Annotated in this window: 48 protein-coding genes and 3 pseudogenes (2 of these 51 cut by a window edge); 18 read left to right on the forward strand and 33 right to left on the reverse strand. The window is 58.4% G+C overall.

Going from position 1 to position 57,671, the window contains the following annotated elements:
- A protein-coding gene (gene clpB, locus PXT33_RS02440; protein ID WP_332375877.1) for an ATP-dependent chaperone ClpB crosses the window boundary here: on the forward strand, nt 1-1,055 show its 3' end. It extends 1,558 nt beyond the left edge of the window; the window shows 1,055 of its 2,613 coding nt (coding positions 1,559-2,613); the start codon falls outside the window, past its left edge; the stop codon is at nt 1,053-1,055.
- A gap of 258 nt (nt 1,056-1,313) precedes the next feature.
- Nucleotides 1,314-2,618: an HlyC/CorC family transporter gene (locus tag PXT33_RS02445; RefSeq protein ID WP_005943918.1), complete on the forward strand. Its 1,305-nt coding sequence runs from the start codon at nt 1,314-1,316 to the stop codon at nt 2,616-2,618.
- Nucleotides 2,619-2,753: 135 nt separating this feature from the next.
- On the opposite strand, the gene PXT33_RS02450 is transcribed toward PXT33_RS02445, so the two are convergent.
- The 9 genes and pseudogenes from PXT33_RS02450 to PXT33_RS02490 all read right to left on the reverse strand — a co-directional run bounded on the left by PXT33_RS02450 (nt 2,754) and on the right by PXT33_RS02490 (nt 14,442).
- A complete protein-coding gene (locus PXT33_RS02450; protein WP_044953953.1) occupies nt 2,754-3,674 on the reverse strand; it encodes an ROK family protein in 921 nt (306 codons plus the stop codon).
- A 100-nt stretch (nt 3,675-3,774) separates the two neighbouring features.
- Complete coding sequence (gene cysS, locus PXT33_RS02455) at nt 3,775-5,172, reverse strand: cysteine--tRNA ligase (RefSeq protein ID WP_332375878.1); 1,398 nt, start codon at nt 5,170-5,172, stop codon at nt 3,775-3,777.
- A 119-nt stretch (nt 5,173-5,291) separates the two neighbouring features.
- Nucleotides 5,292-6,047, reverse strand: coding sequence for a pyruvate formate-lyase-activating protein (gene pflA, locus PXT33_RS02460; protein WP_005943928.1), 756 nt, complete (start codon nt 6,045-6,047; stop codon nt 5,292-5,294).
- Nucleotides 6,034-8,285 (reverse strand): annotated as a pseudogene (gene pflB, locus PXT33_RS02465) (formate C-acetyltransferase). The gene pflA and the pseudogene pflB overlap by 14 nt, the downstream one beginning before the upstream one ends.
- A 901-nt stretch (nt 8,286-9,186) precedes the next feature.
- Complete coding sequence (locus PXT33_RS02470) at nt 9,187-9,645, reverse strand: hypothetical protein (protein ID WP_332375880.1); 459 nt, start codon at nt 9,643-9,645, stop codon at nt 9,187-9,189.
- A gap of 6 nt (nt 9,646-9,651) precedes the next feature.
- Nucleotides 9,652-10,695, reverse strand: coding sequence for a lysylphosphatidylglycerol synthase transmembrane domain-containing protein (locus PXT33_RS02475; RefSeq protein WP_332375881.1), 1,044 nt, complete (start codon nt 10,693-10,695; stop codon nt 9,652-9,654).
- A gap of 160 nt (nt 10,696-10,855) precedes the next feature.
- Nucleotides 10,856-12,451 carry a glycosyltransferase family 4 protein gene (locus PXT33_RS02480; protein ID WP_154255531.1) on the reverse strand — a complete coding sequence of 532 codons (1,596 nt, stop codon included), beginning with the start codon at nt 12,449-12,451 and terminating at the stop codon, nt 10,856-10,858.
- 26 nt (nt 12,452-12,477) lie between these two features.
- Nucleotides 12,478-13,269: a hypothetical protein gene (locus PXT33_RS02485; RefSeq protein WP_097774308.1), complete on the reverse strand. Its 792-nt coding sequence runs from the start codon at nt 13,267-13,269 to the stop codon at nt 12,478-12,480.
- A 57-nt stretch (nt 13,270-13,326) separates the two neighbouring features.
- Nucleotides 13,327-14,442, reverse strand: coding sequence for an acyltransferase (locus tag PXT33_RS02490; protein WP_332375882.1), 1,116 nt, complete (start codon nt 14,440-14,442; stop codon nt 13,327-13,329).
- 399 nt (nt 14,443-14,841) lie between these two features.
- Between PXT33_RS02490 and PXT33_RS02495 the strand changes: the two genes are divergently transcribed.
- From PXT33_RS02495 to PXT33_RS02510, 4 genes are all read left to right on the forward strand, one after another.
- Complete coding sequence (locus tag PXT33_RS02495; protein WP_332375883.1) at nt 14,842-16,290, forward strand: class I adenylate-forming enzyme family protein; 1,449 nt, start codon at nt 14,842-14,844, stop codon at nt 16,288-16,290.
- Nucleotides 16,291-16,310: 20 nt separating this feature from the next.
- On the forward strand, nt 16,311-17,783 hold the full coding sequence (locus PXT33_RS02500; protein WP_332375884.1) for a class I adenylate-forming enzyme family protein: 1,473 nt from the start codon (nt 16,311-16,313) through the stop codon (nt 17,781-17,783).
- Between the two features lie 187 nt (nt 17,784-17,970).
- Nucleotides 17,971-18,213, forward strand: a complete 243-nt coding sequence (locus PXT33_RS02505; protein WP_044953961.1) for an acyl carrier protein — start codon at nt 17,971-17,973, stop codon at nt 18,211-18,213.
- Between the two features lie 6 nt (nt 18,214-18,219).
- Entirely contained in the window at nt 18,220-19,431 is a 1,212-nt protein-coding gene (locus PXT33_RS02510) for a hypothetical protein (protein ID WP_332375885.1), read from the forward strand.
- 54 nt (nt 19,432-19,485) lie between these two features.
- Here PXT33_RS02510 and PXT33_RS02515 read toward each other — a convergent pair whose 3' ends face one another.
- Nucleotides 19,486-20,448: a biotin--[acetyl-CoA-carboxylase] ligase gene (locus PXT33_RS02515; RefSeq protein ID WP_332375886.1), complete on the reverse strand. Its 963-nt coding sequence runs from the start codon at nt 20,446-20,448 to the stop codon at nt 19,486-19,488.
- 161 nt (nt 20,449-20,609) lie between these two features.
- On the opposite strand from PXT33_RS02515, the gene PXT33_RS02520 reads away from it, so the two are divergent.
- The 4 genes from PXT33_RS02520 to PXT33_RS02535 are packed head-to-tail and all read left to right on the forward strand — an operon-like array spanning nt 20,610 to nt 23,232.
- The gene (locus tag PXT33_RS02520; protein ID WP_223388239.1) at nt 20,610-21,149 is read left to right on the forward strand and encodes an RNA polymerase sigma factor; all 540 of its coding nucleotides are present in this window, start codon (nt 20,610-20,612) and stop codon (nt 21,147-21,149) included.
- Nucleotides 21,136-21,702 (forward strand): hypothetical protein, encoded by a 567-nt coding sequence (locus tag PXT33_RS02525; protein ID WP_332375887.1) that lies wholly within the window; start codon nt 21,136-21,138, stop codon nt 21,700-21,702. The genes PXT33_RS02520 and PXT33_RS02525 overlap by 14 nt, the downstream gene beginning before the upstream one ends.
- A gap of 11 nt (nt 21,703-21,713) precedes the next feature.
- Nucleotides 21,714-22,403, forward strand: a complete 690-nt coding sequence (locus tag PXT33_RS02530; RefSeq protein ID WP_332375888.1) for a hypothetical protein — start codon at nt 21,714-21,716, stop codon at nt 22,401-22,403.
- On the forward strand, nt 22,384-23,232 hold the full coding sequence (locus tag PXT33_RS02535; protein ID WP_332375889.1) for a hypothetical protein: 849 nt from the start codon (nt 22,384-22,386) through the stop codon (nt 23,230-23,232). Before PXT33_RS02530 ends, PXT33_RS02535 begins: the two co-directional genes overlap by 20 nt.
- Nucleotides 23,233-23,594: 362 nt before the next feature.
- Here PXT33_RS02535 and PXT33_RS02540 read toward each other — a convergent pair whose 3' ends face one another.
- A complete protein-coding gene (locus PXT33_RS02540; protein WP_044953963.1) occupies nt 23,595-24,464 on the reverse strand; it encodes a phosphoribosylaminoimidazolesuccinocarboxamide synthase in 870 nt (289 codons plus the stop codon).
- A 288-nt stretch (nt 24,465-24,752) separates the two neighbouring features.
- On the opposite strand from PXT33_RS02540, the gene PXT33_RS02545 reads away from it, so the two are divergent.
- Both PXT33_RS02545 and PXT33_RS02550 read left to right on the forward strand, forming a co-directional pair.
- A complete protein-coding gene (locus PXT33_RS02545; RefSeq protein ID WP_097774317.1) occupies nt 24,753-26,192 on the forward strand; it encodes a 6-phospho-beta-glucosidase in 1,440 nt (479 codons plus the stop codon).
- A gap of 41 nt (nt 26,193-26,233) precedes the next feature.
- The gene (locus PXT33_RS02550; RefSeq protein WP_097781339.1) at nt 26,234-27,208 is read left to right on the forward strand and encodes a glycerophosphodiester phosphodiesterase family protein; all 975 of its coding nucleotides are present in this window, start codon (nt 26,234-26,236) and stop codon (nt 27,206-27,208) included.
- Nucleotides 27,209-27,316: 108 nt separating this feature from the next.
- On the opposite strand, the gene PXT33_RS02555 is transcribed toward PXT33_RS02550, so the two are convergent.
- The 10 genes and pseudogenes from PXT33_RS02555 to PXT33_RS02605 form a co-directional block, all read right to left on the reverse strand.
- Complete coding sequence (locus PXT33_RS02555) at nt 27,317-28,279, reverse strand: AEC family transporter (RefSeq protein WP_097774318.1); 963 nt, start codon at nt 28,277-28,279, stop codon at nt 27,317-27,319.
- A 3-nt stretch (nt 28,280-28,282) separates the two neighbouring features.
- Nucleotides 28,283-29,821 carry an ATP-binding protein gene (locus PXT33_RS02560; protein ID WP_005943995.1) on the reverse strand — a complete coding sequence of 513 codons (1,539 nt, stop codon included), beginning with the start codon at nt 29,819-29,821 and terminating at the stop codon, nt 28,283-28,285.
- An 11-nt stretch (nt 29,822-29,832) separates the two neighbouring features.
- Nucleotides 29,833-31,284, reverse strand: coding sequence for a VWA-like domain-containing protein (locus PXT33_RS02565; protein WP_337679872.1), 1,452 nt, complete (start codon nt 31,282-31,284; stop codon nt 29,833-29,835).
- Nucleotides 31,285-31,454: 170 nt separating this feature from the next.
- On the reverse strand, nt 31,455-32,558 hold the full coding sequence (locus tag PXT33_RS02570) for a leucine-rich repeat protein (RefSeq protein WP_332375890.1): 1,104 nt from the start codon (nt 32,556-32,558) through the stop codon (nt 31,455-31,457).
- A gap of 143 nt (nt 32,559-32,701) precedes the next feature.
- Nucleotides 32,702-34,621 carry an ABC transporter ATP-binding protein gene (locus PXT33_RS02575; protein WP_332375891.1) on the reverse strand — a complete coding sequence of 640 codons (1,920 nt, stop codon included), beginning with the start codon at nt 34,619-34,621 and terminating at the stop codon, nt 32,702-32,704.
- A complete protein-coding gene (locus PXT33_RS02580) occupies nt 34,621-36,372 on the reverse strand; it encodes an ABC transporter ATP-binding protein (protein ID WP_332375892.1) in 1,752 nt (583 codons plus the stop codon). The genes PXT33_RS02575 and PXT33_RS02580 overlap by 1 nt, the downstream gene beginning before the upstream one ends.
- A 130-nt stretch (nt 36,373-36,502) precedes the next feature.
- Nucleotides 36,503-36,988, reverse strand: coding sequence for a MarR family winged helix-turn-helix transcriptional regulator (locus PXT33_RS02585; RefSeq protein WP_223388226.1), 486 nt, complete (start codon nt 36,986-36,988; stop codon nt 36,503-36,505).
- Between the two features lie 417 nt (nt 36,989-37,405).
- Nucleotides 37,406-37,996, reverse strand: a complete 591-nt coding sequence (locus PXT33_RS02590) for a TVP38/TMEM64 family protein (protein WP_242702958.1) — start codon at nt 37,994-37,996, stop codon at nt 37,406-37,408.
- A 156-nt stretch (nt 37,997-38,152) separates the two neighbouring features.
- Entirely contained in the window at nt 38,153-39,142 is a 990-nt protein-coding gene (locus tag PXT33_RS02595) for a 3'-5' exonuclease (RefSeq protein WP_207698937.1), read from the reverse strand.
- Nucleotides 39,143-39,345: 203 nt separating this feature from the next.
- Nucleotides 39,346-40,157: pseudogene (locus PXT33_RS02605) on the reverse strand (Cof-type HAD-IIB family hydrolase).
- Nucleotides 40,158-40,252: 95 nt separating this feature from the next.
- Here PXT33_RS02605 and PXT33_RS02610 point away from each other — a divergent pair.
- Both PXT33_RS02610 and PXT33_RS02615 read left to right on the forward strand, forming a co-directional pair.
- On the forward strand, nt 40,253-40,390 hold the full coding sequence (locus PXT33_RS02610; protein ID WP_154255525.1) for a hypothetical protein: 138 nt from the start codon (nt 40,253-40,255) through the stop codon (nt 40,388-40,390).
- Nucleotides 40,391-40,447: 57 nt separating this feature from the next.
- Nucleotides 40,448-42,015: pseudogene (locus PXT33_RS02615) on the forward strand (alkaline phosphatase).
- A 231-nt stretch (nt 42,016-42,246) separates the two neighbouring features.
- On the opposite strand, the gene mscL reads toward PXT33_RS02615, so the two are convergent.
- The 7 genes from mscL to PXT33_RS02655 form a co-directional block, all read right to left on the reverse strand.
- The gene (gene mscL / locus PXT33_RS02625; RefSeq protein ID WP_097774326.1) at nt 42,247-42,699 is read right to left on the reverse strand and encodes a large conductance mechanosensitive channel protein MscL; all 453 of its coding nucleotides are present in this window, start codon (nt 42,697-42,699) and stop codon (nt 42,247-42,249) included.
- 171 nt (nt 42,700-42,870) lie between these two features.
- Nucleotides 42,871-43,362, reverse strand: a complete 492-nt coding sequence (locus tag PXT33_RS02630; protein WP_332375894.1) for a cytochrome C — start codon at nt 43,360-43,362, stop codon at nt 42,871-42,873.
- Nucleotides 43,363-43,666: 304 nt separating this feature from the next.
- Nucleotides 43,667-44,467, reverse strand: a complete 801-nt coding sequence (locus PXT33_RS02635) for a gluconate 5-dehydrogenase (RefSeq protein ID WP_097774328.1) — start codon at nt 44,465-44,467, stop codon at nt 43,667-43,669.
- An 81-nt stretch (nt 44,468-44,548) separates the two neighbouring features.
- Nucleotides 44,549-45,397 carry a 5-dehydro-4-deoxy-D-glucuronate isomerase gene (gene kduI, locus PXT33_RS02640; RefSeq protein ID WP_005944042.1) on the reverse strand — a complete coding sequence of 283 codons (849 nt, stop codon included), beginning with the start codon at nt 45,395-45,397 and terminating at the stop codon, nt 44,549-44,551.
- A gap of 19 nt (nt 45,398-45,416) precedes the next feature.
- Nucleotides 45,417-46,442, reverse strand: a complete 1,026-nt coding sequence (locus PXT33_RS02645; RefSeq protein WP_005944043.1) for a sugar kinase — start codon at nt 46,440-46,442, stop codon at nt 45,417-45,419.
- Nucleotides 46,443-46,535: 93 nt separating this feature from the next.
- The gene (eda, locus tag PXT33_RS02650) at nt 46,536-47,498 is read right to left on the reverse strand and encodes a bifunctional 4-hydroxy-2-oxoglutarate aldolase/2-dehydro-3-deoxy-phosphogluconate aldolase (protein WP_097781351.1); all 963 of its coding nucleotides are present in this window, start codon (nt 47,496-47,498) and stop codon (nt 46,536-46,538) included.
- 212 nt (nt 47,499-47,710) lie between these two features.
- On the reverse strand, nt 47,711-48,622 hold the full coding sequence (locus PXT33_RS02655; RefSeq protein WP_097774331.1) for an HAD-IIB family hydrolase: 912 nt from the start codon (nt 48,620-48,622) through the stop codon (nt 47,711-47,713).
- Between the two features lie 147 nt (nt 48,623-48,769).
- On the opposite strand from PXT33_RS02655, the gene PXT33_RS02660 reads away from it, so the two are divergent.
- From PXT33_RS02660 to PXT33_RS02670, 3 genes are all read left to right on the forward strand, one after another.
- On the forward strand, nt 48,770-49,405 hold the full coding sequence (locus PXT33_RS02660) for a phosphatase PAP2 family protein (RefSeq protein ID WP_005944050.1): 636 nt from the start codon (nt 48,770-48,772) through the stop codon (nt 49,403-49,405).
- A gap of 199 nt (nt 49,406-49,604) precedes the next feature.
- Complete coding sequence (locus tag PXT33_RS02665; RefSeq protein WP_154255517.1) at nt 49,605-50,279, forward strand: GntR family transcriptional regulator; 675 nt, start codon at nt 49,605-49,607, stop codon at nt 50,277-50,279.
- 210 nt (nt 50,280-50,489) lie between these two features.
- The gene (locus PXT33_RS02670; RefSeq protein ID WP_120120856.1) at nt 50,490-51,419 is read left to right on the forward strand and encodes a hypothetical protein; all 930 of its coding nucleotides are present in this window, start codon (nt 50,490-50,492) and stop codon (nt 51,417-51,419) included.
- Between the two features lie 72 nt (nt 51,420-51,491).
- On the opposite strand, the gene PXT33_RS02675 is transcribed toward PXT33_RS02670, so the two are convergent.
- The 5 genes from PXT33_RS02675 to PXT33_RS02695 form a co-directional block, all read right to left on the reverse strand.
- On the reverse strand, nt 51,492-52,238 hold the full coding sequence (locus tag PXT33_RS02675; RefSeq protein ID WP_332375895.1) for a J domain-containing protein: 747 nt from the start codon (nt 52,236-52,238) through the stop codon (nt 51,492-51,494).
- A gap of 98 nt (nt 52,239-52,336) precedes the next feature.
- A complete protein-coding gene (locus PXT33_RS02680; RefSeq protein WP_332375896.1) occupies nt 52,337-53,176 on the reverse strand; it encodes a DUF5685 family protein in 840 nt (279 codons plus the stop codon).
- Between the two features lie 6 nt (nt 53,177-53,182).
- Nucleotides 53,183-53,578 carry a hypothetical protein gene (locus PXT33_RS02685; RefSeq protein WP_005944061.1) on the reverse strand — a complete coding sequence of 132 codons (396 nt, stop codon included), beginning with the start codon at nt 53,576-53,578 and terminating at the stop codon, nt 53,183-53,185.
- A gap of 126 nt (nt 53,579-53,704) precedes the next feature.
- On the reverse strand, nt 53,705-56,092 hold the full coding sequence (locus PXT33_RS02690) for a glycoside hydrolase family 2 TIM barrel-domain containing protein (RefSeq protein ID WP_332375897.1): 2,388 nt from the start codon (nt 56,090-56,092) through the stop codon (nt 53,705-53,707).
- A 197-nt stretch (nt 56,093-56,289) separates the two neighbouring features.
- A complete protein-coding gene (locus tag PXT33_RS02695) occupies nt 56,290-56,910 on the reverse strand; it encodes a flavodoxin family protein (protein WP_005944067.1) in 621 nt (206 codons plus the stop codon).
- A 188-nt stretch (nt 56,911-57,098) separates the two neighbouring features.
- On the opposite strand from PXT33_RS02695, the gene rsmD reads away from it, so the two are divergent.
- Nucleotides 57,099-57,671, forward strand: the 5' portion of a protein-coding gene (gene rsmD, locus PXT33_RS02700; protein WP_044953972.1) for a 16S rRNA (guanine(966)-N(2))-methyltransferase RsmD. Its footprint extends 15 nt past the window's final position; the window shows 573 of its 588 coding nt (coding positions 1-573); its start codon is at nt 57,099-57,101; its stop codon lies off the right edge, out of view.

Raw genomic sequence — 57,671 nt, forward strand, 5'->3', positions numbered from 1 at the left:
AAGAGAAGATCGCCGCCGCCAAGAAGGAGGACAGCCTGCTGCGTGACCGCGTGACCGATGAGGAGATCGCCCGCATCGTGGCCCGCTGGACCGGCATCCCGGTGGAGAAACTGGTGGAGGGTGAGCGCGAGAAGCTGCTGCATCTGGACGATGTGCTGCACCAGCGGGTCATCGGTCAGGACGAGGCTGTGACCAAGGTGAGCGAGGCCATCCTGCGCAGCCGCGCCGGTATCGCCAACCCCAACCGCCCCATCGGCAGCTTCCTGTTCCTCGGCCCCACCGGCGTTGGCAAGACTGAGCTGGCCAAGGCACTGGCACAGGCCCTGTTTGACGACGAGCGCAACATGGTGCGAATCGATATGACCGAGTATATGGAGAAGTTCAGCGTCAGCCGTCTGATTGGCGCGCCTCCGGGATACGTCGGTTACGAAGAGGGCGGCCAGCTGACTGAGGCTGTGCGCCGCAAGCCCTACAGCGTGGTGCTGTTCGATGAGGTGGAAAAAGCCCACCCCGATGTGTTCAACATCCTGCTGCAGGTGCTGGACGATGGCCGCATCACCGACAGTCAGGGCCGCACCGTGGACTTCAAGAACACGGTCATCATCCTCACCTCCAATCTGGGCAGCGACATCATCCTGAACGATCTGGAGCAGCGCCGTGCCAACGGCTCCAACGAGCTGAGCGAGGAAGCAAAGCACCAGATCGACCAGCTGCTGAAGAGCAAGTTCCGCCCCGAATTTCTGAACCGTCTGGATGAGATCGTCTACTACAAGAGCCTGACCAAGGACGAGATGCGCAGGATCGTGGATCTGCAGCTGCAGAATCTGCGCAAGCGCATGGACGAGGGCAAGCACCTCAAGCTGGAGGTCACCACCGCTGCCAAGGACTTCATCATCGATTCTGCTTACGACAGCGTCTATGGTGCACGTCCCATCAAGCGGTTCATCCAGAGCCGCGTGGAGACCCTGATCGCCAAGGCCATCATTCAGGGCAGCTATACCGAGGGCAACACCCTGACGGTAGACTGCGAGAATGGCGCTTTGACCCTGCGATAATGTAAATTTTACCTGTTCTGTACGGACTTTGCGGCAAGAAAGCTTGCACCACCGTACAGAATATGGTATGATTACAAATAACATTGATGTGCTTTTCATCGCGGAACAGCAACGATGGGGAGCACATTTTTGTATACGGAAAGAACTCCTTCCGTCATCGCGCGGCAAGGCTCCCTCTTTGAGGGAGCTGGCTGCGAAGCAGACTGAGGGAGTCTGTTCTTTAATAAAAACAGAAAGTTGAGTGTGATTTCCCTTTTTATGGACGATGGCAGTATTACGCTTTTGGCGGCGCTGATCATTCTGGTGGCATTTTCCGCCTTTTTCTCCGCCTCTGAGACCGCATTTTCTTCCCTGAACCAGATCCGCCTGAAAAGCCGCGCCGAGGACGGCGATTCGGCAGCAGCCCGCGTGCTGGCTATGTCGGAAAAGTACGACAAGCTGCTCTCCACCATCCTCATCGGCAACAATATCGTCAACATTGCCGCAGCATCCATTGGCACAGTGCTGTTCACCCGCCTGCTGGACCCGGAGCGGGGCGCGACGGTGTCCACCTTCGTGCTGACCATTGTGGTTCTGATCTTTGGCGAGGTGACCCCCAAGAGCCTTGCAAAGGAGATGCCGGAGACGGTTGCCACGGCGGTTTCGCCCTTTTTGAACCTGCTCATGATCCTGTTCACCCCGCTGACCTGGCTGTTCAGCCAGTGGAAGCGCCTGCTGGGGCATTTCATCCGCAGCACCGAGGAGGACACCATCACTGAGGGTGAGCTGATGACCATGGTCAGCGAGGCCGAGAACGACGGCGAGCTGACCGACCGGGAAAGCCAGCTCATCCGCAGCGCCATTGAGTTCGACGATGTGGAGGTGGAGGAGATCCTCACGCCCCGCGTGGATGTGATCGCGGTGGAGGACGATCTCTCGCTGGATGAGGTGGCCGATACCTTTGCGGAATCGGGATATTCCCGTCTGCCCGTCTACCACGGCACCATTGACAACATCATCGGTGTGGTACATGAAAAGGACTTTTACCTTGGCCGTCTGCGCAAGGATACCACGCTGGAAGACCTTGTGAAGCCCACCCTTTATACCACCGGCTCCACCCAGATCTCCCAGCTGCTGCGCACCCTGCGCGAGCAGCACCATCACATGGCGGTGGTGGTGGACGAGTACGGCGGTACCGAGGGCATCATCACGCTGGAAGACATTCTGGAAGAGCTGGTAGGCGAGATCTGGGATGAGCACGACGAAGCGACCGAGGACTTCCGCAGGCAGTCGGACGGCAGCTGGATCGTGCTGGGCAGTGCCGGTGTGGACGACCTGTATGAGAGGCTGGGCCTGCCGGAGGATGAAGATATCGATTCCAATACGGTGAACGGTCTGGTGCAGGAAAAAACCTGCCATCTGCCCAAGGTGGGCGACCGGTTCACGCTGGGCGAGTACGACGGTGTCGTTACCCGCACGGCCAAGCGCCGCGTGACCGAGGTGCGCCTGACCCCGGCGGAAAAGCCGGAACCGAAGAAGGAAGAAGACGAAAAGCCGCACTTCAACCGGCTGACCAATAAGTAAATCTAAGGGAGGATGCCGTTTTCCAATACGGCCCTATCCTGTGAAAAAGCAAACTCCGGCAGACCGCAGTCTGCCGGAGTTTGCTTTGTAAAAATAATTGTTCCGCTGAATATGGCTAGAGCAAAGCGGAAGCCATTAAATGGTTTTGCTTTCCGCCTGCAGATAGGTATACAATGCTCCCACCTGATTGGCTTCGCTGCTGAAATGGCAGGGCACGATCTCGCAGCGGGGCAGACCGATCATGTAGGGTGATTCCCCACGGGAAGCAAACAGCCCGGCATATACCCGGCGCAGATCGTCCAGCAGCAGCGGCTGCTTGCTGATGCCGCCGCCGATGGCTACCTTTTCCACATCCAGCAATACGGTCAGGTTGTAGATCTGCACGGCCACCATCTTGCAGAACCGTTCCAGCACTTCCAGCGCTTCCGGCTCGGCGGCATTGGCGGCATCAAAAAAGAGTTTACCGTTCATGGGGGCATCGGCGGGCAGGCCTTTGCGGGCACGGTACCACTTGAGCAGGTATTTGGTGCTGCACTGGCAGGCCATGGTTTTTTCGGTATTCTCCCACTCGTCGGCGTTGGTGTTCACAAAGCTGTACTCTCCGGCGGTAAAGTGAACGCCGCGCACCAGCTGGCCATTGGCAATGATGCCGCCGCCCACGCCGGTGCCGATAATAAATACTGCCGCATTGCAGCAGCCCTGCAAGGCACCGGCCCGCAGCTCTGCAATGGCTGCAGCCTTGCCGTCGTTTTCCAGCGTGACACGGCAGCCGCATCTTTCGCGCACCAGCTGCCCCACCTGCGTGCCGGTGTTGTACAGAAGTGCCCCGCCGTTGGAGACATAGCCGGTGTTGGCATCCACAAAGCCGGGCAGCGCCATGGCGATACCGTCCACTTCATCCTTATGCGGTGCATACAGAGCGTATATTGTGTCGAGAAAATGCTCCTGCGTATCCTGCGGCGTGGGCACGGAACCGGCATCGAAACGGTTCATCTGCTCGTCCATGACCGAATATTTGATCTCGGTGCCTCCTACGTCAAAAACCATGACCTTCATTGCTGTTCCCTCCGCAAAGCTGATCTTCTTCCTTATTATGGCAAATGCGTGCAAAAAAGTAAAGCCATCCGCAACATGCCGCGAATAGCTTTACTTTAATTTAGAGCTTGCTCAGCTGCGGGCCCTGTGCGGTGTCCTTGACCGCCCAGCCCAGTTCGGTCAGCTGTGCACGGATGGCATCGGCAGTGGCCCAGTCCTTGGCCTTCTTGGCGGCGGCACGCTTCTCTACCAGCTCGGTCACCTCGGCGGGCACCTCGTCCTTCTTGCGGTTGTACAGCAGGCCCAGTACGCCGGTGATCTCGTCGAACGCAGCGGCGGCGGTCTGCAGGGCATCCTTGGAGGAAACAGCCGACAGCGTGTTGATCTCCTTGACCAGATCGAACACGGCAGCCAGTGCATCCGGGGTGTTCAGGTCATCGTCCATGGCAGTGCAGAACTTGGTGCGGGCCTCGGCAGCCTTTTCCTTCAGAGTCTCGTCGGTGCCAAAGGTGTTCTTGGTCAGGGCAAAATCCAGATTCTCGCGGCAGGTGTACAGGCGCTCCAGGCTGTTCTTGCAGCTTTCAATGAGGTCCACGGTGTAGTTCAGCGGCATCCGGTAGCCTGCGGTCAGCATGAAGTAGCGGATGGGTTCGTAGCCGTAGACATCCGCCACGTCCCGCACGGTGAAGAAGTTGTGCAGGCTCTTGGACATCTTCTGATTGTCCACGTTGATGAAGCCGTTGTGCATCCAGTAGCGGGCAAAGGTGCAGCCGTTGGCGCACTCGCTCTGTGCGATCTCATTCTCGTGGTGGGGGAAGATCAGGTCCTGACCGCCGCAGTGCAGATCAATGGTCTTGCCCAGATGGGTGCGGCTCATGGCACTGCACTCGATATGCCAGCCCGGACGGCCCATGCCGTAGGGGCTCTCCCATGCAGGTTCACCGGGCTTTGCGGCCTTCCACACGGCAAAGTCTGCGGGGTCCTCCTTCAGGTCGTCGTCCATCTGGCTGCGCAGCTCACGGTTGCCGCTCTCCAGATCGTCCAGCTTCAAATGGCTCAGCTTGCCGTACTCGGGATCGCTCTTCACCCGGAAGTACACATCGCCGTTCTTGGCAACATAAGCGTGGCCGGAGTCGATCAGATCCTTCACGATATCCAGGATCTGCTGGATGTGCTCGGTAGCCCGGGGCTGGACGGTGGGCTTTTTGCAGTTGAGGCCGGCGGCATCCTTGAGGTACTCGGACTCAAAGCGCTGAGCGACCTCCTTCATGGAGGTGCCCTCTTCCTGTCCCTTCTTAATGAGCTTATCGTCGATATCGGTGATGTTGGAAACATAGAACACCTTGTTGCCGCGGTACTCAAGGTAGCGGCGCAGGGTATCGAACACGATCAGCGGGCGGGCGTTGCCGATGTGGATATAGTTATAAACGGTAGGGCCGCAGACATAGATGCGGTATTCACCGGGCACCTGCGGCACGAATTCTTCTTTCTGGCGGGTCAGCGTATTGAAAATCTGCATGGCTGTTTCTCCTTTTTTACTTTTTTCATTATAACGGTGTACAGAAGGGAAGTCAAGAAAAAACGACCGCTCCCGGCGCATTCTGCACACCGGAAACGGTCGTTTTTCAGATCAGGAGCTTAGCCGGGATACCGGCTCACTTCCAGCAGCTCTTCTGCACGCTTCACCTGCTCCGCGGTGGGCGGCACGGCATCCGGCAGTGGATAAGGGATGCCCAGCTTCTGCCACTTGAACAGGCCTAGCGTGTGGTAGGGCAGCACCTCCACCCGCTGCACCGTTTTCAGGCTGCGGATAAAGTCTGCGGTTCTGCGCAGGCCCTCCTCGTCGTCGGTCAGGCCGGGCACCAGCACATGCCGGATCCACAGCGGGATGCCGAGGTCAGAAATATGCCGCGCCATCGCAAGGATGTTGGCATTGTCTTTGCCGGTGAGCTGCCGGTGGCGTTCCGGGTCGATCTCCTTCAGGTCGAGAATGACCAGACTGGTGGACTTCATCAGCCGGTCGAAACCGGCCAGATAATCCGGGTCATCGGGCCGGAAGGGCTGCCCGGCGGTATCCAGAGCCGTGTGCACGCCTTTGGAGCGGGCCAGCTCGAAGAATGCCGTCAGGAACTCCATCTGGCGCAGCGGCTCGCCGCCGCTGACCGTGATGCCGCCCTTTTTGCCCCAGTAGTTGCGGTAGCGGTAGACCCGCTGGAACAGCTTTTCTGCCGTCCATTCCTCGCCGCCCTCCGCAGCCCACGTTTCCGGGTTGTGGCAGTATTTGCACCGCAGGGCACACCCCTGCAAAAACACCACAAAGCGCACACCGGGGCCGTCCACAGAGCCGAAGGATTCCAGCGAGTGGACATAGCCGATGGGGTTACAGGGCTGCATGGCAGGTGCGGGAGATAACGTCCATCTGCTGCTCGCGGGTCAGGTCGATGAACTTGACGGCGTAGCCGGAGACGCGGATGGTGAAGTTGGCGTACTCCTCCTTCTCGGGGTGCTCCATGGCATCCAGCAGCTTCTCCTTGCCAAAGACGTTCACGTTCAGGTGGTGTGCGCCCTGATCGAAGTAGCCGTCCATGACCTGTACCAGATTCTCCACCCGCTCGCCTTCGCTGTGGCCCAGAGCGTCCGGGTTGATGGTCTGGGTGTTGGAGATGCCGTCCAGTGCCCAGTGGTAGGGCAGCTTTGCCACCGAGTTCAGGGAAGCCAGCAGGCCGTTCTGCTCTGCGCCATAGCTGGGGTTTGCACCGGGAGCAAACGGGGTGAATGCGGCACGGCCGTCGGGCAGAGCGCCGGTGTACTTGCCGTACACCACGTTGGAGGTGATGGTCAGGATGGAGGTGGTAGCCTCAGAGTTGCGGTAGGTGTGGCGCTTCTTGATCATTTCAAGGAAGGTGCGCAGCAGCCACACGCCGATCTCGTCGGCGCGGTCGTCGTCGTTGCCGTACTTGGGGAAGTCGCCTTCGGTCTCAAAGCCGGTGGCAAGGCCGCACTCGTCACGCACTACCTTCACCTTGGCGTACTTGATGGCGCTCAGGGAGTCGATGACGTGGGAGAAGCCTGCAATGCCGGTGGCAAAGGTGCGGCGCACGTCGGTGTCGATGAGGGCCATCTCGGCTTCCTCATAGTAGTATTTGTCGTGCATATACTGGATCAGGTTCAGCACATTGACGTACAGGCCAGCCAGCCAGTCCAGCATCTGGACATACTTGGGCAGCACCTCGTCGTAGTTCAGGTACTCGCTGGTGATGGGGGCATAGTTGGGGCCGCACTGCTCGTGGCTCTTCTCGTCCACACCGCCGTTGATGGCGTACAGCAGGCACTTGGCAAGGTTGGCGCGGGCACCGAAGAACTGCATCTCCTTGCCGGTCTGGGTGGCAGACACGCAGCAGCAGATGGAGTAATCATCGCCCCACACGGGCTTCATCACGTCGTCGTTCTCGTACTGGACAGAGCTGGTATCGATGGACACCTTGGCGGCATATTTCTTGAAGCTCTCCGGCAGGGCGGAGGAGTACAGAACGGTCAGGTTCGGCTCCGGTGCGGGGCCCATGTTTTCCAGCGTGTGCAGGAAGCGGTAGCAGTTCTTGGTGACCATGCTGCGGCCATCCATGCCGATGCCGCCCACTTCCAGCGTTGCCCACACGGGGTCGCCGGAGAACAGCTGGTTGTAGCTGGGGATGCGGGCAAACTTGACCATGCGGAACTTCATGACCATGTGGTCGATCAGCTCCTGAGCCTGGGTCTCGGTCAGGGTGCCGTTGTCCAGATCGCGCTGGATGTAGATATCCAGGAAGGTGGAGATGCGGCCCACGCTCATGGCAGCGCCGTTCTGGGTCTTGATGGCGGCAAGATACCCGAAATACAGCCACTGGCAGGCCTCCTTGGCGTTCTTTGCAGGCTGAGAGATATCATAGCCGTAGGCCTCGGCCATCTTCTTCATGCCCTTCAGGGCACTGATCTGGCGGGCGATCTCCTCGCGCAGGCGGATCACGTCGTCGGTCATGGTGCCGTCGCCGCAGTTGGCAAAGTCCTCCTGCTTGAACTTGATCAGTGCATCGATGCCGTACAGGGCCACGCGGCGGTAGTCGCCCACGATGCGGCCGCGGCCGTAGGTGTCCGGCAGGCCGGTGATAATGTGGGTGTGGCGGGCCGCCTTCATTTCAGGGGTGTAGGCATCGAACACTGCCTGATTGTGGGTGCGGGTATAATCGGTAAAGATCTTGTGCAGCTCGGCGCTGGGCTGGTAGCCGTAGGTGGTGCAGGCCTGCTCTGCCATCTTGATGCCGCCGTAGGGCATGAAGGCGCGCTTGAGGGGCTTGTCGGTCTGCAGACCCACGATCTGCTCCAGATCCTTCAGGCTTTCGTCGATATAGCCGGGGCCGTAAGCGGTCAGGCTGCTGACCACTTCGGTCTCCATATCCAGCACGCCGCCCTTGGCGCGCTCGGCCTTCTGCAGCTTCTGCAGGGCCCCCACAGCTTGTCGGTCGCCTCGGTGGGGCCGGCCAGAAAGCTTTCGTCGCCGTCATACGGGGTGTAGTTCTTCTGGATGAAGTCGCGCACATTGACTTCTTCTTTCCAGATGCGGCCCTCAAAGCCTTCCCACTGTTCAAAATTGATCATTGGAACCTCCTTGCTCCATTACGCAGTTAGCGCTTTCTAACTAATGAGCCTTTGAAAAACCGCTCTGTATGGCGGCTTTCTGGGGGCAAAACGGTCTTGAACTGCCGACTGCGGCAGCCCCAACTACAAGGTGTAGACAAAAATGAAAACCTGCCCACAAAATCTTGCGTTATTATAATAGCAAGAACCACTTTAAAATGCAATAGAAAACAAGTGGGTTTTCTTCCAAAGCAAAGGGCTTTCTTTGGGCAGAATGTAGAAAAAGCGCCGAAATCCCGGCGGTGCACCTATTTTGCGAAAAAAATCGCAAAATAAGGGTTGACAAGACTAACCGGCTGTGGTATTCTGTTCTCGCAACGAGGTTAGACAAATCTAACCACGTTGCACCAGAAAAGCGGAAGCCTCTGCAAGGGCTTCTGCGAAAACCGGATCCGCCATGGCAGAGCTGCGGAGCTGTGTCAGGTGATCCCCAAGTTTGTCGTGGCGAGGCCACTCCATCTTGCTTACGCAAGACCGCTTTGTGGCTTAAAAGCCCCACTGGGGCTTTCATTGCTGCGCAAACGCCAATTCCTCCATTCCATTCTCTTTTTTCAAGTGAGCTGTGGTTTTAGTTTGCTCCCACGGCTCGATGCGCGGCATTCGGTGTGATTGGTACCGCACCAAGTGCAAAAGAAAAACAAAAACGGGACATGCAGCTTGACCACCTGCGTGCCCCGTTTTTTGTTTTTATAAGGGAAACGACCCTCTCAGCCGCCTGCGGCGGCAGCTCTCCCGAAGGGCGAGCTTCATGCGCAAGTACGGAAAGATACTACTTTTGGTTTGAAGAAAAACGTTTAAGCCAGATGCAAAGAAGCTCCCCCTTTCGGGGGAGCTGGCATCGCTCAGCGATGCCTGAGAGGGTTTACTTCACGATCTCCGCCAGCTTTTGATACACTTCCTCCGCGCCGCCTTTGGGCGCTTTGACCTTTACGAACTGGCTGTTCACGATGGCGGTGCCATCGGAGTAGACGGTGAACAGGAGTTTATTGTTCTCGGCATCATCGTAATAACTCACAGTGACGGAATCCACTGGGTATTCGTGGCTGTAGGAGGAATACTGCTGGTTGAACCGCTTGACACAGGTAAGGCCGGAAAGCACGTTTGCGATCTGCTGATAGGCAGGGTCGTCGGCAGAAAGCAGCTGAACATCCATCTCTGCGGAGCGGGCAAAGTTCTGAATGTGCTCCACCCGGACACTGGCCTGTGTGCTGGCCTCGATGCTGGATGCAAGATCGATCTTTGCGGAAGGAAAGATCAGCACCAGTGCAAGCAGCACTAAAATGACAATGCCGAACCGGGACAGGATGCTCTTATCTTTCATGGCGGGTCAATCCTCCTTTGGCGGCTCCGCTCCCATTTGGCCCAGATGCCGCTGGGCAAAGAAGAAGCCCACGGCGCTGGCGGCGAACACCACATAATAGCTGGCGATGCGGTAGAGCATCATCACGCTCATCACCTCGCCGCGCTCCAGAAAGCTGCCGAACACCAGCAGGAATGCCGTCTCGATGGAGCCCATGCCGGCCACATTGGGCAGGGCGTTGGACAAAAACAGCATCAAGCTGGTGAGCAGCTGCACCTGCAAAAAGCTCAGAGGGGAAAGCCCCATGAACCGGATGCACAGGTAGGGCAGGCAGAACAGCCCGAACAGCTTGACCGCCTGCAATGCCAGAATTTCAGCGCAGCGGGGCTTATCCGCCAGCAGACGGCGGCTCTCCTCGCCCAGAATATCCAGCTGCTGCTGCCAGTCGGCGCGGCGCTGCTGCCATTTTTCCGTTTTGGGCAGCAGACGCATCAGCCAGCGGGCAAGGTTCTGCACCAGCGGCGATACGCACACCAGCACCAGCACCACAATGATGGCCGCCACTACAGCGTATGCCATGGGCAGATAATTCATCACACCGGTGGTGTTGGCGGCAAGCCATCTGTGCTGAAACAGCAGCATCACCGTGGCATACAGCAGCACGGTGGTTTTGTGGAACACGTACTGCAGGGTCATCAGGCCCACGCCCGGGCCAACCGGCAGGCCGCAGCGGTGCAGATACCATGTCTGCACCGGCACTGCACCTGCGCCCAGCGTGACCACATTGCCAAAGGTGCCGCACCACGCGGTATCGATGCCCTGCCAGAGCCTGAAGCCCGGGATGCGGCTGCGCACGATGCCCCACGCCACGCACCCCTCCAGCAGCGGGTAGCTGAGGCCGATGGCCAGCACCACCAGCACCTGCCATGCGGACAGCTGCGAAAGCGCTGCGGTGATCTCGGCCCAGTTGTCCTTGAACAGCAGCACGATGATGCCGGTAAGTGCGGCGAGCACCAGCAGCGAGATCACTGTCTTTTTGCGGGAAGGTGCGGCAGAGGCGGGTTGGCTCATAGAGAGAACAGGCTCCTTTCAGGCGGAATGATTTGATAAAAGTATAACACACGCGGCCTGTGTCTTTGTGAACGGAACTGGAATTTTCTTGTGCAATTTTGATGGAATGATAAAAAGGCAAGGGCAGATGCACGCATCGACCCTTGCCTTTATTTTGTTTTTAGTCTGTTGATTCGTTCACCAGCCGTGTCAGGGTGGCAACATAGGCTTCGTTGGAATAATATTTCTCGTACATTTTCCGGCAGTCAGCTTTCATGGCGGCCAGCTGTTCCGGATGCAGGATAGCATGCTCCAGCACCTTTGCCAGCTGATCCGGGTCGTCGTCTTTGTACACAAAGCCGTCCACGCCCTCGGTGATCAGCCCGGCGGTGCCGGTGTGCTCCGACACGATGGAGGGCTTGCCGAAGATCAGGCCCTCGGTGACGAAGGTTGGCATGGGATCATCGCGGGAAGCGCATACCACGCAGGCGCACTGATCCATCAGGGATTTAATCTCGGGCCGTTCCAGACGCTTGCGGTAGAAAACGGTGTCCGGGTAGTCCTCCACCAGTGCATCCACGGCGTTCTTCAGGCTCTTGTCCGCCGCCTTGCCCACGAACAGGAAAGCAGCCTTCTGGCGCACCTCGGGCTTTAGCAGGCGGATGGCGTTGCAGAAAATATCCTGACCCTTGCGCGGCTCAAAGGAACCTACGGTCACGAACAGCGGCCTGCCGCCGGCATAGCTGATATCGTAGGGCGGGAAGCTTTCCTGCGCATAGTCCGGCAGACCGTAGATCAGCTGTTCAATGCTGAAGTCCGGCCGCACCGAGTGCATGGCGGCAGTGGCGTGGGAGCCTACGGCGCACACATGCACATTGGAGCCCAGTGTTTTGGGAATCTTGTGCGCAATGAATGGGTAGCCTGCAAAGGCATCGTGCAGCCACCACAGCACCGGCACGAAGGAGCCGTTCAGGGTGCTCACGGCGGCAGCCTCTACCACGGTGTTGGCCAGCACAAAATCGGCACTGGTGGCAAGGCCCCACAGCGACGAGTTCATCACGCAGTCGCTGCGGGTCACTACGGCGGCACCGGCATCCAGAAACAGCGGCAGCGAGCCGTCGTCCGCAGGGCCAAGCACCACCACTTCAAAGCCCATGCTGCGCAGCACCGGCACGGCACTTGTCAGCACGATGGGCGCACCGGTCATGGTCAGCTCGTGGCTCAGGATCAAAGCACGCTTTCCGTCTGCAGAGAACACATCGTCGGCACACAGCTCCCGCCGGAAGTGCAGCAAAGACTGCGGGATGCGGTGGCAGTTTTCCGCCATGGCGGTGGCAAGGCGCAGCAGCTCGGTCACGCTGTCCCTGCCGCGCGCAGCGGCGCGCACCCGGTCCAGAAGCTTCCGCGATACCATGGCGCAGCGGCTGCACGGGATGTGCTGGGTGCTCAGATAAAGGGCGGTGGAGCCATCGAAGCCAAAGGCGGCATCACACACCACAAAATCGGCACCGGTGCGCAGGGCGGCGGCAAAATAGGTCAGGGCGGTGGAGGTGCACTCCAGATCTTCGCTGACCAGCAGCACGCCCTCCACCGAGTCGGTCAGGGCGGGGGCCAGCTCCGTCACCAGCCGGAATTTGCGGTGCAGCTGGTTTTCCAGTGCGTGCTCCAGCGCCTGATGACGGCCCGGTGCATACACCAGCAGATAGGTACTCTGGGTATCGGTATAAACCTGCTTCGTCAGCTGCTTACGCTGCAGGGTGCTGTAACTGCTGTACATGTTGACAACTCCTTTAGCGATCCGATTCAGCCGCGCAGCAGGCGGCGCAAAGCACGCAGCGGTGCGGTAAGCCGCCAGCTGCTGCTCTCGTACAGGTTTTCCAGCGAATCTTCATAGGCAGCACGGCTGTTCTGCAGTTCCGTCAGCTGATTGTTCAGCCGGGTGTTCTCGGCAAGGGCGGCCTGCAGCTGTTCCAGAACATCGTTCTTTTCGGCTTCAGCATGCAGCTTGATGGTATTCAACGCGCTGAGCAGGGCCTTGCCGGGCTGCTCGTGCTGGAAGCGGCCCAGCGGATAGTAATGATAGGTCACGGCAAACTTCATCCCGGCCGCAAAGGGCACGGTGCTGCACACGGTCAGGTTGGGGTCCACATCCAAAAACAGCAGGCAGTCTTCCTGCAGCTGGATGCCGTTCATGGCGCGGCATTCCAGCCGCTCGTCCGAGATGCTCAGGTCAGTCACGCAGCAGGCCAGCTCACCGGGGTCCAGCCGCAGCGCACGGGCATCCGTGGGCAGGGTGAACACCGCAGAGACCTCGTGGGTCAGTTCGTCGTAGGCATCCTCGGCAACGGTCAGGCATTCCCGCGGGGAATAGCCGGAGCCGGAATCGTAGAACAGCTGCGGCAGGGTCAGGGCGGCAGGCTCGTTGTCGCTGCCGTGCCTTGCCAGTGCGGCCTGATAGTTCAGCACCTGTTGTTCCAGCTCCAGACACCGCTGTGCCAGCCGGGATACACCTTCGTCAGAGAGCTTGAGCTGCTGTTCCAAGTCAGCAGCGCGGCTGCGGGCCGCAGCAAGGGTCTCGGGGACATCGTTGTTCATAACCGGATTCTCCTCTTACTTTTATGATGGCTGCACCGCAGCAGCCGGAAAAACATGTCAGTGCCGGGAGGTATAGTGCACGGCGGGCGTTCTGCGCTGTGCAGGGAAAAATCGGATGATGAGTGCGCGGCGTACACGCAGCAGCTCACACACCAGCCAGATAGAGCCCAGAGAGATGGCATATTGCAGCCACATGCCCAGCACCGGCTGCGCAGAGAACTTTGCTACCATCAGATACCACGGAATAGCGATGATCTCCACGGTATGTACGCAGAAAATGTTCAGCGAACGGCGGCCCACCGCTTCCAGAAAGTGCACGATGGGGCCATGGCCGCGGCTGAGCCGCATGAACAGCCGGATGAAAAGCAGGCCTGCAGCACCGTCCAGAAAGATGCTCAGCGGCCCCAGCGACCACTTGGCCAGCGAGATGCAGTCGGTGGTGCGGGTAGCAAGAGCGCCTACGGCAATGAGTGCTGTGGCGGCCAGCAGCCCGGCAAAGACTTTGGGCGGCAGGGGCTCGTCCAGCAGATGCTTCTTTTTGGCAAGGAAGCCGATATAGAGGTAGGGCACTACCACGGCACCCTGGATCAGGCAGAAGGGCAGCTCCCACACAAGGCTCGCGCCCCAGCCCAGCAGGACGCAGCCTGCCACAGCCCATGGAACATAGCGCTCCGGGAAGATGTTCAGGATCACATCCAGCAGCACCCAGCCTACCATCAGCGCCAGCAGATACCACATCGGCCCGCAGGAGAAGAACTCCTGCCCGAAATACTCGGCCGTGTGGGGCAGGCCCAGCAGAAAGCCGCCGGTGACCTTGATAGACTCGCCGATGGTGCCGGGCAGGTACTGGAACGTCTTATAATGAATGATAAAGTGCAGCACGCAGGTGAACAGCGCCGTGTAAGCATAGGGTTTGAGAAGGCTTTTGAGCTGCTGGTGGATGCACTTGTGGATAGAGCGCTTGCGGAAGCCGTAGCCGCTGGCAATAAAAAAGGCGGCCATCAGCGCTTCGCGGTAGATGAAGGGGAAAAACGCGGTCAGGGACAGGCCGCTGACCGCCTGCATGGGATAAAGCTCGGCGGTATGTGCAAAAACGATGGTCAGCATACCGGCACCCTTGAGCATGTCGAACATGCCGATGGAGCTGGCGGTGCGGGGCTTGGTTCCTTCCATGGAGGTTCCTTCCTTGCGCGGGACATTCCATCAGAGCCGGACGCCGCACAATGCGTAGATTTTGAATGAAAAAGATAAAATTTTGTATGGATATAAACCCAGTATAATGCTTTTTGCACAGACTGTCAATTTTGAATTGCGGTCCGGCGGGCGAGGACACATTGCAGCCTGCAATAAAAGCATAGCACAGGCAGGGTGGCTTCGCAACGAAAGGCAGAATTTGCATCTGGAAACGACATGATGTGCAAGATTTTATTGTCAATATTGGAAACTAAATGTTGCAAAACTCTTGCATTGACACAAGTCTTATTGTATACTGGGCACAGTTGGAAATGACTGGAAGGATCTGTGTTGGCCTACACAGGAGCGCCGGATCGGATGATAAAAATGGAGGAAAAAATGATTACATCGCTGTATCAGTCACTTTGCAATATGGAAACCAACATTGCAGACCGTGTGGCTCTGCGCTGGTATGATGAAGAAAAGCAGGGCGTGGCCGAGGTGCACTACGCACAGTATGCCCAGGATCTGCGCCGGTTCGTGGCGTTCCTGCGTGCAGAGTATGGCGACGTGCGCGGCAAGCGTGTGGCGATCCTGGCCCGCAACAGCTACCAGTATGTCATCTGCATGTACGGCACGGTCATTGCCGGAGCCGTGGCTGTGCCGCTGAACCTTGGCAAGGACTGGGATGCCATCTCCTATGAGCTGGGCCTCACCGAGCCGGTGTGCATCCTGCAGGATGGCGAGTTCGCGGAGCGGGAGCCTGCCCTCGCTGAGACCTACGGCAGCATCCTGAAGCCCATGGATGTCTTTGCGGCCTATGAGCCTGCCGAGGACGTGACCGAGGTGGAGGACCTCTCTGCTCTGGCTTTTATCATGTTCACCTCCGGCACCACCGGCCGCAGCAAGGGCGTTATGCTGAGCCAGAAGAACCTGTTCAGCGCCATGCCGGCCTTTCTGGACCCCTTTGACGATGTGAAGAAGTACACGGGCTGGAACACCGATGAGTTCTCGTCCCTGTCCGCCCTGCCCATGTTCCACATCTCCGCCATGACCAGCCTTGTTTCGTGGAGCATCACAGGCCACTCCATCAACCTGTGCAACAACCTGAAGTATTTCTACCGTGATCTGGGTGCCATGCACAGCGAGGTGATGGCAGTGGTGCCGGTTCTGCTGAAGAGCATCTACAGCGATGTGATGAAGGGCCGCCGCGACCGCCTGAACGGCCTGTGCGTGCTGACCTGCGGCGCTGCCATGTTCGACCCCAAGATTCTGAGCGATATGATGGAGAAGGGCTTCTTTGTGGCCCAGATGTACGGCCTGACCGAGACCTGCGGCGACGGTGCATGGAACTCCTCACAGGAGGCAAAGTACCTGACCAGCGTGGGCCATGTGGACCTCAGCTGTGAATACAAGCTGGACGACGGCGAGCTGTGCATGCGGGGCGACCCCATCATGCTGGGCTACTACAAGGACCCGGAAGGCACTGCAGAAGTCATCGATGCAGACGGCTGGTTCCACACCGGCGACATTGCCCGGGTGGAAGAGGACGGCTACATGTACCTGACCGGCCGCAAGAAGAACGTGATCATTCTGGACAGCGGCGAGAACGTGAACCCCGAGGAGCTGGAAAAGCTGCTGGTGCCCTGTGCGGACATTCAGGAGTGCATCGTGAAGGAAAAGGACAAAAAGATCTGTGCCCTCATCTGCTGTGACCCTGCAAAGCAGGAAACTGTGAAGGAGTTCGTCACTGGGGTCAACCGCGGCCTGCCGCTGTACAAGCGCATGGTGACGGAGTTCAGCGCACAGCCGCTGCCCCGCAACGCCATGGGAAAACTGCTGCGCTGAACACAGGAGGAAACAGAACAATGAGTAAGATCAGAGTGCTGGATAATGTCTACGACCTTATCACCATCAACATGGAAGACCGCTTCAAGGATAATGTGGCCTTCCGCTTCTACGACACCGCAAACGATGCCGTGACCACCATCCTCTATAAGGATTATGTGCAGGATATCCGCAAGGCGGTGAATTACTTCCAGTCCACCATCCCGGAGATCAAAGGCAAAAAGATCTGCCTGCTCACCAAGAACAGCTACGAGTATGCCGTGAACACCTTTGGCGTGGTGGCGGCCGGTGCGGTGCTGGTGCTGCTGAACCAGCGCAAGAGCTGGGACGAGCTGAGCTACGAGCTGGGCCTTGTGGAGCCGGATGCCATCCTGACCGACGGCGACGACTACGGCTTCAACGACCAGCTCAAGGCTGCCTACGGCGATATCCTCCGCCCCATGGATGGCTTCCGGAGCTATGAGCCTGCGCAGCTGACCCGCTGCATCGACCACGAAGCCCTGATGGTCCTGATGTTCACCTCCGGTACCACGGGCCGCAGCAAGGGCGTGATGCTGAGCGAGAAGAATTTCTTCTCGGTGATGCGTGCCCACACCCAGATCGGTGAGCACATGATGGCGTATAAGCACGAACCGAACCTCGTCATGAGCCAGTACACCGTGCTGCCCATGTTCCATCTGGGCGCGTTCATCTGTCTGTTCTCCTGGGCCCATGCAGGCTGGGCGCTGAACGTCAGCAGCGACATCCGCAACTTCTATAAAGAGGTAAAGCGGATGCCCAGTCAGGCCATGGCGGTGGTGCCGGTCATTATGAACTCGCTCCACCACGATGTGATGCGCGGCCGCAAGGAACGTCTGGGGGAGCTGTGGGTGCCCATCTGCTCCTCTGCCATGTTCGACCCGCAGGTGATGCTGGATATGGCGGAACACGGCATGTTCGTGGTGCAGACCTACGGCAGCACCGAGACCTGCGGCGACGGCATCATCAACTACGCACAGGACGCAAAGCACATCGGCGCTGTGGGTCAGGGCAACGATTATCTGGACTACAAGATCGCCGAGGACGGCGAGCTGTGCATGCGCGGCGACAGCATCATGCTGGGCTACTACAAGGACCCGGAGGCCACCGCCGAGGTCATTGACGCGGACGGCTGGTTCCACACTGGCGATCTGGCCCGCAAGGACGAGGACGGCTACTATTTCCTGACCGGCCGCAAGAAGAACCTCATCATTCTGGACAGCGGCGAGAACATCAACCCCGAAGAGCTGGAAGGCATCGTGGGCAAGTGCGAAGCCGTGAAGGAATGTGTAGTAAAAGAAATGGGCAAGAAGATCGGCGTGGTGGTCTATTGCGACGAGGACAAACAGCAGCAGGTGCGGGACTTTATCACCGAGGCAAACCGCACCCTGCCGCTGTACAAGCGTATGAGCGCAGTGGAGTTCAGCACCGAGCCGCTGCCGCGCAACGGTGCAGGCAAGCTGCTGCGCCAGTGATACAGATGCGATCGAATGCCCGGATGCATAAATGGGCCGGCAGACCGGCAGACTGAAAACAGGAGTTCCGACAAAAAACAAAGCTTTGTTGCCGGAACCCTTGCGCACAGGAGAGAATCAGGGTATTATTATGGAAAGGCATAGGAGATTGTGCCTATTATCCGTCACGGAAAGGAAGAAAATTTCTATGGAACGAGCAGAGATCATTTCCCAGATCCTGGCCATCCTGGAGGATGTTGCCGAGGTCTCTCCCGAAGATGTGAATGAGAACAGCGTCCTGATGGACGATCTGGATCTGTCCTCAATGGAGATCCTGACCATTGTGGCAGACCTCGAGGAGACCTTCGGCCTGCGCATCCCTGAAAAGGAGCTGCGCAACTTTGTGACCATAGGGGATCTGGTGGATTATCTGGCGGCAAACGCGGGGTAACAGTTCATGAATGAGTCGCAGCGCTCGACGGAGTACATCTTTCAGGGAACGATGTACTTCTTCCGTCGGGAGAAGATCCTGTGTCGGTACCAGTTTGCGCTGCAGGATGCGGTGGAACCCGCTCTTTTGCAGCGCGCACTGGAGGCGGCGCTTTCGGCCGCACCGTACTATCGGGTACAGCTGGTGCAGGAAAAGCGGAGCTTTTTTCTGGAGCCGAACCCGAACCCCTGTCTTGTGTATCAGGGCAGTGCACAGCGCGATATCCCGGAGGAAACGAACGGCTATCTTTTCAGCGTGAGCTGTGAGGGGGACACCGTCTATTTTGACTGGTATCATTTCCTTATGGACGGCCACGGGGTGTCGCCCTTCCTCACCCGCATTCTGGAACAGTACTGCAACCTGCGCTATGGCACGGCGTTTGAAAACACGCCCATCGTGTGCAGCCCGGCCTATGACATCGAGGCCATGATGGAAAAATATCCACCCCACACAGCCACCGAGAGCACGATGCAGAGGGATGTGGTGCAGACCTACGAGGGCAGGATGCGCCGCACCCGGGTGCGGCTGACCAAGCAGAGCCTTGTGGACCGGGCAGTGGAGAACGGCGTCAAGCCCTTTACAGCGCTGGCCGGTCTGCTGAGCCTTGCGCTGCGCAGCTATCTGGGCAAAGACGAGATCCAGTATTCCTACTCGGCAGATACCCGCAGGGAAGCGGGCGTGCCGGATGCCCTTTACAACTGCGTGTGCTCCTTTCAGAGCGGCGTGAAGCTGAACGATGACACCCGCCTTGCGGACATCGTGCCGGAAATGGATGCCGAGGTGCTCCGCACCCTGCAGCCGGAGGCAAAGCTGCGCCAGATGGTCCAGCAAATGAGCTGGGTGTACAAGGTAGACCAGCAGAAAGCGCCCCTGCGCATCAAGCAGAGGGTGTTCCAGATGGGTGAGTACATCAGCGGTGTCCCGGCGGATTTCTGGCTCAGCTATCTGGGCAATCCCCTGATGCCGGCTGCGCCGGAGCTTCAGCAGTACATCAGCGACTTCAACGTCTGGGTCCCGCCGGATGGCGGCTCCATGGGTGTGGAAGCCTCCAGCCTGAACGGCATTATCACCCTGTGCATCGAGAACAAGGCCGAAATGCCAGGCCTTGCCGGGATGATCCGCACCGCCTTTGAAAAAGAGGACATCACGGTGCTGGAAGCCGTGGATCTGGATACATAAGTACAGAACATAAAAAGCACTCTTTCCGGGCAGGAAAGGGTGCTTTTTTGCGTTTTATTCGGTCCGTGCAGGCCGTGTGGTCACTTCGCCGCAGCGCAGAGCCTCCTGTCGGCCGTTCTCCCGCTGGATGACCAGCCGCCCTTCCTCGTCGATGGCAAGGGCCTTTGCGGCGTAGGTCTCGGTCTCGGCACACACCGTCACCCAGTGGCCGGGCACAAAGCACCGGGCGCGGTACTCATCCAGACAGTCAAACGCCGGGCAGAGGGCCAGCAGCTCCCGGGCAATGGCCCCGGCCAGTGCGGCCCGGCTCACCGGGGCAGGCCCGCCGGGGTACAGGCTCCCGGCCCTGCGGGCCAGCTCCTCCGGCCAGTCGGCAGCGGTGGAGGTAAGGTTCAGCCCGATGCCCACCACCAGCCATTCCAGCTGTCCGCTCTCGAGGTCGGTCCCCGCTTCGGTCAGGATGCCGCAGACCTTTCTGCCCTGATAGTACAGGTCGTTGACCCACTTGACGGCAAGCTCCAGCCCGCAGAGCTTTTTCACGGCACGGCAGACCGCTACCGCGGCGCTGATGGTAGCGGTCTGGGCATTGGCGGCGGGCATTTCCGAGCGCAGCAGCACCGAGCAGTAAACGCCCTTGCCTGCCGGGCTTTCAAATCTCCGGCCCAGCCTGCCGCGTCCGGCGCTCTGGTGGGCGGTGAGCACCAGCGTGCCATGGGGTGCACCATCCAGCGCCAGCAGCTTTGCCGTGCGGTTGGAGCTTTCCAGCGTGTCATATAAATAGATGGGTGCAGGGTAGTCCCCGATGGCTTCGGTGCAGAACGGGTCGCCGCCTGCCAGCCGGTAGCCCCGGCGGGGCGCAGCTTCCAGCGCGTACCCTTGGGCCGTGAGGGCCGCAGCGGCCTTGTGCACGGCAGCGCGGCTCACGCCGAGGGTCTCGGCCAGCTGCTGGCCGGAAACGTAGCTGCCCCCGGCAGCGGAAAGTGCCTGCAAAAGTGCCTGACGGGTACTGACAGCCATGGCCGAATGCCTCCTTTTGTGCTATACTACTTCTATTGTATCATAAAAATAAAAGTTTTTGCAGGATTTTGAACGGCTGTTTCGTATGAATGTGCAGAAGGGCAGCGCAGGGGCTGCACTTCGTCGGACCGGGACGAAACTGAAAGGAGGTGGACAGGCCGTTGACGACCTTGGAATTCAGCGCGATGGTGCAGAAATACCAGTCGCTCGTATATACGGTCTGCCACCAGCTGGTGCCGGATGCCGGCGATGCGCAGGACCTGACGCAGGAGACCTTTCTGGCGGCATGGCGGGCCATTGACCGCTGCCCGTCCGGGTTTGAAAAACAGTGGCTGGCACGCATCGCTGCCAACAAGGCAAAGGACTATCTGCGCAGCGCATGGGTGCGCAGGGTGAACATTCCCGGCGACGATGTGCTGGCGCTGGAAGGTGCGCCGCCCGGCACCCAGCCGGAACAGCAGGTGCTGGATGCGCTGGGCGAGGAAGAGCTCACCGCCATGATCCTGGACCTGCGGGAGCCCTACAGAACGCCTTGCCGTCTGGTGCTGCTGGAACAGCACACCATGGCCGAGGCGGCACAGCTGTGCGGCCGCCCGCCCAAGACGGTGGAAGCACAGATCTACCGGGCAAAAAAGATGCTGGCACAGCAGATACTACAGCGTGAAAACGATGGAAAGGAGTGCGTACATGGAACTGTTTGACAAAAACGGCTGCCTGACCGACGAAGGCCTGCAGGCCCTGCAGGCAGGCGGGCTGGATGAGCTGGGCCGGCTGGAAACAGCGGAGCACCTTGCCTACTGTGATAAATGCATGGATCGTTACACGGCCCTGCTGACGGCAGATGCGCTGGAAACGCCGCCCCACTCCGCGCACAAGGCTGTGATGGCCGCCATCTGGGTGCGGCTGATGCAGAACACATGGGGCCGTGCCGCAGTGGCCGGTGTGGCGGCGGTGCTGGCCTTTACCATGTGGCGCTCCGGCACCATAGACCAGCTGCTGAATTTCCGGCAGGAGCTGCACACATGGACACCGGAGACCAGCCAGAGTCAGACCGAAGAAGCCTTGCAACTGGGCAAGCCGGTGGAAGATGGCCGACCGTCCGCCCAGCCGGAAATACTGGGAAAGCCAATGGACGACGACAAGCCGAAGCAGCAGGCTTCGCTGGCAAAAGCACTCAATGACCTGCTGTTCGGAGCCGGCGGCCCTGCAGCAGAAAAATACAAAAATTCGCCACTTGCAGATCAAACGAAATAAGGAGATCGATTATGATGAAAAACGGAATCCTGACCTTCCTCTTCGCCTTTTGCCCGGGCGCAGGCCAGATGTATCAGGGCTACATGAAGCGCGGCCTTTCGCTCATTACGATGTTCTGCGTGGCCTTTGGTGCGGGCACTCTGCTGGAAGTTTTGTATGTAGCCATGCCCATTGTGTGGATGTACAGCTTCTTTGACACCTTCAATCTCCGGGCGCAGATCGGCGCAGGCACCGCCCCGCAGGACGATTATCTGGTGCACATCAACTGGCACGACCAGCGCATGGAACAGTTCATGCTGGACAGCCACAAGCTGCTGGGTTGGGGCCTGATCGCGCTGGGCGCGCTGGTGGCCTACCAGAACATCCTTATGAACACGCTGGGGGATATCGTGTGGCGCTGGGGCCAGAGCAGCCCTTTCTTCCGCGCACTCTACCTGATGATGGATCAGCTGCCGGAGGTGGTGGTCTGCGTGGCCCTGATCATCTGCGGTGCGTGGCTGGTGCGCGGCCCCAAGGGCAGAAAGCAGAAGCCGCAGAACGATGCCGAAGATGAAGATTTTACCGAGTATACTGCACAGGATGCGCAGGCGGAGCCGAAAGCAAAGGGCTTTGCCATGCCCAAGCTCTCGGCTCTGCTGGGCAAGCCCGTGACCCCGGACGATGAGACGGAGGATGCCGACGATGGACGAGACGAGAAATGATGCGCCGCTGACCGGTGAAGCACCGCAGACTGCAAAACCGCAGCCGCTGCGCCGGGTGGGCAGCTTTACGCTGGGCGTATGCCTGATCGCAGCGGGCATCTTCTTTCTGCTTGCCTATTTTGTGCCGGGCTTTGACTGGAAGCTGACGCTCAAGATCGCCCCAGCGGCAGGGCTGATCCTGCTGGGCGGCGAGGTGCTCTTTTTTGCCGCCCGCCCGGGCCGCTGGAAATACGATTTCTGGTCGGTGCTGATCTGCCTTGTGCTCATGGCCGGGTGCTTTGGCCTTTCGCTGCTGCCGGTGGTGTGGGATGAACTCGGCCCGGAGCGGAATCAGGCAAGCATGAAGCTGGGGCAGGAATATACGACAGAAGCCTATGACAAGATCAAACAAACAGCCCCGGATATCCGTGTGAAGAATATCAGCGGAAACGCCTACCTGTACAGCAGTGAGGCGAAAACGCTGCGGGATGTGAATGCCGGAAACGGCTATCTGAGCCTGACTGTGGAGCTGTTTGGCAGCTATGACAGCGTACAGGCCTTTGCGCAGGACTGCCGCAGCGTGACCGATGCCGTGCAGCAGTGCAGCGCACAGCCGGATGAGCTGCGCATTACATGGTCGCCGGAGAACGACCCGGGCCAGAGTCTTGCCTCCGGCAGCCTGCAGAATGTGGAGCAGTACACGCTGGAACTGGAAGGCATCGCACAGCTGGACTGGACGGCTGACCAGATGGCAAAGCAGACCGAGGTGCAGTATCTGCTGGACGAAGAAAACGAAGAAACGGCAGAGTCCGAAGCTTTTTCCGAGGAAAGCGCGGAGCTGAGTGAGTGAAACAAAAAATGCTTCCGTGCGGCGCACGGAAGCATTTTTTTGTTGAAATCAGCCGAAAACTATGTTATGCTATCTCTGCTGCTGAAAGGCGGCGGGGCACTGCAAACAACGGCAGGCGGTTCGGCCCTCACTTCCGAAAGGAGGTGAGTACATGCCAATTACTTTGACATTCCACTTGTTTGGATTGACATTCACCATTCGCGTGAAAAAGTAAGAACCGCCACCCGGCACGGTGACGGTTCTCAAAAACTGTAAACCTTGAACTGGGGCCAACCGCTTGTCGCAGTGCCCTTTCTATAGACATTATAGCGAATCCCGGCAGAGCTGTCAAGCATCTGCCGGGATTCGTTTTATCGTAAAATTTACAGTTTTTTGCCGGTGAGCAGCTCGTAGGCCTCCAGATACTTGGCAATGGTCTTGTCAATCACGTCCTGCGGCAGGTCGTAGTTGCTGTCGGGGTTGGCCTTGAGCCAGTCGCGAACGAACTGCTTATCAAAAGAGGGCTGGCTGTGGCCCGGCTCGTAGCCCTCCAGCGGCCAGAAGCGGGAGGAATCCGGGGTGAGCATCTCGTCGCCCAGCACCACGTTGCCGTTCTCATCCAGACCAAACTCAAACTTGGTGTCGGCAATGATGATGCCGCGGGAGAGCGCATACTCAGCACATTTCTTATACAGGGCAATGGTGTAGTCGCGCAGCTTGGTGGCGTACTCCTCGCCGTGGCCGGGGAACTGCTTTTCCAGCACCTCGATGCTCTTTTCGTAGGAGATGTTCTCGTCGTGGTCGCCGATCTCGGCCTTGGTGGAGGGAGTGTAGATGGGCTCGGGCAGCTTGTCGGACTCCTTCAGGCCTTCCGGCAGCTGGATGCCGCACACCTTGCCAGTCTTCTGGTAGCTGGCCCAGCCACTGCCGGTAATGTAGCCGCGCACGATGCACTCGATGGGCAGCATGGTCAGCTTACGGCACATCATGCTGTTGCCGTCGAACTGGGGCTGCTGGAAGAACTCCGGCATATCCTTCACGTCCACGCTCAGCATGTGGTTGGGCAGCAGATCGCGGGTGTAATCGAACCAGAACTTGCTCATCTGGGTCAGAACGGTGCCCTTTTTGGTGACCTTGTTTTTCAGGATGACATCAAACGCGGAAATGCGGTCGGTAGCAACCATGATGAGGCTGTCACCGTTATCATAGATCTCACGAACCTTGCCTTCTTTAATGGGCTTGAACTCAGTCATAATCAAACACTCCATTTTCCAATGCCGAAAAAGCGGCGGTGTATCTTACCTGATTATTGTACCATGTCTGCGGACAGTTTGAAAGAAACAGAATGAAAGGAAAATCAGGCCGTTTTTGCATTTTTCTCGTGAAAAATGTACGAAAAATAGAATCAAAATTCGGCGATTTGACGATAAAAGTCGTACTTTCACAACAATGAAGCACCTTTTTGTAAAATGTAGGCATGGACATTCCGGCGATTGTGCGGTATCTTATAATCAACAAATTAGAATAGGGAGGGTTTACATATGGGCAGTTTTCCCAAAGATTTTCTGTGGGGCGGTGCCACCGCTGCCAACCAGTGCGAGGGCGCATGGCAGGCAGGCGGCAAGGGCCTTGCCACCGTGGATGTGACCCCGTTTGGCCCGGACCGCTTCCCGGTGGCGCTGGGTCGGCTGGAAATGCTGGAGTGTGACGACAAGCACTATTATCCCAGCCATGAAGCCATTGACCTGTATCACCATTATAAAGAGGACATCGCCCTCTTTGCCGAGATGGGTTTCAAGTGCTTCCGGCTGTCCATCGCATGGACCCGCATCCTGCCGAACGGCGACGATGCCCAGCCCAATGAAGAGGGCTTGAAGTTCTATGAGGATGTGTTTGATGAGTGCCACAAATACGGCATTGAACCGCTTGTGACCATCTGCCACTTCGATACCCCCATTGCCCTCATAAAAAAGTATGGCGGCTGGAAAGACCGCCGCATGGTGGATGCCTATGTGCACTACTGTGAAGTGCTGTTTGACCGCTACAAGGGGAAGGTGAAATACTGGCTCACCTTCAACGAGATCAACATGCTGCTGCATCTGCCCTTTACCGGCGCGGGGCTAGTGTTCTATCCGGGCGAGAATGTGCAGCAGGTGGAGTATCAGGCGGCACATCATGAGCTGGTGGCCAGCGCAAAGGCGGTCAAGCTGGCCCATGAAAAGATGCCCGGTGCCATGGTGGGCTGTATGCTGGCGGCAGGCCAGTATTACCCGCGCACCTGTGCACCGGAGGATATCCGTGCCGCGCAGGAAGCGGACCGCGACAACTACTTCTTTACCGATGTGCAGGCCCGGGGAGCCTACCCGGTGTGGGCAAAAAAGCGGATGGAGAAGGCCGGCATCACCCTACACACCGAGCCGGGCGATGAGCAGGTTCTGAAAGAAGGCACCGTGGATTTTGTCTCCTTCAGCTACTATTCCAGCCGCTGCATCACCACGGATCAGGAGATCCTGGCAGAAGAAAAGGCCGACGGCAATGCGGTGCTGGAAGCCGTGAAGAACCCGTACCTCAAGGCCAGCGAGTGGGGCTGGGCCATCGACCCGGTGGGCCTGCGCGTGACCCTGAACACCATCTACGACCGGTACGAAAAGCCCATGTTCATTGTGGAGAACGGCCTTGGCGCGGTGGATACCGTGGAAGCGGACGGCTCCATCCACGACAGCTACCGCATCGATTATCTGCGCGCCCACATCGAGCAGATGGAAAAGGCCGTCAACGAGGACGGCCTGCCGCTGATGGGCTACACCACATGGGGCCCTATCGACCTTGTGAGCGCATCCACCGGTGAGATGAAAAAGCGCTACGGCTTTATCTATGTGGATAAGGACAACGACGGCAACGGCACACTGGCCCGCAGCCGCAAGGACAGCTTCTACTGGTACAAAAAGGTCATTGCTTCAAACGGCACCGACCTTGCCTGAAATTTGCGAAAAAATAAATTTGTGAGAAAGAATTGGAATTTATGACACCTGAGATCATTGCACACCGCGGCGCGTCCTATCTTGCGCCGGAAAATACCCTTTCTGCGTTCCGCAAGGCGATGGAGATCGGCGCGGACGGCGTGGAAATGGACGTACAGCAGACCAGAGATAAAAAGCTGGTGATCCACCACGATTTTGTCATTGACTGGCACACCGATATGCGTGGCCAGATCTACGACATGACCGAGGGCGAGCTGAAGGCGCTGGACTTTGGCAGCTGGAAGGATGTGAACTATCGGAACGAGAGGATCGCTACCCTGCAGGAGGCACTGGCTCTGTGCAGGGAAATGGAAGGTACCATCGTTCAGCTGGAAATGAAGGCCACCATCGATGACGACCCGGATTTTGTCCCCCGCGTGATCGAGGAGGTGCGTGCAGCAAACATTACCGACCGGCTGGTGGTGATCTCGTTCAACCACGACCTGCTGCGGCAGGCAAAGCAGCTGATGCCAGAGCTGAAGGTGGGCGTGCTGGTCTACGGTGCGTTGGAGACCATGGCGCTGCCCACTAGCACATGGGAAATGCTTGGCCTGCAGAACGGGCTGGAAGAGGATGATTTTCCACAGCTGCCGCCGCTGTCGGTGGAAAATGTGGATGACGAAAACTGCAGCTGGGCCCTGCGCTGGATGGGCAACCAGATCAGTATGCTGCAGGCGAACTTTCCGGGCAAGAGTCTGGTAGAGGTAGCCCAGCGCCTGCTGGAACAGCGGGACCCGGTAAAGTATGTGCAGACGCTGGACTTCAAGCCGGACTGGGTGAGCTGCGAATATCACACCGCTTACCAGCAGCCCAGCATGGTGCAGAAGCTGCATGATCTGGGCATCAAGGCGGCATACTGGACGGTGGACGGGGAACAGGCCGTGAAAGACCTTTGGCCCCTGCAGCCGGATGCCATCGTCACAAACCGCCCGGACCGCGTGCGGGAATGGATCTCTGAACTGGAAATGACAGAATAAAGGGCAGAAGCTGCATCCCTTCGGTGCGGCCTGATTCCCCAAGCAACATCTGAAAAGCAAACAGCGGACAGCCTGCAGGCCGTCCGCTGTTGTGCTATGCAAAAGATGTTATAAAATATATCCGAGACTCCGCAGCACGAACAGCCAGAAGGTCAGGCTGAATGCGCTGAACAGGGTGGTGGTAACGCACACGCTGCCGGTAAGCACACCTTCGTGGCCCATCTGCTTTGCCATAACGTAGCACGCCGGGGTGGTGATGCTGCCCAGCATCACCAGCAGGGCCACCAGCTTTTCGTCGGTAAAGCCAAAGCGCACAGCCAGCGGCAGGAACAGCGCAGGCAGCACCATCAGCTTGACCACAGTAGCCACAGCGGTAGGCTTGAGGTATCCCAGAGCTTTTTGGCCCTTGAAGCCTGCACCAATGGCAAGCAGGGCCAGAGGGCTGGTCAGACCGGCCACATTGGAAAGGGCCTTATCCAGCATGGCAGGCATGGAAATGTGCAGCATGCTCCACGCAAAGCCCGCTGCAATGCCCAGAAGGATGGGGTTCGTCAGGATGCCTTTCACACTCTTTTTGAGCTTTTCAGCCATATTGCCGGTCTGAGCCTGCGCAGTGGGCGCTTCCAGCATCAAAATGACCACTGCCATAATGTTATACAGCGGCACACTGCCAAGGATCATCAGGCTGGACATGCTGGCATCGCCGTAGATGCTCTGCAGAAAAGCCGAGCCGAGGATGGCAGCCGACGAGCGGTAACACACCTGAACGAACTCGCCCACAAGGCCGGTGCCCTTTAAAAACAGCTTTGCCAGCGCCCAGATCACAAGGATGCACGCCAGTGTGACCGCAAAACAGAACAGCACATACCGGCCATCGAAGGTGGCGCGGACATCGTTTTTGCCAAGGTCGCGGAACAGCTGCACCGGCAGTGCCACATAAAACACGAACTTGTTGGCCCCGGCCACAAACGCATCGCTCAGAAAACCGGTGCGGTGCAGCACATAGCCCAGCAGCATGATAAAGAACAGCGGCATGGTGCTGTTCATGCTGAACAGAAGATTTTCCAGCATGGCTCACACCCCGCCGTGGCGGCGCTGCTCTGCCGCCAGCTCCTGCTGCAGGGCAGCTTTGCGGTGGTCCAGCAGCAGGTCTTTGTTGTACTTGAAGTAGCGCTCGCAGCCGTTCTCGGTGAGGAAGGCGTGGGACACCGGGTCCACCGTCAGCTCGGTGACGAACACCACCATCTCCTGGCTTTCGGCAAAGGCCTGTTCCATAAAGTCGAAAGCGGCTTCCAGCGCGGCGCTGGCGGTCTGCTGGGCCTTTTCGCGCTCATCGGCAAGGGACTGGAACTGCCCGCGCAGCAGGTCGAAGGCTTCCTGTGTGCCGGCGGCGTTGGCACGGCGCAGTTCGCCCTCCCAGCCGCGCAGCACGGCCAGCACTTGCAGGCGGGTGGTCAGAGCATCTTTGCTCAGCAGCCCGGCGGCACGCTTTTGCTGTGTTTCGGTGTCGTAATCCATGATCTGCTGGTGGAACATTTCTGCCGAGCCGTCCGGGATATCCTCCGGAACGGTGGCAAGGGCTTTTTTGGTCTCCCGCAGAAAGGCATAGCAGCTGTCGGCCACTGCATCTGCCTGACGGGAGGCCGTGAACCGGGTGCCGAGGCCTGCAAGGATCAGGCTGACCAGCGAAAGCCGCTCGTCGAAGGGGGCCTGCAGCAGCCGTGCGAACACGGCGGGCTTTGCCTGTCCGGCCAAGATCTCCTCTACGCCGTAGTCGTCGCGGTACTTATAGTAAAGGTCGAGGTAGGCGGAGAAGTCCTCTGCGATCTTCGGGTGCTGGATGTACTCGCGGATCAGGTCTTCATCAGCCTGCAGACCCAGTGTTTCGTAGGTGTCCAGCAGATTGGAAAGATCCTCCCAGCCGCGGGCGGTCACGAACTGGGTGCCGTCCACATCGGCGTTGATCTGGTAGAAGTTCTGCGGGTGCAGCTCCAGATAGCTCAAAATGGCGCTGTGGATGTGGGCAGCGCGGGCATAGTCCTTCCACACGGGCAGGTCCGGCTCAATGTCCATGCGGCGCACGCGGTCCAGCGTAACGATATCAAAGTCGCGCACAGATTTGTTATATTCCGGTGGGTTGCCTGCCGCCACGATCACCCAGCCCGCAGGCACGGCCTGATTGCCAAAGGTCTTGCATTGCAAAAATTGCAGCATGGTGGGGGCCAGCGTTTCCGACACACAGTTGATCTCGTCGATGAACAGAATGCCCTCGGAGAGGCCGGTGGCCTCCATCTTGGCGTAGATGCTGGCAATGATCTCGCTCATGGTATATTCAGTCACGGAGACATCTTTGCCGCCATAATTGCGCTGGCGGATGAAGGGCAGGCCCACGGCGCTCTGGCGGGTGTGGTGGGTGATGGTGTAGGCCACCAGCGCCACGCCGCACTCCCGGGCTACCTGCTCCATCACCTGCGTCTTGCCAATGCCCGGAGGCCCCATGAGCAGAATGGGACGCTGCCGGATGGCCGGGATGGCGTATTCGCCCAGAGCATCCTTGGCAAGGTAGGCTTTTACGGTGTGTTCAATTTCTTCTTTGGCTCGTTTGATATTCATAACAAATTCCCTCACGAATTGTTCAGGTCACGGTACAGGTCGTCCTCTTCGGCCAGCGCGTCGGCAAGGGTGCTTTGCGGGCGGGCTGCTGCACCGGTAAATTCCTCTTCATCCAGAACCACCTTCATGGCCCACGGCGGTACATTGGCATCGTCGAACCGCTCCCCCAGAAACAGAAAAGCGGTGTCGTAGGCCGGGCGCTTGGCGGGGTAGGTGCCCATGCCGTCGGTGAAGTACAAAAGGCCCCGCAGGTTCGAGAACTTCTTCTCGGCGCACAGCTGGTTCACGTATTCAAAGGCCGGGCGGAAGTCCGTTCCGCCGCCGCCCCGCAGCTCAAAGTGGTTCATGGCGTGGATCAGCTCGTCCTCATTGTGGATCAGGATATCCTGCCGGATAGCGTTATCGGCCTGGATCAGGTGCAGGTTCATCCGGTGGAAAAAGTTCTCCTGTCCTTTCAGCAGAGTGTAGGTCTCCGCAAGGAATGCCCGCACCAGTTCACCGGAGGTGGAGTAGCTGGTGTCGATGACAAGGGCCAGCTCCTCGATCTTTTTGCTCTCCCGGCTTTCCAGAGGCTCGATGAGGGGCAGGTTTCCGTACACCGAAAGGCCGTAGGTGTAGAAGTTCAGGTCGAACTCGTCCGGGTCCAGCTTTACTTCCTCCCGCAGCACGCAGAACCGGCGCAGAAAATCCCGGTAGCTGCGGCGGCTGCGGTTGGCGGCTTTTACCTGCTGCTTCAGGGCATCGGCACCGTCCCCGGCTTCCTTATCCCGCAGGTCCAGCTCTGTCTGCATCCGCTCCCCGATCTTCTGCCACGTTTTCTGGGGCAGCGGCGTGGGCATCTGCTGGGGCTGGTCAGGCGCATCCTTCGGCCACAGACGGTGGTCGTCGGTCACGAACTCCCGCTCCAGCTGGCGCAGCACACCGGGTGTCTGCCGGGTGAGCCACCGATACACCGGCGCGGCTGCCACCACGGTTTCCTCGGCGGTGATCTGCTGGTAGGCGTTCTGGCGCACATAGGTCAGCGGGCGCTTGACGCTGGTGCGGTTCAGGCTGTCGATAACGTTTTCCACTGCGATATCACAGGCAAGGCTCCACAGCTGCGGCTCCCGGCGGCCTTTCAGCCACAAATGTCGGAATACGCAGTGGAATATGGTGTGCAGATACAACCGGTTGAGATATTTTGGATTGTCCTGATAGAGCCGCAGCAGGTGGCTGGGCTGATAAAACAGGACCTGACCGTCCGTAGCCAGCACCCGGCAGCGCTCGTCCGGGGCGGGGGACAAGGCACTGAGCGCCATATCCAGAAAGCGGAAGTCCAGATACAGCCCGCTGCGCACCACCGCCAGCACCTCGCCGCCCATGCGTGCCTGCCACTCCTCGTGGGTCTCCGGCCGCTGGGACTGGAACGGCTTGCGCGGGTCAAAAAATTTTTCTTTTTGGATCGTTTGGGGCAAAAGTGTCACCTCACTTGGAACCCTCTCAGCCTTGCTGCAAACTCCCCCAGTCATCGCTGCGCGATGCCAGCCCCTCAGGGATGGGGCCTCTGGCGAAACCGGAAGCTTACCCTTACTGCCAAAGGCTCCCCTTAGAGGGAGCTGGCGCACGAAGTGCGGCGGAAGGAGTTTTCTGCTGTTTAAAAATCAAAATCGTACCGCTGCTTTTTGGGCTGAGGAGCATACTTTTTGTGCTCCGCATCCGCCAGCAGAGCGGCGGCAGCGGCGTTCCCGACCTTGGCGGCAAGGGCTGAAGCTTCGGCAAAGCCGTCTTTGTCCAGCACATCCAGCGCAATGAGTGCACGCACGGCATCATTGTCCTGCGCCTTCAGCAGGCGGGCCAGCACCCGGTCGGTGTTGGCTGCCAGAAATGCCCGGTAGTGCCCGGCGGCGGCTTCGGTCAGCTGCCACGGATACCGCAGCCGGTCAAAGCAGAGCATTGCCATCACATTGGCATCGTCGGCATCGTGGCCCTGCGGGAAGATCGCGTCGTATTCTGCGGGGAGGAATTTGTTCTCTAAAAAACACTGCCGGTAATGATATCCTTGGCCGGAAAAGGTGTGAAGAAGGATGTGGGCGGGGGTCTCCTCGATATCCTCCCAGTAGGCGGGATACCAGAGCGCCGCCAGCGGGGCTGCTGTACCGGCAGGGCAAAACTCAGCCCGCACCGCTTCGGTGATGTTGTTCACAAGGGCAAACAGGCCGGTAGGTTCTTCAGGGCCTGCCTGCACCCGGATGGTCTCCAGCGCGAAGCAGTTCAAAAACACATCGCTGCCCATGGTCAGGCTGCCCGTGCCCACGGTGAGCAGACGCAGCTTGCGGCAGTTGTAGAATGCGCAGCTGCCGACGACCTGTAAGCTGTCCGGCAGGGTCAGCTCTTCGAGAAAGTTCCCACACACCGGGTGCAGGTCGTCTGCATCCGAACCGGCAGCGGGCGCGTCAAAGTCGAAGTCATACCGGCGGCAGGTGCCGCCCACCGTCTGCCCAAAGGCCCGAGTCAGCCGCGCCGTGCCGTCCGGGGCCGCCTCGTAGCGGCAGGTCTTGTCTGCCGCAGGCAGGCTGCGCGGCTTTTCGGAAAAGCAGTAGTCGCCCAGTTCGGTAACAGCAAAGCTGCCGCCCTCCGGTGCTGGCAGGGTGCCGGGCAGCGCGATACACGGCTCTGTGCCGTACACCCGCACCAGCCGGGCTGTGTCTGCCGAAAGCGGCAGGATGTCCAATGTAAGGGCGTTTTCCGGATATGCCATGTTCTGACCTCGTTTTCCTGCAATTCATTCAAGGTTCAGTATACCGCGAACAGGGGGTGATTGTCCAGAGCGGAGAAGAGAAAAGGAGCCGCCGCACGGCGGTGTGCCGGTACGGCGGCTCTTTTGAGAAGGCAGAAAAACGCTTAGTTTTCGGCAAGGTTGCCGGTGTACAGCTGGTAATACTTGCCTTTTTTAGCGATCAGCTCGTCGTGGCTGCCGCGCTCGATGATGCGGCCCTGCTCCAGCACCACGATGCAGTCTGCATTGCGGACGGTGGACAGGCGGTGCGCAATGACAAAGCTGGTGCGGCCGTACATCAGGCCGTCCATGCCGCGCTGCACCAGCGCTTCGGTGCGGGTATCGATGGAGGAGGTGGCCTCGTCCAGGATCAGCACCGGGGGATCTGCCACGGCGGCACGGGCGATGGCCAGCAGCTGGCGCTGGCCCTGCGAGAGGTTGGCACCATCGCCGGTGAGCATGGTGTTGTAGCCTTCCGGCAGGCGCTTGATGAAGCCATCCGCGTTGGCAAGGCGGGCGGCGGCGATGCACTCTTCATCGGTGGCCTCCAGCCGGCCATAGCGGATGTTCTCCATCACCGTGCCGGTGAACAGATGGGTGTCCTGCAGCACGATGCCCAGAGAACGGCGCAGATCGGCCTTTTTGATCTTGTGGATGTTGATGCCGTCGTAGCGGATCTTGCCGTCCTGAATGTCGTAGAACCGGTTGATGAGGTTGGTGATGGTGGTCTTACCGGCACCGGTAGAGCCGACAAAGGCGATCTTCTGGCCCGGACGGCCATACAGATTGATATCGTGCAGGACGGTTTTTTCCGGCACATAGCCAAAGTCTACATCGGTAAAGGTGATGCTGCCTTCCAGCTTGTGGTAGGTGGTAGTGCCGTCGTGGTGCGGGTGCTTCCATGCCCAGATGCCGGTGCGCTCGGTGGCTTCCACAAGGTTATCGTCGCGGTCATACTTGGCGTTGACCAGCGTGACATAGCCCTCGTCGGTCTCGCTCTCTTCGTCCATCATCTTGAAGATACGCTCGGCACCGGCCAGAGCCATGATGATGCTGTTGGCCTGCATGGACACCTGACTGATGGGCATGTTGAAGCCCTTGTTCAGGCTCAGGAAAGCCACCACCGTGCCAAGGGTCGTGCCGCCCATGCCGCTCACGGCCATGGCTGCGCCTGCCAGCGCGCAGACGGCATAGCTGATGTTGCCCAGCTGGGCGTTGACCGGCATCATGATGTTGGCAAAGCTGTTGGCTTTGTTGGCGCTGTCCTTCAGCTGGTCGTTCAGCTGGCGGAAACCGTCCAGCGCCTTCTGTTCGTGGGTGAACACCTTGACGACCTTCTGGCCCTCCATCATCTCTTCGATGTAGCCGTTCAACTTGCCCAGATCCCGCTGCTGCTGGATGAAGTATTTGCCGGACTGCTGGGTGATCTTTTTGGAGAAGAACATCATCAGCGCCACCATCAGCATGGTAACGATCGTCAGCTGCCAGCTGAGCATGCACATGCTGAAGAACACCGAAACAATGGTAATGGCGCTGGACACCAGCTGCGGGATGCTCTGGCTGAGCATCTGGCGCAGGGTATCCACATCGTTGGTGTACACGGACATGATGTCGCCGTGGGGATGCTGGTCAAAATACTTGATGGGCAGGCTCTCCATGTGGGTGAACAGCTGGGTGCGCAGGTTGCGCAGGGTGCCCTGCGTCACGTTGACCATGATGCGGGCGTTGAGCCATGCGGCCAGAATGCCAATGACGTAGATGATGCCTACCCGCAGCAGAGCTGCTGCCAGCGGGGCAAAATCGGGGTCCTGCTGCTGGGTCATGGGTACGATGTAATCGTCCATCAGGGTCTTTAAGAACAGACTGGCCTGAACGTTTGCCAGCGCGCTGACCACGATGCAGACAAGTACAAGGATGCAATGGGGCAGATAGTGCCGGAATACCTCATCCATGATGCGCTTCAGCAGCTTGCCCGGGTTTTCCACTTTGGGCCGGGGGCCGCCCATGCGGGGGCCGGGGCCGCGAACTTCTTTTGCCTGAGCCATTACTGTTCACCTCCCTGTTTGTCAAAGTCGCCGCCGCCCTGGGTCTGGCTGTTGTAAACTTCCTGATAGATGGCGTTGGTCTTGAGCAGCTCTTCGTGGGTGCCCAGACCATCGATCTTACCGTTATCCAGCACAAGGATGCGGTCAGCGTCCTGCACCGAGGAAATGCGCTGTGCAATGATGATCTTGGTGGTGCCGGGAATCTCCTCCCGGAATGCCTTGCGGATCTTGGCATCAGTAGCGGTATCCACGGCGCTGGTGGAGTCGTCCAGAATCAGAACCTTGGGCTTGCGCAGCAGGGCGCGGGCGATGGTCAGGCGCTGCTTCTGGCCGCCAGACACGTTGGAACCGCCCTGCTCGATCCATGTATTGTATTTGTCCGGGAAGCGCTCGATGAACTCATCAGCGCAGGCCAGCTTTGCCACACGGATGCACTCTTCCTCGCTGGCGTTCTCGTCGCCCCAGCGCAGGTTATCGAGAATGGTGCCGCTGAACAGCACGTTCTTCTGCAGCACCATGGACACCTCGCGGCGCAGTACGTCGAGGTTGTAGTCGCGCACATCCACGCCGCCCACCTTCACGGTGCCGGTCTCGGCATCATACAGGCGGGGAATCAGCTGCACCAGACTGGATTTTGCGCTGCCAGTGCCGCCGATGATACCTAAGGTCTCACCGGGCTTGATGCTGAAGGTGATATCATTCAGCACCGGCTGGCCGCTGCCGTGCTTATACTTGAAGGTGACATGCTCGAACTCGATGCCGCCGTCCTTCACCTGCTGCACCGGCTGCTTTGCGGGGGGCAGGTCGGTGGTCTCGTCCAGCACTTCCACAATACGCTTTGCGGAAGCGGCAGACATGGAGATCGTGACAAAGGCCATGCTCAGCATCATCAGGGCCATGAGGATGTTCATGATGTAGCCGAACAGAGCGTTCAGCTGGCCGGTGGTGATGGCACCATGCAGAACGTACTTGGCACCCAGCCAGCTCAGGGCGATGTTGCAGCCGTAAACGGCGGTGAGCATGGCAGGGTTATTGAAGCTCAGGCGGCTCTCAGCGTTCACAAACTGGTCGTACAGGCTCTGGCAGGCTTTGGTGTACTTCTCGTTTTCAAAGCCCTCGCGCACGAAGCTCTTCACTACGCGGATGGCGGAGACGTTTTCCTGCACGGAAGCGTTCAGGGCATCGTAGTTTTTGAACACCCGGTCAAAGATGTGGAAGGTGGGCACCATGATGCCTGCCAGCACCGCCACCAGAAAGACCACAGCCACCACGAAGATCAGTGACAGCGGGCCGCCGATCATCACGGCCATGAACAGGGCGAACACCAGATGCACCGGGGCGCGCACGCACATGCGCTCGATCATCTGGAATGCGTTCTGTACGTTGGTCACGTCGGTGGTCATACGGGTGACAAGGCCTGCGGTGGAGAATTTATCAATGTTGGAAAAAGAATAATGCTGGATGTTCTCATACATGGCATCGCGCAGATTTCCGGCAAAGCCGGTGGATGCCTCGGCGGCGTATTTGCCGGCCAGAACGCCCAGCGCCAGCGCGACCACAGCCACCAGAAAGGTGAGCAGGCCGTACTTGAGGATGGCGTTCATATCGCCCTTTTCAATGCCCTGATCGATGATAAAGGCCATGATGGTGGGCAAAAGCACATCCATCACGGCTTCCAGAGCGGCAAAGAGCGGTGTCAGGACTGCGGCGCGTTTATACTCGCCCAGATGTGACACTAACTTTTTGATCATCTGAGTTACCTCCTGTTGCTTTTTATTTGTTTGGTACAGAACAATTTTATACAAAACATTTTAATTGTCAAGACGTTTCAAAAAATGTTCATAATTACTAATTTAACGAACACTTTTTCGGCAGGTTGCATCACTGCAGTGCATCCCGCAGCTTGTTTAAAAGCCGCAGCAGCTCGGTATTTTCCTCCGCTGTCAGCAGCCCGGCCACATAGTCGTCGGTCTGGTGGAAGCAGAGCATCGTCTTTTCGTGGAAGCAGATGCCCTCTTCGGTGAGCACCAGCTGCTTGAGCCGGGCGTCCTGCGGAACACTGCGCCGCTCGATATAGCCCTTGCGCTCCATCAACTGCAGGATGTTGGTCACGGTGGAGCGGGTGATAGAGAACTCCCGCTCAATGTCCCGCTGGAACACGGGGGTGTCCCGGTGGCGGTAGAGATACCCAATGATCCACCCGTGCATGGGGGTGGCCTGCTCCACGTCATTTTCGCGGGCAAACTGGTTGATCTTGCGGAAGATCAGGTTGTCCACCCGGCGGATCTGCGCCGGGATGACCTGTGGGCCTTCCCAAGGGGGATCGGCGTGATTGCAGCACTCGTTTTTGGTTTCGTCACACATCATGGTTTTGTCCTTCATGGTTGTTTTGGCATTGAACAGTTTCAAATAAAACTGTTTGATAGCATACATATTATACAGCAGTCAAAGTGAATGTCAAGGGGAAGGAAACGATTTTAAATGCCCTCCGCTTTGCTCTGGGCATAAAATAATGAAATATTATTTTTTATATTGCAAACCAGCCAAGCCTGCGGGCTTGGCTGGTTTGCTTTTTCACGGAAGGGGCCGTAGTTGCAAGCGGCATATTTTCCGGTTGCGCGGTCATTTCCGAAGGAAATAAGCGCAACAGATGGAGTTTACCTTTTGGGCCATTCCTGTGAAAATGCAACAGCAGACAGCCCGCAGGCTGTCTGCTGTTGCCCTATTATAAAAATATTTTTCCGCTAAATATGCCCAGAGCGAAGCGGAGGGCATTCTAAATTATTATTCCAGATTGTGTTTTTTGCAGAACTGTTTGCTCACCCAGTACATCCCGCCCCACAGCAGAACGGCCAGCACCAGATACAACGGGTTTTTCATGGAACTGACCAGCGACTGCCCAAACACTGCCATCATGGCAATCATCACGCCCTTGCCCAGCAGCATGGTAATGAGATAGCGCTTTTCGTCAAAGTCCGAGATGCCAAAGGCCAGATGCATAAAGGAGCTTGGCGCGAAGGGCAGCAGCGCGAGCATGAACAGCGACGAAGTGTCAAAGCGGTTCACCCACTGCTGAGCCTTTTCCAGCTTGGGCGAGCGGGAGGCAAACTTCCAGAAGAAGCACTTGACCACCCGCCGCCAGAACAGGAACATGATGCTGCCGCCCAGCGCCACACCGGTCCAGCTGTACAGAAAACCCAGAATGCCGCCGTGAGCCGCTACATTCAGCGCCACAATGGCAATGAGCGGCAGCGGCGGAAAAAACGACTCCACCATGGCCAGCGTGATGGGGGCAATGGGGCCAAGGTTGCCAAAACTGTCCAGCAGAGTTTCCCAGAACTCCAGCGTTCCCAGCTGGCGCAGACAAAAGTTCATTGTGCACATCCATCCCTTCCGCCTGCGCTTTCCCATCCGCAGGTTCCTCTATCCGTAGTATATCCATATTGTATGACACAAGCATGAACACAAAGCGACATTTTTTTTGCCCTGTGCACAGCTTCCTTGGGATACTACGAAGCTGCCGGTGCTGTTTTACTCCGCAGCCTGCTTTTCTGCGCGGGCCTTCATACGCTCCAGCTGGGCGGTGCGCTGCTTTTCCCACCGGGCAAGAGAAGCATCGTCCGGGATCTGCAGGCAGCGGGCGTAGCTCCAGTGCAGGCCGTCGCGGCGGGCCAGCTTGTAGCGCTGGAACACACCCTTGCCTGCGGCATTGCTGCTGCCGGCGCAGTGGGGGCACTGGCTCAGGGTGTACCAGCTGTTGCTGCCCTTTTTCAACCATACATCGTCCGGAGTCAGTGGTGCGCCGCACTCCGGGCAGCTCATGGTGTAAATTTTGGGGTCGGTGCGCCAGGTGTACTGCTCCACATAGCCGCGGAAGACCTCAAAATCCCGGTAGTCGCCGGGGGTGGGGCACAGGCTGGCCCGCAGGGATTCCTCTTCAGTGGGGTAGGCCGCAAGACCGGCCCGCAGGTCGAGCATCCGGCAGACATCGGCGGTGTACAGCGTGTCGGAAAGGGCATCGTGGAACTGCCGCTCCATGGGCAGCCCTAAGCGGGTGACGACGCTTTCCAGCGTCATGCCCTCGCCCTCTTTGCGGGGATGCTCCCGCAGGAACACCTGCTGCAGGTCGTACCAGACGGTGGGCTTTGATTCATCGATGTTGCACAGGTACAGGTTCTGCTTGAGCACCGGTACGTCATCCATGCCCCACTCGGCAAATTCGGCATCCGGGCCGCACCACTGCATAAAGCGGCGCAGGCCCTGCACGATGGGCTCACCCTTGTCCAGATCGGCCTGCGTCAGGCCGGTGACTTTAGCAATGTGATGCTGCAGCTTACGGAAGATGCGGGGCCGCAGATGGATGGAAAAGGTGTCCAGCACGTTGGCATCCTCGTCGATCTTCACGGCACCGATCTCCACGATCTCGCCCCGGAAGGTCTGCTGCACGCCATGGTAATTAAAGGTATACGGCTGGTAGCCGATATTCCATTCCAGATCAAATAAAACCAGATTGCGCGGCATTTTGTTTGTCCTCTCTTTTGAATCAAACCCTCTCAGTCACGGCTTGCGCCGTGCCAGATTCCCCTTTTGTCGCTGCGCGACATCTTCCCCGGCCGGGGAAGTCTTTCCTCTCCCCCAGGGGAGCTTTTATCATACGTTACGATTAGATGGATAAAACCTCGCCCTTCGGGAGAGGTGGATTTGCGAAGCAAAGACGGAGAGGGTTATAAAATAAACTTCTCTACAGCCTCGGCCACACCGTCGTGGTCGTTGTCGGCGGCAGTCACATAGTCGGCCACGGCCTTTACCGGCTCTTCGGCGTTCTGCATGGCCACGCCCACACCGGCGTACTCGATCATGGAGCGGTCATTCAGGCCGTCGCCGCAGGCCATCAGGTTTTCGCGGCCAAGGCCCATGTGCTCCAAAAGGGCGGCAAGGCTGCCGTCCTTGGCAACGCCCAGCGGCACGGCTTCAATAAAGAACGGGCTGGAGGGGTACAGGTCGATGCGGCCGTCAAACTGCTTTTGCCGGCGGCCCACACCTCGTCCCGGCGGGCTGGGTCCAGCGTGATGAGCATTTTGCAGATGGGGTAATCCACATACTTTGCCAGATCGTCCACGCCGGTCATGGGCAGCTTGCAGGTAAAGCACTCGCGCAGTGCCCATTTGTCGTCCGGGTGCTCGGTGACAACGCCTTCTTTATTATAGGTGATAATGGTCACGTTCTGTGCGGCGGCAAAGGCGCACAGCTCGGGTACGTACTGGGCATCCAGCTGTTTCTGGTACAAAGTCTCGCCGGTGCGGCAGTCGATGATCTTGCCGCCGTTGTAAGAAAGGATGCAGCCGCCCTTTTTATCCAGCCCCAGTTCCTTTGCCAGCGGCAGCACGCCCGCGGTGGGACGGCCGGATGCCAGCACGATGGTGACACCCTTTGCAATTGCGGCATCCAGTGCGGCGCGGGTGCGGGGTGTAACTTCTTTCTGGCTGTTGGTCAGGGTGCCATCCAGATCCAGTGCCAGAACTTTGATCTCTGCCATATAAAATCCTCTCAATTTATATAAAGGTAAAAAAGCACTTACCCTCTTATTGTACAATGAAATGCCATCATCTTTCAACCCTTGCAGAGACGTTTGTGGAAAAAGTGGTGGCACTTGAGCAGGATTTTACATCCCTTTCCGGCTTTTTACGTTGGCGCGGATGCAGCCGCACCGGTTTTACCAAAGCTTTGCGGCGGCATGGTTTTTCCCCGCAAGGCGGTGCGCTACAATAAAAGCGTTCCCACAAGAAGAAAAACGGGGCCTGAGGCAGGCCCGCAATGTTTGATTGAATGAAAAGAGAGGATCACGTCATGAAAGAAAACAAGATCTCCCGCCGCAGCTTTCTCAAGTTTGGCGCAGCTGCTTCTGCCGCCGGCATGATGGCTGCTGCACCCGTTGCCGCAAACGCAGCACAGCCGGATGCGGATGCCGCAGCCGACGAGGAAAACTGCCTGCTGGGCCTGTTCCAGAAACCCAAGTACATCTTCCTGTTCATCGGCGACGGCATGGGCACTGCCCAGATCCAGTCTGCCCGCTTCTACAAGGGCACCGTGGACAACAACGGCGCTGTGACCGAGGCCGACCTGAGCTTCACCAGCTTCCCCACCGTGGGCAGTGTGACTACCTACGACAGCACTTCTTTCTGCCCGGACTCCGCTTCCACCGCAACCTCCATCGCCACTGGCCACAAGACCGAGAGCGGTGTCATCAATATGTGCCCGTGGACCCGCGATGTGCCCTATGAGACCATTGCCGAAAAGCTGCACGCCCAGAAGGGCTACAAGGTGGGCATCATCTCCTCGGTCAATATCGACCACGCCACTCCCGCCGCCTTCTACGCTCATCAGAAGACCCGCAAGAACTACTACCAGATCGGCGTAGAGCTGGCAAACTCCGGCTTTGAATACTTTGCCGGCGGCGAGTTCCAGAAGGTGAACGGCGACGGCACCGGCCCCAACAACCACGAGGTGGCTGCTCAGGCTGGCTACAATGTGGTCACCACGCAGGCGGGTGCTGCTGCACTGACCGCAGGCGCAGGCAAGACCCTGATCATTGCCGAAAATCTGGCCGACGGCAAGGCCATGAACTACGCCATGGACGCCGCTGCAGGCGAGTGGCAGCTGACCGACTACGTGAAAAAGGGCATCGAGCTGCTGGATAACCCCAAAGGCTTCTTCCTGATGACCGAGAGCGGTAAGATCGACTGGGCCTGCCATGCAAACGATGCCGCTGCTTCCATCCACGATGTGCTGGAGATGAGCAACGCCGTGCAGGCAGCTGTGGAGTTCCAGAACAAGCACCCCAATGATACCCTGATCCTCGTCACTGCCGACCACGAGACCGGCGGTATGGCCATCGGCTACAAGACCACCAACTACGACACCTTCCTGACGAACCTGACCCACCAGAAGATGTCCTACGCAAAGTTTGATTCCACCTATGTGCAGAACTACATCGCCAACAAGACCCCTTTGAAGCTGCCATGCAGGATGTGAAGGCAAGCTTCGGCCTGACCCTGCCCACCGACCCGGATGCCGCCAACGCCGGCAAGCTGCTGCTGACCGACTACGAGGTGCAGAACCTGCGCACCGCCTACGAGCGCACCCTGAAGGTCGGCTCTGCCAGCCAGAAGGACATGTCTCAGCAGGACTATGAGCTGTACGGTACCTATATCCCGTTCAGCATGGCAATCTGCCACACCATCAACCACAAGTCCGGCATGGATCATACCACCTACGCCCACACCGGTGCCATGGTGAACGTCTACGCCAACGGCGTGGGTGCGGAGAAGTTCGGCGGCGTGTTCGACAACACCGAGATCTTCCACAAGCTGGCAGACCTGACCAAGGTCAAGTAAAGCTTCACTAGACTGATCTTCCACATTTTTCCCGGATAAAATAAAACCTCCCTGCTCTGGAACCGCAGCGACTGCGGCCGGGCAGGGAGGTTTTGCGTTGATTATGCTGTTTGCCTTTGCGGCTCCGCGGGTGAAAAAACAAATCGGGAAAGTCCGCAGACTTTCCCGATTTGTAATTTAGAAAATGATTCCGCTGAATATGGCCAGAGCAAAGCGGAGGCCATTCAAAATTTAATTGTTGATCTCCGGGAAGCCCTCCAGCTTGCTGGTGCAGTGGGGGCAGCGCACCGCCTTGATGGAAATCTCGCTCTGGCAGTAGGGACACACCTTGGTGGTGGGCTCTGCGGGAGCTTCCGGCTCAGCAGGCTTCTTGTGCAGGGCGTTGATGGTCTTGATGACCACGAACAGCACGAATGCTACGATGAGGAAGTTAATGATGGCATTGATGAAGGAACCAATGCCGATCATCACATCGCCCACATGGATGCCGACGTCCGAGAAATCGGCGTTGAAAAACAGGCCGATGGCGGGGTTGATGATGTCGTTCACCAGTGAGTTGACGATGGCGGTAAAGGCACCGCCGATCACAACGCCGACTGCCATATCCAGCACATTGCCGCGCATGGCAAAGGCCTTGAACTCTTCAAAAAACTTTTTGATGCCTTTCACTTCTTTTTCTGCCATAAGAAAATCCACTCCTTTACTCCCTTTATGCCGCAAGGGAACGTATTTGCGTCTATGATAGCGGATTTTTGGCGTGATTGCAAGGGAAAATGACAGCCTCAGCCCTCTTTTGGCAAAAAATAAAACGGGAAAGCCCGCAGACTTTCCCGTTTTGCAAGGATGAAACAGTTTTTAATTTTCCGGTGCAGTAAAAGCGATGGGGGTAGCACCTGCAGCGGCATCCACACTCAGCAGGGAGATGGGAGCGACCTCGTAGTGCAGGGTCTCAAAGCTCTGGGTCTGGCCGTCCTCGGTGGTGAACTCCAGAATGTAGGTCACGTCGGACTGCTTGTCGGCCTCCACGTCGCGGGTGATGACGATGTTCTCGCCGTCAGCCAGACCGTTCTCGCCGGCCAGATTGTCGCCCTTCTCGTCGCTGCCTGCATCGTACAGGTACAGCTCGGTGACGGTAGAACCGGTGGTGTTGTACACAGTGTACTCAGCGGTGGTGGGCTCAGCTGCTTCGCTGGAAGCAGCCTCAGAGCTTGCAGCCTCGGAAGAAGCGGCAGCAGAAGAAGCCACAGAAGAGGAAGCGGCGGTGGAGGATGCAGAAGAACCGCAGGCGGTCATGCCAACAGCCAGTGCTGCAGCGGCAGCAACGATCGCAATGTTCTTGAGTTTCATGTGAAATATACTCCTTTGAAATTTCTTCGTATTCAGATCAACCAACAGGGTGTGATGGATGATGAAGACGATTATACGGGAATTTCGACAAAAAATCAAGACGCCTATGTGCATTTTGAACGATAAAACAGGAATTGTTACCAATTTGACATGAAATTGGAACATTTTAACATGAGCTGACATGAAGCAAAGTTTTGTAGGAAAGGCCGCTTGCCGCTTTGTAAAAAGACAGCCCCATGCAGACTTTGGCCTGCACAGAGCTGTCTGGTCGGAAGGTTGAAGAAGACGCAGTGCCCAAATGGCTTTACTTGGGCTGGCGGCCGATGTAAGCCAGAATGCCGCCGTCGGCGTACAGGATCTGGCCGTTCACAAAGTCGGAAGCGTGGCTTGCAAGGAACACGCAGGGGCCCACCATGTCGTCCGGCTCACCCCAGCGGCCTGCGGGGGTCTTGGCGGTGATGAACTGGTCGAAAGGGTGGCGGCTGCCGTCCGGCTGCACCTCCCGCAGAGGTGCGGTCTGGGCGGTGGCAATGTAGCCGGGGCCCATGCCGTTGCACTGGATGTTGTACTCGCCGTACTCGGAAGCGATGTTCTTGGTGAGCATCTTCAGTGCACCCTTGGCGGCAGCGTAGGCGGAGACGGTCTCGCGGCCCAGTTCGCTCATCATGGAGCAGATGTTGATGATCTTGCCCTCGCGCTTTTCCATCATGTCCGGCAGAACGGCCTTGGAGCAGTTGAAGGCACCGCCTACATGCACATCGATGACCCGCATAAAGTCGGCGTGGCTCATCTCGATCATGGGCACGCGCTTCATCAGGCCGGCATTGTTTACCAGAATGTCCACAGGGCCGACCTCGGCCTTGATCTTTGCAACCATGGCGTTCACAGCGTCCTCATCGGACACGTCGGCCACATAGCCGTGTGCGTCGATGCCGGCTGCCTTGTATGCTGCAAGGCCCTTTTCAAGGCTTGCTTCGGAAGAGCAGTTGAAGCAGATGGCGGCACCGCACTTGGCCATGCCTTCGGCGATGGAAAAACCGATGCCGTGGGCACCGCCGGTGATCAGAGCCACCTTGCCCTGCAGGTTGAAAGCGGAAAGATCCATGATTTTCTCCTTCTCAAGTTAAATTTTTAGCAAAAAGCCCCGTACCGGTGGACCCGGTACGGGGCTTGTGTATGGTGCTTTTTAGCGCAGGTCAGTGGTAGCGATGTTGTCCATGTCGTCAAACTCCATGTTCTCGCCGCCCATTGCCCAGATAAACGTATAGTTCGAGGTGCCTACGCCGCTGTGAATGCTCCAAGAAGGGCTGATGACAGCATCCTCGTTGTGCATCACGATGTGGCGGGTCTGGGTAGGCTCGCCGCACATGTGGAACACCACCTGCCCCTCGGGCAGTTCAAAGTAGGTATAAATTTCCATGCGCCGCTCGTGGGTGTGGCTGGGCATCGTGTTCCAGTTGGAACCGGATTCCAGTTCGGTCATACCCATGCTCAGCTGGCAGGTCTTCAGCACATCCGGGTGGATGAACTGATTGATGGTGCGCTTATTGCAGGTCTCGACGCTGCCCAGAGGACGGTGATTTGCATCGGCCATCTTGATCAGGCGGGTCTCGTAAGAGCAATGTGCGGGAGCGGATACCATGTAGAATTTGGCGGGATGCTCCGGGTCGGCGGAAGCAAAGGTGACTTCCTTGGTGCCCTTGGTGATGTACAGGCAGTCCTTGTAGCCCAGCTCGTACTTCACGCCGTCGGCCACCACGATACCGGTGGAATCCTTGCCGATGTTGAACATGCCGATCTCGCGGCGCTCCAGAAAGTAGTGGGTGCCGAAGTTTGCCCACACATCGATGCCCTTGTCGATGGACACGGTCTCGTGCACCGGCATGCAGCCCAGCGTGACCATACGGTCCACATGGCTGTACACAGCAACGACCTCATCGGCCTTGTACAGGCCGGTGATGAGCATTTCGTCCCGCATTTCTTCAGTGGTATAGCGCTTGAAATCCTTCTGGTTGCAGGAGTAGCGGATATCCATTGTGGACTCCTTCCTGCAATTAGCGCTGGATACGGCCGGAACCGTCGCCGCCAGCCAGCTTCTCGACCTCGGACACGGTCATCATGTTGTAGTCGCCCTCGATGGAGTGCTTCAGAGCAGAAGCAGCAACAGCGAACTCAACAGCTTCCTGAGTGGTCTTGCCGGTCAGCAGGCTGTAGATCAGGCCGCCGCCGAAGGAGTCACCGCCGCCAACGCGGTCGATGATCTTCAGCTCGTACTTCTTGGAGAAGCAGTACTCATTGGAAGCAACATCATACAGCATTGCGCTCCAGCCGTTCTCGGAAGCGTTGTGGCTCTCACGCAGGGTGATAGCGACCTTCTCGAAGTGGAACTTGTCAGCCAGCTGCTTAGCCACGCTCTTGTAGCCCTCAGCATTCAGCTTGCCGCCGTAGATATCGGTAGCCTCGGCCTCAATGCCGAACACGTCCTTTGCGTCCTCCTCGTTGGAGATGCACACGTCAACATACTGGCACAGATCGGTCATGGCAGCGCGGGCCTGCTCACGGGTCCACAGCTTGCCGCGATAGTTCAGGTCGCAGCTGATCTTCACGCCGTGAGCCTTAGCAGCCTTGCAGGCCTCGCGGCAGATCTCGACGACATTCTCGCCCAGAGCCGGGGTGATGCCGGTGAAGTGGAACCAGTCCACGCCCTCGAAGATCTTATCCCAATCAAAGTCGGAGGGCTGAGCCAGCTGGATGGCACTGTTGGCACGGTCGTAGATGCAGACGGAACCACGCTGAGAAGCACCCTTCTCGTTGTAGTAGATGCCAACGCGATCGCCGCCGCGGGTGATCATGCTGGTGTCAACGCCGTAACGGCGCAGGCTGTTGACAGCGGCCTGACCGATTGCGTGTGCGGGGAGCTTAGTGACGAAAGCTGCGTCCAGACCGTAGTTGGCCAGAGAAACAGCAACGTTTGCCTCGCCGCCGCCGAAGCTGAACTCCAGGCTGTTAGCCTGAACGAAACGCTCGTAGTTGAACGGCTGCAGACGAACCATCAGTTCGCCAAAAGTAACGACTTTCATTGGTTATTCTCCTTTTATTTACAGGTGTTTATGACCTTCTGCTGCGGGGCATCCCCGGCGCAGCAGGGCTTTCACGGATAGGGGAGCCGGAGCTCAGGCCTGAACCAGGTGGAATGCGAAGCCGCCGATCTCGTCTGCAAAGTAGCAGGCGATGGTCTTGCCGTTCTTCACGACCTTGCTGTCCAGATCGAACTTGGCGCCGCGCTGAGACAGGTGATAGATGGCACGATCCACGTTGTTGCAGCCGATGGCGATGTGGCCATTGGTGCCGCGGCCGGGCTTCTTCATGATCTCGAACTCCTTGTTGCCGACAAAGATGCTGGAATTGCCGGGAGCGACCTTCATGTTCAGCAGGCTGCCGATGAGGTTTGCCAACTTCATGGCCTCTTCCTCGTTCTCGGTGTTGATGCCAACGTGCATCAGCTTCAGGCCCAGCATGGTGTCAACCGCTTCCTTGCTCTGAGCGGTGATCTTTGCCCAGTCGCCAGCCTTGATCACGTCGCTCTTGCACATCCAGGTGCCGCCCACAGCGAAGATCTGGTCATAGCCCAGATAATCGTTGACGTTCTTTGCATTGACACCGCCGGTGCACATCCAGCGTGCGCTCTTCAGGGCAGCGCCGATGTTCTTCAGCATGCCGACACCGCCGTTTGCCTCAGCGGGGAAGAACTTCAGGGCCTCGCAGCCCATGTTCATAGCCTGCTGCATCTCGCCTGCAGAGCAGGTGCCGGGCATCATGATGCCGCCCTTGTCGATAACGTGCTTGCAGACTTCGGGATCGAAGCCGGGAGCAACGATGAAGGAAGCACCAGCTGCCATTGCACGGTCAGCCTGCTCGGTGGTCAGGACAGTGCCTGCGCCCAGCAGCATCTCGGGCATCTCCTCGTGGATCTTGCGGATGCACTCCTCAGCGCATGCGGTACGGAAGGTGACCTCAGCTGCGGGCAGACCGCCGTCAGCCAGAGCCTTGCACAGGGGCAGGGCTTCATCAACGCTGTTAAAAGCGATAACAGGGATAATGCCGATCTGATAGACCTTTTCTACGATGGGATTCATAAATGCATTTCTCCTTTTAGTTTGAACTCTCTTGGTGCGCGTGGGCTGCCGTTTAGGCATGGTGCACCCACTGTGCGCTTGTAATATTAGTATAAACGACGGAAACAAGTTTGGTAATGCTCAACAAGCACAATGTTTTGCATAAGAGCTTGTATACATTGCACAAAAATGACGAATGACCTGAAAAGCAGGGCCGTTTTGCCCCGGTTTGCTCAGATGCCGAGCCTGCCGAACAGCTCTGCAACGCCGTCGTGATCGCAGTCGGCTTCGCTCACAATGCTGCCAATGGCCTTGATCTGGGGCATTCCGTTGGCCATAACAGCGGCGATCCCTGCCTTTTCCAGCATGGCGCGGTCGTTCTCGCTGTCGCCCACGGCAAGGGTATTCTCATGGGGGATGCCCAGCAGGTCGGCCAGAGCCAGCAGGGCACTGCCCTTATCCACACCGGCAGCGGTCACTTCAATGTTATCCGGCGAACCCTGCACCACGGCCACGCCCGGGATAGCCTGAAACTTTGGCAGGGCAGCGGCGGTCTTTTCGGTGCTGTCGAAGAACATGCACAGTTTTTCGATCTCGTGCGCATGGCGGGACATCCAGCTCTCGATACCGGGAATGACGGTAAAGCGGCCGTCGGTCAGGTTCTGCCGCGCCTCGGAGGAGAGAAAGTGGGCGGTGCGGGAGGTGAGCTTTGCTATGCCCTCCGGAGTCTTGATGGCAAGGCCGTCGCTGAATACGCTCAGCTCGCCATCGTACTGCTGGAACAGGTCAAAAGCTTCCCGTGCCACTTCTGTCGGCATCAGGCGGTGCAGCAGGCAGGCGGGTTCGCTGGTGTGGCGCTGGGCAGCGTTGGCATAGCGGCTGTGCACAGCACCCATGGGGTCATCGCCAAGGTCCCACACGGCGGCACCGTTGGAGGTGATGGCATACCGGATGCCGGGCAGCTTTGCCACAACAGGCGGCAGACTGGCCAGTGGGCGGCCTGTGGCGGGCACCACCACCACGCCATGCTCTACAGCGCGGGCAATGGCTTGACGGGTGGCAAGGGTGACCTCGTTGTTCCGGTTCAGCAGGGTGCCGTCCAGATCCAGCGCGGCAAGGCGGACAAGGGGAAAGCTTTGCAACATAATGGCTCCTTTTATAATAGGTACGCTCAAAAACAGAGCGCAAGTTTACAACACTCTTTTTATTTTATCGCACCGGAAAGGTTTGCGCAAGATGGCGTGATGTGGTATAATCATATCTTATCACATTGAAAATATAGGAGAAATACCATGAATCCCAAACAATTGTGGAGCCGGCGCCGCCCGCACCTGTGGTTCCAGCTGTACTGGGTGGTGTATCTGATCTGGTTCTTCTGGCTGGATCTGACCATCAAAGATCCCAAATATATCATCCACGCCCCGCTTGATGACCGGATCCCCTTCAATGAGTGGTTCATCTTTCCGTATTGCAGCTGGTTTGTGCTGCTGGCTGGTGTGACGGCCCTGCTGTGGTGGTGCGACACCCAAAGCTACGATAAGCTCTGCCTGACCATGTTTTCCGGCATGACCTTCTGCCTGATCCTGTACATGCTGCTGCCCAACGGTCTGGATATCCGCCCCACAGTGGATGCGGTGGGCCGCAGCAACATTGCAATGAGCATCATGCAGCTGATCTGGAGGGCGGATGCCTCGGTCAATGTGTGCCCGTCCATCCATTGCCAAAGCTCGGCCTGCATGGCACTGGCGTTCAGCCACAGCAAGCTGGCAAAGGAGCGCCCGGCCCTGAAAATTCTGGCCTGGGTGTGGGCTGCACTGATCTGTGCGTCCACCGTGTTCACCAAGCAGCACTCCATCATTGATGTGGTGTGCGGTCTGGCCGTGGCTTTTGTGTGGGTGCCGGTGGTGTACCGTTCCGCTAAAAAGTAAACGCAGCAAAAGCCCTTCACCCGGAGGGCTTTTGTGCTGCCATGGGGCCTGTCTTGACAAAACAGAGAAAAATGTTGGCGATTTTTAGTTGCAGCCACACTTGACAGCCGCCCTGTGGTTGGGTAATATGGTCTTGATAACTTCAATACTAGTATATCAATTTTTGTTTTACACCGGAGGTTGAAGGGAGAGAGACCACATGTCATTACTGAGTGCGCGCGAAACGGCATACCAGACGATCCGCAGCCGGATCATCACGATGGAGCTGAAGCCCGGTGATCCGCTGAATGACCGGGAGCTGGCCGAAGAGCTGGGCATCAGCCGCACGCCCATGCGGGAGGCTTTGCTGATGCTCAATCTGGCCCGCATGGTGGACATCAAACCGCAGAGCGGCACCCATGTGGCACCCATCAACCTGAAGTTGATGGAGATGGAGCAGTTTGCCCGCTATACACTGGAAAAAGAGATCCTGAACCGGCTGCGCGGCCGTGTGACACCCCGGCAGGAGGAAGAATACCGCAGCAACATTGAGACATACCGTGTGCTGGAAGCGGATATGAGCCAGCCGGACCGCACTGCCCGTATGCTGGAGCTGGATAATGCATTCCACCGCAAATCCTTTGAGTTGTGCGGCATGGAAGCTCACTACGACCACATGCTGGCCAGCCTGCAGCATGTGGAGCGCATCCGCAAGTTCAGCCTGCAGACCGAGGAAAACAAGTCGGTCTGCTCCTCGCACACGGCAATTCTGGAAGCACTGCTGCACGGCAGCACGGACGACGTGAGCGAAGCGCTGGAAAGCCACCTGAGCCGGTATAAGCAGTCGGTGGCGCAGGCCCGCAGCGTCCACCCGGAATATTTTATTGATGAATGAACTTGAGGGAGAAACCACTGGAAGAGGGCAGGTTCCTCTTTTTTGCATAAAATATAAAAAAATTGAATTACTTGAATCACGTTATTGACCAAAACAGCGTTTTGCGGTAAAATCGAGGTGCAACAGGCATGGTATCATGCCGGTTCCCGACGCAGTGTGCCGTGGGGCGCGGCTGTGCGATCCCTTTACAGAATAAGGAGGTCTTAAGCAATGAAGGCCAAACGATTGATAGCTCTTGCACTGGCAGCAGTGTTCATGCTCAGCGCGGCAGCAACGCCGGTGTTTGCCGCAGCAGCTCTGCCGCAGGAAAATGCAGCGCTGGAGCAGCAGAATGATATGGTTTCCATCCGGCTCAAAGCCACGGGCGACCTTGTTTATGGCTCCAACTACAAGCTGGAGGTGCAGACCAACCCTGCCGATACCCAGTATATCGGTGTTGTGGTGGGCGTTGGCGGCGAAGCGAATGGCTATGTGACGCTGGTGCTGTCGGATAAGATCCGCACGCTGCTCAAGATGATCCCGCTGCCCAAGAAGATGTCCAAGACACCGGATCAGGCAGAGGAGTTCAATGTGTACAGCTACCTCAAGCAGCTGATCGACGGCAACGATGTCAGCGTGCTGCTGCGGGTGGCCGATGAGGCCGTCTCGGTGATGGATGTACTGCACTTCTATGTGCCTACCATCGATCAGGTGTCCAACGGCCTGCGCCTTGCGCTGAACCTGATCCGCAAGTATCTGCCGGAGGGCGCGTTCAGCCGCATTTATCTGGACGAGCAGCCGGTGGATGCCGGCAACTATGTGGCCGGTGCACTGGCGCTGGAAAGCAGCGATATGAACACCGCAGGCTTTGCCATGTTCAAGATCAAGCCCAAGACAAACGGCGTGCGCATGTACTGGGCACAGCAGGCCGAAAAGCCCATGACCGCCGAAGAGCTGCAAAGCTTCAATGAAGCGGCTGTGCTGGAAGTGGATGGTCAGGTGGTGCCCACCGATAAGATCCGCTACAGCTACAAGAAGTCCGGCTGGGGCTGTGATGCCACCAGCGAGCTGCCCACAGAGCCGGGCACCTATGTGCAGACGGCAGAGATCGGCGGCAATTACTCCTGCAGCAAGATCAGCCGCAACATCACCGTAAAGTGATGTCGTAAAGCAAAAACAAGACCCCGCACCTTCTGGTGCGGGGTCTTGCTGTATCTTATGAGAAAAACGGGATCACATGCGGAAATGGAAGCCCCAGCCGCCGCAGCAGCAGTTGCAAAGCAGGTTCAGCAGGATCATGCTCCAGCACCACTGCATCAGGCCGCCGGGGCTGGTGTAGGTGGCCTGTGTGGTGCGGTAGGTCTGGCCGGGGTTCTGCATCCGGCGCAGGTGCATCTGGTACTCGGTGTTGCCCGGGTCCAGCTGCACGGCACGGCGGGCATCCTGCAGCGCATCGATGCGGTTGCCCAAGCCCTGATTTGCGAGGGAGGAAAGATAATACCACCGGGCATTGCGGCCGGTCATGCCGTCCAGCACGCGGCGGGCCTCCGCATAGCGGCCATTGGCCACAAAGTTGCGGGCGGCCTGCATCTCCGGGCTGTCGGAGCCGGAATAGCTTGCGCCCTGCTGGCCGTAACCCTGCTGGTAGCCGCCAAAGCCAAACCCGAAACCGAACGGGTCAAAGCCATCGAATCCGTCAAAACCGCCGTAACCGTTCTGATAACCCTGCTGCTGGTAGCTCTGCTGGCCGTAACCCTGTTGTTGGTTGCTGCCGTAGGGATTTCCGCCCATCTGGGGGCCGGTCTCGCCCTTGGTAATGGCATCGTAAGCCGCCTGCACTTCCTTGAAGTGCTCCTCGGCGGTAGGATCGTTGGGGTTCAGGTCCGGGTGCCAGCGCTTGCACTTGGCGCGGTATGCTTTTTTGATCTCGTCATCGCTTGCGCCGCGCGAAACGCCCAGCACCTCATAGGGGTCTCTCATGGATATACTTCCTCACGTCTCATTTCGCGCAGCCACAGTGCCGCGCAATGTTTATAGTCTACCGTATTGCCGTGGAAAAATCAAGACAAAGCCGCCATTCAGCCACGGCTGCGGGCCTGCTTGGCTGTTTTGCAGTTATATTTGAGCCATACGCCGGAGTAAAGGATGTTGCGCAGCAGGTCTGCGTCCTCCACGCAGGGCAGGCGTTCAAAGCTCTGGGCACACTGCGCCAGCAGCAGCTCAAAGATCTCTTTCATCTCTTCCTCATAGCCGGGCTGCTGACTGAGTGCTTTCAGCGGATTGTAGGCCCCCTTGCGCTGGTCATGCTCCAGATCGTCATAGGCATCCAGCAGGTAGATGAACTTGCCCAGATGGAAGCCGATGCTGCGCAGCTCCGGCGACCAGTGATCCTGCCGGTAGTCGAACAGCTCTGCCATCAGCTCGCCAAAGCAGCCGGACACGGCATCCAGATCTTCGCTCCCGGCAGCTTCATATTCTGCCAGCCTGTCCAGACAGGTGCGGATGGCGCTGCACTGACGGGGCCAGCGGCTCTCGGCAGCCTGCTTACAGTCGGTAAGCAGCTTTTCATATCCAAGGCCCAGCAGGCTGCGGTCGTCCTTCCACTTATCCTCGGCGTTGTAGTAGTGCAAGGCTACGCTCAGATCTGCACAGTAATCGGTGGGGGAGGCCGCCCGCCATTCCACACCGCCCAAGGGGTGGATGGGGCACCGGTCGTGGCCGGAAGAAGCTTCGGTCTCGCCCTCGTACAGGCTGCACAGCAGCAGGTTCAGGAAGGTGAGGTCATAGCTCAGCGTAAAGCGGCCCCGCAGGCCGTGCAGTGCGTCGATGCGGCGGCACAGCCCGCAGTAGGCGGTGCGGTAGCGCTTTTGTGCTTCGTCCGAAAGCGCAGCCTGATTGGGCACAACATAACCAAACATGGCCGCTCAGCTCTTTTTGATGAACTGGGTGCCGCAGCGCGGGCAGGAGATCTGGATGCGGCCGCGGCCACGGGGCACACGCAGCTTCTGACGGCACTTGGGGCAGCGGTAGTAGTGGTAGAGCTTGCGGTTGGCCCACTGATCCTTCAGACCGCGGAACTTACGGTCTACGCGGTCCTTCAGGGCATAGTACTGGTAGTTCTCCTCCGTGCGCTTGGAAATGTTGCGGCTGAGCGAGCGGTAGTAGCACAGCACCAGCAGCACCAGACCCAGCCATGTGAACAGGCTGAAGCGGGTGAGCAGCGAGATCAGCAGCAGCACGATAGACGCGATGCTCAAAAACTGGTTCAGGCCATCGGTACCGTAGCGGCCGATCATAAACTGACGGAATTTTTCTCTCATAACTCCTGCATCCTTTGTTTTGGAATCAAAGCGGGCGCGCCCGCCGTTATTTTACAGTTCTTAGGATACCAGTCAACCATGATGAAATTTTGAACAGAGTGCAAATCTATCATGAAGGGACGGAAATTAAGCGTCCCGGCAGCGGATGGTCACCACGGCATCGGTATCCAGCGCACCCTCCATGCGGCAGTGCAGCACGGCGCGGCCCGCTTCGCCGGTGGTGGCAAGGTAGGTGCCCGCCATGCCGCCGCGCAGCGGCACCACGCTGGGACCAATGATCTTCAGCGGGCCGTCCACGCTCAGCTGAACGGCTTCGCCGCAGTAGGGCAGCAGGCTGCCGTTCTGGTCGATGGCGCGCAGGCTGACAGCGGCGCAGTCCCAGGTGGGGCCGTCGGTGAGGATGGGGTTGTGCACGGTGCATTCCAGCCGGACGCTCTGCACCGGTTCCCGCACCACGGTGCGCACGGTGCGGCCATGCCACACGGCTTCAAAACGGTAGGCTGCGCACGGTGTGCCCAGCACGCCGATGTATTTGTAATACATGCGGGCTACCTCGTTCCAGCTCAGCCGCAGCGAAAGCATCCGCGCCTTGGAAAGCGGCGAAAGCTCCATGGCATCCCGGCGCATCTCGTTCAGGATAGCGGCTGTCATCTGGGCGGAGGCCGGGTCCATGCCCTCGTACTTTTCCAACAGAGAACCTACAAAATCGTTGATCTCAATGGGCGGATGCGTCATGGCGGCAAAACGGCCGTGCCGGTCAGGCGTGAACTCGGCAATGTAGTCGTTGCCGCGGTACAGCCGTACGCTTTCGGCGTTGGTGAACACCCAGCAGGCCGTGGGAACGCCGCCGGGCAGGTCGCCCAGTGCCATGCCGGAAGAGACTTCCAGCACGATGTCCGAGGGGGAACGCGGCGTTTTCTGGCTTGCATATACCGCCGCCGAAAGCTTCGGGTTGCGGAACATATCCATCACACCGTGGTAGCAGATGCGGTCGCCGCTGCCAAATTCCCGGTGGGTGTTGTAATCGGCCATGCACCAGCCAAAGCTGCCGGCCACGCCCTGCTGCGCAATGGAATCGTTGATCCCGGCGGCATAGCGCAGAGCCTGCACCAGCCGGTGGGTCTCGTCGTCAAAGGGCTTGGTGGGCAGCTGCTGCCCGCCGAACTCGCTGATGAGGTAGCCCTTACGGGGATCGGAAGTCACCGCGGCGCGGGCTTCGCAGGCGGCACCGCGCCCACGGTAAGAGTAATCGTTGTAGGCGTAAACATCCTCCAGCAGCTGGCTCTTGCGGTGGTTCCGCGCGCCTGCCGTGGGGCGGGTGGGGTCCAGCCGGTGGATGGCCTCGTTGGTGCGCTTATAAAACGCTTCGTCGTCGGCGCTGCCGTTCACACGGGCACCCCACAAAAAGATGCTGGGGTGGTTGCGGCACTGGCATACCATTTCGCGGCAGTTCTGCAAGGCCTGCGCCTTCCAGCTCTCGTCGCCGATGTACCGCCAGCCGGGCATCTCGGTGAACACCAACAGGCCCAGCTCATCGCAGGCATCCAGAAACGCCGGGCTCTGGGGGGAATGGCTGGTGCGCACTGCGTTGCAGCCAAGGTCTTTTTTCAGGATCTGAGCATCCAGCCGCTGGATGCTGTCCGGCATGGCATAGCCCTGATAGGCGTAGCTCTGGTGGCGGTTCAGGCCCCGCAGCTCCACGCGTTGACCGTTCAGGTACAGCCCGCCTGCCACGAACTGCACGGTGCGGAAGCCGAAGCGGATGGTCTTTTCGTCCAGCACACGGTCCGGCAGACCGGCAGAGCCGGGGCGGATCAGCTGTACGGTGAGGGTGTACAGGGTGGGATGCTCGATGCTCCACGGGTGCACACCGTTCAGCACGCCGGTGATGGGCAGGGAAAGCTCGCCGCTGTAGGCGGCGCGGCTGCCGGAAGGGCTGCGGATCTCGGCCTGCAGTGTGCAGCCCACCGTCTCACCCACGGTGGAGGTATAGATGCGGAAATCGCCCTCGGCCTTTGCCTCGATGAACACATCCCGCAGGTAAGCGGGCTCCTTGATGTCCAGACTGACGGCACGGTAGATGCCGCCGTAGGTCAGGTGATCGATCTGCCCGCCAAAGGGAGGAATGTTCAGATCCTCGCGGCTGTCGCAGCGCACAGCCACCACGTTTTTCTGACCCAGATGCAAAGCGCTGGTCAGATCTACCGTGAAGGCGGTGTAGCCGCAGGCGTGGTGGAACAGCCGCCGCCCGTTGCAGAACACGGTCGCGTCATGGGCAACGGCACCAAAGGTGAGCAGAACAGTGCGGCCTGCCCACTCTCTGGGTGCAAAAAACTCCCGCCGGTAGCCGCACAGGTACTGGTATTCATTTTCGTTGCAGTAATTGTAGGGCAGCACCCGCACAGTGTGGGGGATGCGCACCGGTTCCAGTTCCAGTCCGCACTCCGGCCGCACCAGTGCCGGGTCGAACCGGGGCGTGAACAGCCAGCCTTCATTCCAATCGTAGTGTTCCATACAAGGGTCTCCATCCTGCTAAAATCACTTTACATCTTATAGTAACACAAACTTATGAACGAAAAAAGAAGCGGAAGGCGCTTTGAAAAAGGTTTTTTGCTGTTTTTGGCACGAAATGGCGTGGACTGCAAAGAAAAAGAGGCTCAGAGCAGCTTACGGACTGTTCTGAGCCTCTGGATCAGAAATTGATTTTCCGATCAGCGGATAAAATTGGTCATGGGGCGCTTGGGGTTCTGCGGGTGTTCAAAGCCTGCGGCCCTGCCTGCTTCGATGCAGTGCAGCAGCCATGCCATGTTGCGGCCCAGCTCCTGCATTACGGCGCAGCCCTCGGCATCCTGCAGCACCTGCTCGGCATTGGAGCCGTGCACCATGGCCCAGTAGGAGCCGTTCACCAGCGGCATGTGGAAGAACTGCGGGTACTTTACCAGCTGGTCCAGCGTGGTGGTGGTGCCGGCGCGGCGGGCCGAGCAGCAGATGGCGGCGGGCTTGTAGGCCAGATATCTGCCGCCCGCGTAGGCAAGGCGGTCCATGAAGCTGGTCATGTTGCCGGATGCGGATGCATAGTGCACCGGGCTGCCGAACACGAAGCCATCGGCAGTTTTGGCCTTCTCGATGGCCTCGTTGACCACGCCGCCAAACACGCAGCCGTTGCCTGCGGCACAGCCGCCGCAGCCGATGCAGCCGCCCACGGGTTTGCCGCCGACATGCAGGATCTCAGTGTCCACACCGGCATCGTTCAGTTCCTTTGCAATGAGCGAAAGGGCGGTATAGGTGCAGCCTTTTTCGTGCGGGCTGCCGTTGATGAGCAGAACTTTCATGGGAATACTCTCCTTTTATGCCAGAATGCGCCGCAAAAGCCCGGCGCTGCCGGTTTTATTGTAGCACAAACCGCCAGACGGCGCAACGCGCGGCCCTTGACAAGAATATGCAGTTGGGTGATAATAAAGTGATACAAAAAACGTGTTTGCAGCCACATCTTCCGGCTGCAAGGAGGAGGAAAGAGAACATGCGCGTGATCGCAGGAGAAGCCCGGGGACGCAGTCTGGAGGCCCTGCCGGGGACCGACGTGACCCGGCCCACCCTTTCGCAGGTAAAGGAGGCGATGTTCAGCATCGTCCAGTTCGACCTGCCCGGCGCACGGGTGCTGGACCTGTATGCGGGCAGCGGCCAGCTTGGCATTGAAGCACTGAGCCGCGGCGCGGCGCGCTGCGTGTTTCTGGACGAGAACCGCGAGGCGGTGAACATCATCATGCGCAACTGCAAGGCCTGCGGCGTGTTCGACCGCAGCCGCGTCAATATCGGCGAGGCTGCGCGGTATCTTTCCGCCTGCCGCGAGCAGTTCGACATCGTACTGCTGGACCCGCCCTTCCGCAATGGTACACTGGAAAAGATCCTGCCTGCGGTGGATAAATGCACCGCGCCCGGCGGCATCGTGCTGTGCGAGAGCGAGACCGGCATCGTGCTGCCGGCCGAGGCTGGCGGCCTGACCCTGAAAAAACAGTACAAGTACGGCAGGGTGCTGCTGTGGAAATACACAAAGCCCATGCAGAACACAGACCCTGCCGAGAACGAACCGAAG

Origin of the sequence: Faecalibacterium taiwanense, assembly GCF_036632915.2 — a bacterium.
Taxonomy (GTDB): Bacteria; Bacillota; Clostridia; order Oscillospirales; family Ruminococcaceae; genus Faecalibacterium; species Faecalibacterium taiwanense.

Excerpts from the sequence above, each read along its gene's own strand:
- PXT33_RS02670 (WP_120120856.1), top strand. The coding sequence starts at position 50,490 with ATGAAGGCCAAACGATTGATAGCTCTTGCACTGGCAGCAGTGTTCATG.
- PXT33_RS02560 (WP_005943995.1), bottom strand. The coding sequence starts at position 29,821 with ATGAATATCAAACGAGCCAAAGAAGAAATTGAACACACCGTAAAAGCC.
- PXT33_RS02585 (WP_223388226.1), bottom strand. The coding sequence starts at position 36,988 with ATGATGTGTGACGAAACCAAAAACGAGTGCTGCAATCACGCCGATCCC.
- PXT33_RS02570 (WP_332375890.1), bottom strand. The coding sequence starts at position 32,558 with ATGGCATATCCGGAAAACGCCCTTACATTGGACATCCTGCCGCTTTCG.
- PXT33_RS02550 (WP_097781339.1), top strand. The coding sequence starts at position 26,234 with ATGACACCTGAGATCATTGCACACCGCGGCGCGTCCTATCTTGCGCCG.
- PXT33_RS02495 (WP_332375883.1), top strand. The coding sequence starts at position 14,842 with ATGATTACATCGCTGTATCAGTCACTTTGCAATATGGAAACCAACATT.
- PXT33_RS02515 (WP_332375886.1), bottom strand. The coding sequence starts at position 20,448 with ATGGCTGTCAGTACCCGTCAGGCACTTTTGCAGGCACTTTCCGCTGCC.
- PXT33_RS02545 (WP_097774317.1), top strand. The coding sequence starts at position 24,753 with ATGGGCAGTTTTCCCAAAGATTTTCTGTGGGGCGGTGCCACCGCTGCC.
- PXT33_RS02530 (WP_332375888.1), top strand. The coding sequence starts at position 21,714 with ATGATGAAAAACGGAATCCTGACCTTCCTCTTCGCCTTTTGCCCGGGC.
- kduI (WP_005944042.1), bottom strand. The coding sequence starts at position 45,397 with ATGGATATCCGCTACTCCTGCAACCAGAAGGATTTCAAGCGCTATACC.
- PXT33_RS02490 (WP_332375882.1), bottom strand. The coding sequence starts at position 14,442 with ATGGAAGGAACCAAGCCCCGCACCGCCAGCTCCATCGGCATGTTCGAC.
- PXT33_RS02665 (WP_154255517.1), top strand. The coding sequence starts at position 49,605 with ATGTCATTACTGAGTGCGCGCGAAACGGCATACCAGACGATCCGCAGC.
- PXT33_RS02635 (WP_097774328.1), bottom strand. The coding sequence starts at position 44,467 with ATGGATCTTTCCGCTTTCAACCTGCAGGGCAAGGTGGCTCTGATCACC.
- PXT33_RS02485 (WP_097774308.1), bottom strand. The coding sequence starts at position 13,269 with ATGAACAACGATGTCCCCGAGACCCTTGCTGCGGCCCGCAGCCGCGCT.
- PXT33_RS02525 (WP_332375887.1), top strand. The coding sequence starts at position 21,136 with ATGGAACTGTTTGACAAAAACGGCTGCCTGACCGACGAAGGCCTGCAG.
- PXT33_RS02660 (WP_005944050.1), top strand. The coding sequence starts at position 48,770 with ATGAATCCCAAACAATTGTGGAGCCGGCGCCGCCCGCACCTGTGGTTC.
- PXT33_RS02500 (WP_332375884.1), top strand. The coding sequence starts at position 16,311 with ATGAGTAAGATCAGAGTGCTGGATAATGTCTACGACCTTATCACCATC.
- PXT33_RS02505 (WP_044953961.1), top strand. The coding sequence starts at position 17,971 with ATGGAACGAGCAGAGATCATTTCCCAGATCCTGGCCATCCTGGAGGAT.
- cysS (WP_332375878.1), bottom strand. The coding sequence starts at position 5,172 with ATGCAGATTTTCAATACGCTGACCCGCCAGAAAGAAGAATTCGTGCCG.
- PXT33_RS02680 (WP_332375896.1), bottom strand. The coding sequence starts at position 53,176 with ATGTTTGGTTATGTTGTGCCCAATCAGGCTGCGCTTTCGGACGAAGCA.
- pflA (WP_005943928.1), bottom strand. The coding sequence starts at position 6,047 with ATGCAGCCCTGTAACCCCATCGGCTATGTCCACTCGCTGGAATCCTTC.
- PXT33_RS02555 (WP_097774318.1), bottom strand. The coding sequence starts at position 28,279 with ATGCTGGAAAATCTTCTGTTCAGCATGAACAGCACCATGCCGCTGTTC.
- PXT33_RS02590 (WP_242702958.1), bottom strand. The coding sequence starts at position 37,996 with ATGAACTTTTGTCTGCGCCAGCTGGGAACGCTGGAGTTCTGGGAAACT.
- PXT33_RS02695 (WP_005944067.1), bottom strand. The coding sequence starts at position 56,910 with ATGAAAGTTCTGCTCATCAACGGCAGCCCGCACGAAAAAGGCTGCACC.
- PXT33_RS02690 (WP_332375897.1), bottom strand. The coding sequence starts at position 56,092 with ATGGAACACTACGATTGGAATGAAGGCTGGCTGTTCACGCCCCGGTTC.
- PXT33_RS02685 (WP_005944061.1), bottom strand. The coding sequence starts at position 53,578 with ATGAGAGAAAAATTCCGTCAGTTTATGATCGGCCGCTACGGTACCGAT.
- PXT33_RS02450 (WP_044953953.1), bottom strand. The coding sequence starts at position 3,674 with ATGAAGGTCATGGTTTTTGACGTAGGAGGCACCGAGATCAAATATTCG.
- PXT33_RS02580 (WP_332375892.1), bottom strand. The coding sequence starts at position 36,372 with ATGATCAAAAAGTTAGTGTCACATCTGGGCGAGTATAAACGCGCCGCA.
- PXT33_RS02630 (WP_332375894.1), bottom strand. The coding sequence starts at position 43,362 with ATGAAACTCAAGAACATTGCGATCGTTGCTGCCGCTGCAGCACTGGCT.
- PXT33_RS02470 (WP_332375880.1), bottom strand. The coding sequence starts at position 9,645 with ATGAAAGATAAGAGCATCCTGTCCCGGTTCGGCATTGTCATTTTAGTG.
- mscL (WP_097774326.1), bottom strand. The coding sequence starts at position 42,699 with ATGGCAGAAAAAGAAGTGAAAGGCATCAAAAAGTTTTTTGAAGAGTTC.
- PXT33_RS02675 (WP_332375895.1), bottom strand. The coding sequence starts at position 52,238 with ATGAGAGACCCCTATGAGGTGCTGGGCGTTTCGCGCGGCGCAAGCGAT.
- PXT33_RS02645 (WP_005944043.1), bottom strand. The coding sequence starts at position 46,442 with ATGAAAGTCGTTACTTTTGGCGAACTGATGGTTCGTCTGCAGCCGTTC.
- PXT33_RS02475 (WP_332375881.1), bottom strand. The coding sequence starts at position 10,695 with ATGAGCCAACCCGCCTCTGCCGCACCTTCCCGCAAAAAGACAGTGATC.
- PXT33_RS02480 (WP_154255531.1), bottom strand. The coding sequence starts at position 12,451 with ATGTACAGCAGTTACAGCACCCTGCAGCGTAAGCAGCTGACGAAGCAG.
- eda (WP_097781351.1), bottom strand. The coding sequence starts at position 47,498 with ATGAATCCCATCGTAGAAAAGGTCTATCAGATCGGCATTATCCCTGTT.
- PXT33_RS02510 (WP_332375885.1), top strand. The coding sequence starts at position 18,220 with ATGAATGAGTCGCAGCGCTCGACGGAGTACATCTTTCAGGGAACGATG.
- PXT33_RS02535 (WP_332375889.1), top strand. The coding sequence starts at position 22,384 with ATGGACGAGACGAGAAATGATGCGCCGCTGACCGGTGAAGCACCGCAG.
- PXT33_RS02595 (WP_207698937.1), bottom strand. The coding sequence starts at position 39,142 with ATGCCGCGCAATCTGGTTTTATTTGATCTGGAATGGAATATCGGCTAC.
- PXT33_RS02540 (WP_044953963.1), bottom strand. The coding sequence starts at position 24,464 with ATGACTGAGTTCAAGCCCATTAAAGAAGGCAAGGTTCGTGAGATCTAT.
- PXT33_RS02655 (WP_097774331.1), bottom strand. The coding sequence starts at position 48,622 with ATGTTGCAAAGCTTTCCCCTTGTCCGCCTTGCCGCGCTGGATCTGGAC.
- PXT33_RS02445 (WP_005943918.1), top strand. The coding sequence starts at position 1,314 with ATGGACGATGGCAGTATTACGCTTTTGGCGGCGCTGATCATTCTGGTG.
- PXT33_RS02575 (WP_332375891.1), bottom strand. The coding sequence starts at position 34,621 with ATGGCTCAGGCAAAAGAAGTTCGCGGCCCCGGCCCCCGCATGGGCGGC.